Origin of the sequence: Mesonia algae (assembly GCF_003253545.1) — a bacterium.
Taxonomy (GTDB): Bacteria; Bacteroidota; Bacteroidia; order Flavobacteriales; family Flavobacteriaceae; genus Mesonia; species Mesonia algae.
The window spans coordinates 57,672-115,342 of sequence record NZ_QKYV01000006.1 but is presented as its reverse complement, the minus strand read 5'-3'; the positions used below and the strand labels follow the sequence as shown (position 1 = coordinate 115,342).

Below are 57,671 nucleotides of genomic sequence, written 5' to 3'. Positions count from 1 at the left end.
TTTCCGCCTTTTTGAGATCCCCCAGCTGTCATTAACTGCAAATAATCAATTACAATTAATTTAATACCGTGTTGAGAAGCTAAACGTCTTGCTTTTGCACGTAAATCAAAAATCGAAAGTGACGGGGTATCATCAATAAATAAAGGTGCTTTTTCTAAACCTTTTACTTTAACGTTTAGTTGTTCCCACTCGTGAGTTTCTAAATTTCCCGTTCTTAGCTTTTCGGAAGAAAGTCCAGTTTCTGATGAAATTAAACGGGTAATCAACTGTACTGATGACATCTCACAAGAAAAGAATGCCACTGGTATATTTTGACCCACCGCAATATTTCGTGCCATCGATAAGGTTAAAGCTGTTTTACCCATACCTGGCCTTGCTGCTACAATAATTAAATCACTGGGCTGCCATCCTGAAGTTAACTGATCTAGTTTTTCAAAACCTGAAGGAATTCCACTTAACCCTTCTTTATTAGATATATCTTCAATTCTCTTTTTTGCCTGAATTACTAAACTTTGTGCGGTTTCTGAAGAGCGTTTAATATTTCCTTGAGTAACCTCGTAAAGTTTAGATTCTGCTTTATCTAATAAATCAAAAACATCTGTAGATTCATCATAGGAATCTTCAATAATTTCACTAGAAATTTTTATTAAACTTCGCTGAATGTATTTCTGTAAAATAATCCTCGCGTGAAACTCGATATGCGCAGATGACGATACTTTTTGAGTTAACTGAATTAAATAATAATCTCCACCACTAACTTCTAATTTCCCATCTTTCTTTAACTGACTAGAAACCGTTAATAAGTCGACTGGCTCACTATTTTCAAAGAGCTTAAAGATGGCTTCAAATATATATTTATGTGCATCTTTATAGAAAACATCGGGGTGTAAAATATCTATTACTTCATCTACCCCTTTTTTATCGATCATCATCGCACCAATTACAACTTCCTCTAAATCAACTGCCTGAGGAGGTAATTTTCCTTTTTCTAATTGAATGATATTACTTTTAGGTGCAGAATATGCTCGACTTTGTTTTACTTTCTCCATAGTACGAATGTAAAAAAAATGTTAACGAAAACTTCGTTTTTTATGATTAGGATAGTTCACACCTTATGAACAATATCCCTGTTTATAACTTAATATTTTTGTTGATAACCACAAAAAAATCCGAAACAAAAAGCTTCGGATTTTGTATTAGTAAGGTTTAAAGGAGTTAGCCTTTGAAAACCCCCATTGAAGAATATTTTTCCATTCTTTTTTCCACTAATTCTTTTGGTGATAAGTTTTTCAACTCCTCATGAGATTCAATAATTACTTTTTTAAGTGTAGTAAACATTTCCTCTCTATTACTGTGAGCACCACCTAGTGGTTCTTTAATGATAGAATCTATAACTTTTAGTTTTTTAGCATCGGTAGCAGTAAGTTTTAAAGCTTCTGCAGCTTGCTCTTTATGATCCCAACTTCTCCATAATATAGAAGAACAGTTCTCTGGAGAAATTACAGAATACCAAGAATTTTCTAACATCATTACTTTATCTCCAACACCAATTCCTAGAGCTCCTCCACTTGCACCTTCCCCTATTACAACTACGATAACGGGTACTTTTAAACGAGTCATTTCAATAATATTTCTAGCAATAGCTTCTCCTTGGCCGCGCTCTTCTGCTTCTAAGCCTGGATAAGCACCTGGTGTATCAATAAAAGTGACTACAGGAACATCAAATTTCTCTGCAGATTTCATTAAACGTAGTGCTTTACGGTAACCTTCTGGGTTTGCCATACCAAAATTTCGGTATTGTCTAGTTTTAGTATTGTATCCTTTTTGCTGACCAATAATCATAAAACTTTGTTCCCCAATTTTTCCTAAACCACCAACCATAGCTTTATCGTCTGCCACATTTCTATCACCGTGAAGTTCTAAAAATGTTTCACCACATATAGCTTTAATATAGTCTAATGTATAAGGCCTGTTAGGGTGTCGTGACAACTGTACACGTTGCCAAGCCGTAAGGTTTTTATATATTTCCTTCTTCGTTGAGGCTAGTTTCTTTTCTATTTGCTTGCACGTTTGTGTTACATCTACATCACTATCTACACCTATAGCGCAAGCTTTATTATATTGTTCTTGTAGCTCTTTAATAGGAGCTTCAAATTCTAAGTATTCCATAGTGGGTTATGGCTTTTATTAGTTTATAGCCTACAAATATATAAAACTTATTCTTGTGTAATCAAACTAAGAATTATTAATTTAAATTGAATTTTTCTTTACGGAAGAATAAGTAACTCGTTTACTTATCGTTTTGCTTTTCTTAGCAAGATAATAGCTAGAACTCCAAAAAATACATTTGGAAACCACACAGCTATAAGCGGTGAAAAAGTAGATTTCTCTGCCATGGTACCAAATACTTTATCAAAAAATACAAATACAAAGGCAATAGCAATTCCTATAGCTAAATTTACTCCCATCCCTCCTCTTCTCTTCATTGCAGAAACTGCTACAGCAATAATGGTTAAAATATAAGCTGAAACAGGTAAACTCCAACGTTTGTAAGCTACCACTTTATAACGGTTAATATTAGCAGAACCTCTTTTCTTTTCTTGCTCTATAAACTCGTTAAGCTCTGTAAAATTCTTAGTCTCTGCTATATAAGATACAGGTGTAAGTTCACCAAACTCAAAGGGTAAAACCGTATCTAATTTTCTATGCTGTAATAAAATATCATCTGAATTCTTTCCTACGATTCTTTTTTCAAAATTAGATAAGGTGTAAATTGAATCTTTTTCGTTAAACTTTAATCTACTAGCACTAATTTTAAATTGAAGTACATTTCCTTTAAAATTTTCTAAAGTGAAATTACTTGCGGTTTTATTTTTAGGATCAAAATTGGTAGCAAAAATAAACTCATCATCGTTTATTTGCTTAAAAACATCTTTTGTTTCTGCTGCATCTCTTCCATGCTTTAGATACTTATAGGTAAAATCATTAAATCCTTGACTGGCACTGGGAGCCAAATACATCCCCATTACCAGAGCTCCAAGGCAAATTAAAGTCGCTCCTATAAGGTAAGGTCTTAGAAATCGATTAAAGGATACCCCCGAACTTAAAAAGGCAATAATTTCTGTATTATTTGCGAGTTTAGAGGTAAAAAATATGACAGAGAGAAATAAAAATATAGGAAAAAGTAAATTCGCAAAGTAAATGGTAAAGTCTATGTAGTAATAGAAAACCTCTAAAAACGGAACTTCATTTACTAAAATTTTGTCGATTTTTTCGGCAAGATTTACCGTTATCCCAATAGGAATAAACAACAATAGCAACGTAAAAAATGTTCCTAAATAGCGTTTAAGAATATACCAGTCTAATATTTTCAAATTATAATCTTTTATCCATTTGTTTAACCATCTTATCTTTCCATTCTCTAAAATCTCCAGCTATAATGTGTTTTCTAGCCTCTCGAGTTAGCCAAAGATAAAATCCTAAATTGTGAATGGTTGCAATTTGCTTGCCAAGCATTTCATTCACCGAAAATAAATGTTTTAGATATGCTTTAGAATATTCGGTATCAACCCAAGTAATTCCCATTTCATCTATAGGTGAAAAGTCATCATACCATTTTTTATTTTTGATATTGATGGTTCCGTGGGCAGTAAAAAGCATTCCGTTTCTAGCATTTCTAGTAGGCATCACACAATCGAACATATCTACCCCTAATGCTATATTTTCTAAAATATTTATAGGTGTTCCTACTCCCATAAGATAACGTGGCTTGTCTTCAGGTAAAATTGCTGTTACCACTTCAGTCATTGCATACATTTCTTCAGCAGGTTCTCCTACAGAAAGTCCACCTATTGCATTTCCTTCCGCTCCAGCGTTAGCAATATATTCGGCAGATTGTTGTCTTAAATCTTTATAGGTACTCCCTTGCACAATAGGAAAGAGAGTTTGATCATATCCGTAAAGGGGTGGTGTATTATGAAAATGATTCATACAACGATCCAACCAACGATGCGTCATATGCATAGATCGTTTTGCATAGCGATAATCGCAAGGATAAGGTGTACACTCATCAAAAGCCATGATGATATCTGCACCAATAGTACGTTGAACATCCATCACATTTTCAGGCGTAAAAAAATGATAACTACCATCAATATGAGACTTAAATTTTACACCTTCTTCTTTTATCTTTCGGTTTGCCGAAAGAGAATAAACTTGGTAACCACCACTATCGGTTAAGATATTGCGATCCCAATTCATAAATTTATGTAATCCACCAGCTTTTCTTAAGACTTCCATTTGGGGTCTTAAGTAAAGGTGATAAGTATTTCCCAAAATAATATCTGGGTTAATTTCTTCTTTAAGTTCTCTTTGGTGAACTCCTTTTACAGTACCAATAGTACCAACAGGCATAAAAATAGGGGTTTCTATTTTTCCGTGTGCTGTAGTTATTTCTCCAGCTCGGGCTTTACTACCACTATCTTTAGCTAATAAATCAAATTCCATATCTCTTTTTCAAAGTGGCAAAGATAAACAACTATAAGTAATGGCTTGTAAAAATTAAGCAACTTCAAGTATTTAATTATAAAATAGGTTTTTTGAAGATTTATTCACATTTTTTAGTTGATAATTAGCCTTAATTTTCTTTTAAAAGGCTTGAATTAAAGTTACTTTTGCAGAAATTGATTTAACAACACTTTTATCATGCCCAACACACAACAACTAGAAAATTTTGTAACCCAAGTAAGAAGGGATATTCTTAGGCAAGTTCATAAAGTAAATAGTGGTCACCCAGGAGGTTCTCTTGGTTGTGCCGAATTTTTTACTGCACTTTACCAAGAGGTGATGGATTACACTACAGATTTTACCATGGATGGAAATAACGAAGATCTTTTCTTCCTTTCTAATGGTCATATTTCTCCTGTATTTTACAGCGTTCTCGCTAGAAGCGGATTTTTCCCTGTAGAGGAACTTAACACGTTTAGACTTTTAGATTCTCGCTTGCAAGGACATCCAACTACCCACGAAGGTTTACCAGGAATTAGAATTGCTTCTGGTTCATTAGGTCAAGGTATGTCTGTTGCCATTGGTGCAGCCGAAGCTAAAAAATTAAATAAAGATTCTCATATTATCTATTCTTTACACGGAGATGGAGAGTTACAAGAAGGTCAAAACTGGGAAGCTATTATGTATGCTGCTGGAAATAAAGTAGACAATCTTATTGCTACGGTAGACCTTAACGGACAGCAGATTGACGGTTGTACAGATAATGTTCTTCCGCTAGGAAATGTAAAAGAAAAGTTTGAAGCATTTGGCTGGGACGTTTTAGAGGTAAAAGAAGGAAACAACATTACCAAAGTAATTGAAGGTTTAAAAGAAGCAAAATCTAGAACCGGAAAAGGAAAACCTGTTTGTATCTTGTTACATACAATTATGGGTAATGGTGTAGATTTTATGATGCACACACACGCTTGGCATGGTAAAGCTCCTAACGATGAGCAATTAGAAACAGGTCTTTCTCAAAATGCAGAAACTCTAGGAGATTATTAATCAGCACAACACACACAAAATGAAAAAATATACAGATTCAGGTAAAAAAGATACACGCTCTGGTTTTGGAGCAGGATTAGAAGAATTAGGAAAAAAGAATGAGAACGTAGTAGCCTTGTGTGCAGATTTAACGGGTTCTTTAAAAATGGATGCGTTCAAAGAAAATCACCCCGATCGTTTCTTTCAAGTAGGAATTGCTGAAGCTAATATGATTTCGATGGCAGCAGGGATGACCATTGGAGGAAAAATTCCGTTTACAGGAACTTTTGCTAACTTCTCTACAGGAAGGGTGTACGACCAAATTCGTCAAAGTGTAGCCTATTCTGGGAAAAATGTAAAAATTTGTGCCTCTCACGCAGGTTTAACTTTAGGAGAAGATGGGGCAACACATCAAATTCTAGAAGATCTTGGACTAATGAAAATGCTTCCAGGAATGACTGTCATCAATACTTGTGATTACAATCAAACCAAAGCAGCTACCATAGCTATAGCAAAGCACGACGGACCGGTTTACTTACGTTTTGGAAGACCAAAAGTAGCTAACTTTACCCCAGAAAATGGAACATTTGAAATTGGGAAAGCTGTACAGTTAACTGAAGGAAATGATGTAACGATTGTAGCTACTGGTCACTTAGTTTGGGAAGCACTTCAAGCTGCAGAACAACTAGAAGAAGCAGGAATTACAGCTGAAGTAATCAACATTCATACGATTAAACCTTTAGATGATGAGGCTATTTTAAAATCTGTAAAGAAAACAGGTTGTATAGTTACTGCAGAGGAACATAATTTCCTTGGCGGATTAGGAGAAAGTGTAGCTCGAGTTTTAGCTGAAAACCATCCTACTCCACAAGAATTTGTAGCCACCAAAGATACTTTTGGAGAAAGCGGAACTCCAGAACAATTGATGGATAAATACGGACTTAACGCCGAAGCTATTATCAAAGCCACTAAAAAAGTTATCGAGAGAAAATAATCGTATTCTTTCTAAAATTTCACCCTAAATAAACAAATAATGAAGAGATTTTTTACACTACTCCTACTAATCATAAGCCAAAGTATTTTTTCACAACAAACTATATCATTTGAAGAAAGTGAAGGTTATACTTTGGGAAATCTAAATAATCAAAATGAATGGGAAGTAACCGAAGGCAGTGATGGTATTTTAACTAATCAAGTTATTTCTGATGAACAAGCCCAAGATGGTATCTTTTCATTCAAAAACGCATTTGAACCTGATTATGACTTTCAATGGTTACCTATTTTTGGTGCTGCTAAAGCATTAGATACCCCATTGAGTTATGAAAATTTGACAATTTCTTACGACGTTTTAGTAACTGAACAATTAGGTGCTGATTTTGAATTCACAGCATACGGAATTGAAAATGAGGAATTCACCCCAGTTATGGGTGTAGGAATAGAAAACCAAGGTCAAATTTATGTAATTATAAGTGAAGATTACGATTTTAATTATTTAGATGGTATTACCTGGAATATTAATCAGTGGTATAATATCAAAGCAGAGATTTCTGCAACTGAAATAAAATATTATATCGACAATGAATTAGTATATACCGGAAGTAATTTTTCTCAATTAGACATTTCTGGTATCAATATGCTTCATAACAACTATGGAGGTGATGCTTATTACGATAACATAACGTTTGCAGAAGAAGAGCTAACTACAAATACTATAACTAAAAATTCTTTTGTAGTTTATCCAAATCCCGTAAAGGATAACATCAAATTAAACACACCTAAAAATGAAGTTATTCATAGCGTCGAAATAATATCTATGGGAGGGCAAAAAGTTTTAAATAAAAAACTCACCAATTCTAACCGCTCTTTAAACTTAAGCAATTTAGCAAATGGAACTTATATTTTAAAAGTGAATACTAATGAAAATACATATCACAAACGTATTATTAAGAAGTAATTCAAAAAAAGTTGATAAAAAAAAGCTCTTGAAAAATTCAAGAGCTTTTTTTATACTTTAAAGTTACTTTTAACGAGTTAACTTTTTGTATTTAATTCGTTTTGGCATTACATCACCTCCTAAACGTTTTTTCTTATTTTCCTCATAATCAGAGAAACTTCCTTCAAAGAAATATACTTGAGAATCTCCTTCAAAAGCAAGAATATGTGTACATACTCTATCTAAGAACCATCGGTCGTGAGAAATAACTACTCCACATCCCGCAAAGTTTTCTAAACCTTCTTCCAAAGCTCTTAAGGTATTTACATCTAAATCATTGGTAGGCTCATCGAGAAGTAAAACGTTTCCTTCTTCTTTTAAAGTCATGGCTAAATGTAAACGGTTGCGCTCACCACCAGAAAGCATATTTACTTTCTTGTTTTGTTCGCTTCCGCTAAAGTTAAAACGACTTAAATAAGCTCTAGAATTTACTTCTTTACCGCCCATCATCACCATATCTTGCTCATCACTAAAGTTCTGCCAGATGGTTTTTTCAGGATCAATATTTGAGTGACTCTGGTCTACATAAGCAATCTTAGCAGTCTCCCCTACTTTAAATTCTCCTTTATCTGATGTTTCCTCACCCATAATCATTTTAAAGATAGTGGTTTTACCAGCTCCGTTAGGACCAATAATCCCCACGATACCAGCCTGCGGAAGTTTAAAGTTTAAATCTTCATATAACAATTTATCGCCAAACGCTTTGCTTACTCCTACAGCTTCAATCACATTGTTACCTAAACGCGGACCGTTAGGAATATAGATCTCTAGCTTTTCATCCATTTGCTTTTGATCTTGACTCATCAATTTATCGTAGTTATTTAAACGAGCTTTTTGTTTGGCTTGCCTTCCTTTAGGTGCCATCTTCACCCATTCTAACTCTCGCTCCAAAGTTTTTTGACGTTTAGAAGCCGATTTTTGCTCTTGAGCCATTCGCTTAGATTTTTGATCTAACCAAGAAGAATAGTTCCCTTTCCAAGGAATTCCCTCTCCGCGATCTAATTCTAAAATCCATCCAGCAACATTATCTAAGAAATAACGGTCGTGAGTTACAGCAATTACAGTTCCTTTATATTGTTGTAAGTGATGCTCTAACCAATGTACCGATTCGGCATCTAAGTGGTTAGTTGGCTCATCTAATAATAAAATATCTGGCTCTTGTAATAACAATCTACATAAAGCCACTCGACGACGTTCCCCTCCAGAAAGCACACCAATTTTCTTATCGGCATCTGGAGTTCTTAACGCATCCATTGCAATTTCTAATTTAGTATCAATTTCCCAAGCATTGGTTGCATCAATTTTATCTTGCAAAGCCGCTTGTTTGTCCATCAGTTTTTGCATTTTATCTGCATCCTCATAAACCTCAGGTAAACCAAATTGATCATTGATGGAGTTATACTCATCTAAAACCGCCATGGTTTCTGCAACTCCTTCTTTTACCACCTCTAAAACCGTCTTATCTTCATCCAATTTAGGTTCTTGCTCCAAATATCCTATAGAGTAGCCTGGAGAAAAAACTACATCTCCTTGATAGTTTTTTTCTTGTCCTGCTATAATACTTAGTAAGGTAGATTTTCCAGATCCATTAAGACCTAAAATTCCAATTTTAGCTCCGTAGAAAAAGCTTAAATAAATGTTTTTTAAAACCGGAGTATTTGCATTCTTATACGTTTTGGTGAGTCCAGACATGGAAAAAATCACCTTTTTATCATCTGCCATTGTAATTTTGTTTTTATGAATTTATTGGGCGTTACCACACTTTCATAAAAAATGTCAGTGAGGTCGCGCTATTCGCTATATCTCCGTTTTTTGCTGCATCGCAAAAAAAGGAGGATGCCGCTGCTATCGCTAACGCAAATATCTAAAAAATAATGATGTTAACACGTGTATTTGTTTAAGAAAACCATGCTCAATTCTCTAACATGATCATTTTATATCTATGAGCTTTATAAATAGAGTATTTTAAATAATCTTAGTTTTTATATCCAACCAATTTGAGATGGATAAAACAATATATATTCGAACTCCTATTCAACTTATGTAAATCTATAATTGCAATAGAGATCACTTTAGTTTTAGGAATGTTATAGCTATTTAAAATTGATTAAACTCGCCCCTTTAAAGCATTAAACACCCAAGCAATAGCAAAAAAACCTATCCCTACCGCTGCAAAACCATAACCAGCTACTTCTGAATATTTAAAAGCCCCTAAGGCAATTAACCCTACTCCAACGACAATCATGATAAATGTGGCCCAAGCCAAAACAGTATTTTTATTCATGCTCATTTCTAATATACTTTAATTTTTAATAAAACTTAATTGTAGTAAGTGTACAAAAATAGCATCTATTCTATAAAAAACTAAGATTATAACAAATCTTTAGGGCTAAAATAAGTTTTGGTTTTTGTATTTTCGCTACCAAACATTTGCGTTAAGGATTGAGCGGCCTGTTTAAGCTCTCCCAATGATAATTGGGAAGCGAGTAGCGAAAGCCTGACCCATTGGTAAATGGGAAACGCCCATAATTTGAATAACAATTAACCATGGATATAAAATTTAATAAAAACGAAGACCATAATAAATTATTGGTTTCAGATTTAAATAGTAAACTTAAAAAAGTCTACCTAGGTGGTGGTGAAAAACGCATTGAAAAGCATCACGCCAAAGGAAAAATGACTGCACGAGAGCGTATCGATTTTTTATTGGACGATCCTAGTAAATCTATTGAAATTGGTGCTTTTGCAGGAGAAGGAATGTATGAAGAACACGGTGGCTGCCCTAGTGGTGGTGTGGTGGTAAAAATAGGTTACGTATCTGGTAAACAAGTGATTGTTGTAGCCAATGATGCTACGGTTAAAGCTGGAGCTTGGTTTCCTATTACTGGAAAAAAGAATTTACGTGCACAAGAAATTTCGATTGAAAACAGACTTCCTATTATTTATTTAGTAGATAGCGCGGGAGTATATTTACCTATGCAAGATGAGATTTTTCCTGACAAAGAACATTTTGGAAGAATTTTTAGAAATAATGCAGTAATGAGTAGCATGGGAATTACCCAAATTGCTGCCGTTATGGGAAGTTGCGTCGCTGGGGGAGCTTACTTACCTATTATGAGTGATGAAGCTTTAATCGTTGAAAAAACTGGAAGTATCTTCTTAGCCGGTAGCTATTTAGTAAAAGCCGCTATTGGAGAAAGTATCGATAATGAATCTTTAGGTGGTGCAACGACACATTGTGAAGTAAGCGGTGTGACCGATTATAAGGCCAAAGATGATAAAGACGCTTTATCTAAGATTAAAAATATCATGGATAAAATTGGTGATTTTGATAAAGCTGGTTTTAACCGAAAGAAAGCAATTAAGCCGAAATTAGATCCGCAAGAGATTTTTGGACATTTACCTGCAAAACGAAGTGACCAATACGATATGATGGAAATTATCAATCGATTAATTGATGATTCAGATTTTGAACCTTATAAAGATGGATATGGTCAAACGCTTATTACGGGTTATGCACGTATTGATGGTTGGGCTGTTGGAATTTTAGCCAATCAAAGAAAAATTGTAAAAACTACTTCGGCTAAAACTAAACCTACAGAGATGCAGTTTGGTGGTGTTATTTATTCTGATTCTGCCGATAAAGCTACTCGTTTTATCGCAAATTGTAATCAAAAGAAAATTCCGTTAGTGTTTTTACAAGACGTTACTGGTTTTATGGTAGGAAGTAAAAGCGAACACGGCGGTATTATTAAAGACGGTGCCAAGATGGTAAATGCTGTTAGTAATTCAGTAGTTCCTAAATTTACGATTGTCATCGGAAATTCTTATGGTGCTGGTAATTACGCTATGTGCGGAAAAGCCTATGACCCACGTTTAATCGCAGCTTGGCCAAGTGCAGAGTTAGCAGTAATGAGTGGAAACTCTGCAGCTAAGGTATTATTACAAATTGAAACAGCTTCATTAAAGAAAAAAGGAGAAGAAATTACCCCTGAAAAAGAAAAAGAGCTTTTTGATAAAATTAAAGCAGATTACGACAGACAAGTAAGTCCGTATTATGCAGCTTCGCGCATTTGGACCGATGGAGTTATCAATCCTTTAGATACTCGTAAATGGGTTTCTATGGGAATTGAAGCAGCTAATCATGCTCCAATTACAAAGGACTTTAATTTAGGAGTGATTCAAACCTAATAAATAATTTTATTGAAATAGAAAAAGCTATCCATAATGGGTAGCTTTTTCCGTTTAAATGTATTAATTTTATTTGCTTAAAATTATTTCTTTATTTTAAAAGGTCTTTTCATAGAAAAACAATTTCACTCTTCTGCTTATATATATAGTTTAAAGAAGGAAAATTCTATTGTATACCTAAAATTTCATAATGAATAATTTTAAGTATTCATATTTATTGTTTTTATACCCCTAAAGTTTAATTTTGAAGAATAAGTTATATAACCTTATTGGTAAGCATGTCGAGTTATTTAATTTTATACAGCAGTATTCTATATTTGGCTATATTTTCTATGAAGAAGGACAAAAAGAGAACTTTTACACTCACCCATCTCTTCTTCAGCATTTAAAAAAATACAATGTATCCTTAGCAAATTTTAGCTTTAAATTAGAAACAGAAACCTCTCTAGGTTCAAAAAAAAAGTATAGAGTTAGAATTATTATAGATGAAGAAACAGAGTTTATAAAAAAGGCTAAGAAAATAGAAATCGTAGATGGCAATTTAACTTATATTCTACTGGCTTTTCATAAGAAATCTATAAAAATAAACTCTCCTAATGTTTCGATTAAGAGTTTTTCGATTGAAGAAAAATTAAAAATCAGTCAGAAAGCATTTAGTAGTAATTTTGAAAATGCTGCTATTGGAATGGCCATCATTTCATTAGACGGAACCTGGAAAAATGTAAATTCTGCCATTTCTAGTATGCTAGGTTATACAAAGAAAGAACTAAGTAAACTTACGTTTCAAGATATAACACATCCCGAAGATCTAAATATAGATTTACAATTTCTCGAACAACTTATTGCTGGAGAAATACCACACTATCATTTAGAAAAGAGGTATTTTCACAAATCGGGTTCTTTAGTTTATGGAATTTTAGCGGTAAGTATTGTAAGAGATGATAACGACGCACCTTTATATTTCATCTCTCAAATTGTAGATATTACAGATAGAAAAAATGTTGAAAAAGAGATAAAAAAACTGCTTAAAACAAGTAAAGATCAAAATGGTCGGTTAAGAAATTTTGCTCATATCGTATCTCATAACCTTAGATCACATTCGGGTAATTTTTCGATGCTATTAGATATTTTAGATGATGAAACAGATGAAAACCAACGTGCAGAAATTATCTCTCACCTTAAAGTTGCTGCCAATCATTTAAAGGAGACTATATTACACCTTAATGAGATTGTAACTATGAATAATACTATTCATGATAATCTTATCCCAATTAACCTTCTTAAAGAAGTTAATTCTATTATTAAGGGTATTAAGCTTAATGCTAATCAACTCTCTGTAATAATAAATGTAAATATCTCTCCAGAGATTGAAGTTTTAGCGATAAAAGCTTATTTGAACAGTATTTTAATGAATTTTATAACAAACGGGATTAAATACAGCGACCCCAATAAAGAAAGTTTTTTAAATATTACTGCTAGTAAAAATCGAGAATTTGTTATTATTAAAATAACAGATAATGGTTTAGGAATTGATTTAGAAAAACACGGAGATAAAATTTTTGGTATGTATAAAACTTTCCATAAGCATGAAGATGCCAAAGGTATAGGGTTATTTATTGCCAAAAACCAAATTGATGCCCTTAACGGAAAAGTAACTGTAAAAAGTAAAGTAAAAATAGGAACTACGTTTAAAATATTTTTAAAACATGAGTAAATTAAAGATAGCATGCATTATTGATGATGACCCTATATTCATATTTGGCCTAAAAAAAGTAATGAATTCTGTAGATTTTGCAGAAGAAATTTTAGTCTATAAAAATGGAGAAGATGCATTAGAAAATTTGATAGCAATTAAAAATGATAAAGAAACTCTACCTGAAGTTATTCTGCTCGATCTTAATATGCCGATAATGGATGGTTGGCAGTTTCTAGATGAATTTACTCAAGTAAAAGTGGATAAGAAAATTACAGTCTACATCGTCTCAAGTTCTATAGACCCTTTAGATTACGAAAAAACTAAAAAATATAATCATATAGAAAATTATATTATTAAACCTGTGCAAACTGATGATTTAAAAACAATCCTTAAAACTTTTAAGTCTCAAAATGAATTGTAAATTATTTTCGCTTATTGGATTATTAAGCCTTATAGCATGTCAAAGTAATGAATATGAAAAAGAAGATTTTAATATTAAAATAGAACTTGACACCTCCAATGTTGTATTAGATAGTATTACCTTAAAATCAGCAAAAACAGACACTAAAATTACTGCTAAACACAAAGATAATTCTACTCTTTTCAAATTAAAAGATTCTGTGAATGATTTATACGATTTTAAATTATATACAAATCAAGGCGTTATAAATAAAAAAATATGGTTAAAAGGAGAGGCTATCGTCATTAAGGCAAGTCTAAAGCCTTCTACCTTAACATTAGATACCGTTATTAATTCACCATTATTTTATGAAGTTCAAGACAACTCTAAAACATTAAAATCTTTATATTTAGAAAATGATCAAAATTCAAAGATTGATTCTTTTCTACTAAAAAAAATTTCAGAACACTTAGATAGTCCTATCAGTTTTGTTATGGCAGATACCTATATGTATAGGAATAGAGAAAATCTTACTCGTTTAATTCGCTTAAGAGATTTATTTAATCAACAATCTTCTAATTTTAAAAATCATCCTCTCCAAATTAATCAGAAACTTGATGAAACTATAAATCAATTAGAAAACAATTAATTTAACCTATATTTCTATAGGATTTCATTTACTTAAATTTTAAAGATTTCAATTAGAGTCTTACCAAATAAATTTGCTTTCTTTGTAAGTATATAAGGTAATTCTCATGAAAAAAATCATATACTTTTTTATTCTATTAGGAATAACAATTGCTGGTCATTCGCAAGTTTTAAGTCACAAACAAGGTAACTATACCAAAGCAGATTCCTTACGAGGTTCACTTCGACCTGAAAGAACCAATTTTGATGTCTTAAAATATGATTTGCGTGTTAAAGTAAATCCTGAAAAACAATTTATTTCAGGTGTAAATAAAATTACGTTAAAAGTTTTAAAGCCTGCACAACGACTTCAACTAGATTTATTTGAAAATATGAAAGTTGATTCCATCGTGTTTAAAAATAAATCTCTTAAATACACTAGAGAATTTAATGCAGTTTTTATTGATTTTCCTTTTCCGCTTGACGGAAATAAAAACATCAACATCGATTTTTATTATTCCGGGAATCCTATTGTTGCTGAAAATGCGCCTTGGGATGGCGGTTTTATTTTTTCAAAAGATAAAAACGGAAAACCTTGGGTAAGTGTGGCTGTGCAAGGTACTGGTGCAAGTTTATGGTATCCTAACAAAGATCATTTAAGCGACGAACCCGAAGAAGCTGAAATTCATGTTGCTGCTCCAAACGGATTAATGAATGTTTCTAACGGAAGATTTACAGGAAAAAAAGAGCTAAATGACGGTTACACCCAATGGAGTTGGAAAGTGGAAAACCCTATTAACAATTACAATATTATTCTCAATATTGGAGATTATGTGCATATTCATGATACTCACAAAGATTTAGATTTAGATTACTACGTGCTTTCTTACAATGAAGAAAAAGCCAGAAAGCAATTTGAGGAAGTGAAACCTATGATGGATTGTTTTTATGAAAAATTTGGAGCTTATCCTTTTGTAGAAGACTCTTATAAACTGGTAGAAACTCCCTATTTAGGAATGGAGCATCAAAGTGCTGTTGCTTATGGCAACGGATTTAAAAACGGATATTCGGGCAACGATCTTTCAGGAACTGGCGTAGGTTTAAAATGGGATTTTATCACCATTCACGAAAGTGCTCATGAGTGGTTTGGAAACAGTATCACCGCTGCCGATATTGCCGATATGTGGATTCACGAATCCTTTACCTCGTACGCAGAATCGGTTTATGTAGAATGCCGTTGGGGAAAAGAAGATGCGCTTACTTATTTATTCGGACTAAGGAGATCTATAGGAAATCAATCCCCTATCATTGGTGATTATGGCGTAAATAGTGAAGGCTCTGGAGATATGTATTACAAAGGTGCCAATATGTTAAACACGATTAGAAGTGTGATTAATGATGATGAAAAATGGTGGGCATTGCTAAAAGATTTTAGTCTTACCTACAAACATCAAATTATTGACACTCCTACAGTAATTAACTTTTTTGAGCAGCGTACCAAAGCACACCTCTCGCCTATTTTTGATCAATATTTAAAATACGCCCGTTTACCGGAATTACAACTAAAAGAGGAAAATGACAGAGTTTATGCCCGCTGGAAAACCGATGTGGATAATTTTGATATGCCATTAAGATTTACGGTGGATGGAAAAGAAATCCTTGTAAATCCTACTACAGAATGGAAAAAAATGCCATTTAAAAAGAGTCTAGAGGATGTCAAAATTAATTTGAGGGATTATTATATTATGGTGAACTAGAAGATGAAAAAAATCTATCAACATACCCAAACTAATGCTTTATTATGGATTTTATCTGTCATTATTATTGGAGCTCAAGTAATTGTTTTATTAAAGAAAGATGTCTTAGAAAATAAGGTCGTGCTCATTCCTATAGCTATTATCACTTTAGTGCTTGTACTTACTTCATTAATATTTACACGACTTACCATCACCATTACCAACAAACATATTGAAGCTGCTTTTGGATTTAGAGTTTTTGTTCAAAAAATAGCTTTAGAAAATATTGATCCGGCTAAAATTGAGGTTATAAAAACACCACTTTCGTATGGAATCGGGTTAAGAATGACACCAAAAGGAACACTTTATAATACCCGCCACGGTAAATCTTTACATATTACTTCTAAAGACGGAAAAAAAACCTTTTTTATAGGTTCGAAAAATGCGGAAGAGATCAAAGCTATCTTGCTTAAGGAATTGAGATAACCACCTAATAATCAAATCTATTTTACAGAATTTATTCTAAGTTAGATTTCACTGTAAATTCCATCCAAGCTATAGTTTCTATTTGCATACTTAAATTGTAAGGATAGGCAGTTTTATCGAACAAAACAGCCTATAAAACTTTGCAAAAAGTAGATTTCATGTATATTATCGACTTATTTAAAATTGAATTATGAAAGAGAATAAAATGCTTAATTACATAAAAAACGTAATAGAAAATATGCCAAGTGATTGGTTACATTTAACCACTCACCGTTTGGATATTTATAATGAAGAATTAGCTAAAACACAGTTTTTAGATCAGTTTGAAAACTTGTTTAATGATCATAACTCTACAACATCGGCTTTAAGTAAGTTACCTACTGCTTACGACTATATTCGACTAGGACATCCTTTATCTTCTATATTGGAATGGGGAATTGCGAATTTGCACGAATTAGATGCTGAAGAAGTTATTAGTTTTCAATCACAAACGGTTCCAGTTTTAGCCATTCTAAGAAAGAACTTATTAGAAAATAAAAAAACTCAAATTCTTTACACGCATCAATTGCCAGATTTCTTTGATGCTGAAGTGATAAAACGTGTTTACGGTTATCAATTTGAATTAAAGAAAGTTGACAAAACTTCAGAAATAGCCACTTTTGAAGGAAGCACTGTTTTGATTTCAGAAAACGATAAAGTTTCTAATGTAGATCTTAACTCAAACATAGATTTCTATATTAACTTATATGGAGATCTGGGAAGTGTTTTATTGATAAATGGAAAACAAAATGAAAGCTATATATCGGCTATTCAGCATGTGAGAAGAAGAGAAACAATATCTATGACACCCGAGAATTGCTATACCGCTTTAAAATCTCTAGTAGCACATTCTTCCGTGGAAACTAAAAAAAATATAGCTGAAACAAATAAAACAAGTGTTAAAGGTTCTATTAATTCCATAACAGGTACAACTACAAAAGCATTGGTTGCTTCAAGCGGATTATCGATGCAGTATGCCATTATGATGGGACTTGTTCACGATGCTTTAGAAAATCATAAAGGAAAAGAAATTAAATTTATTGTTCCTCCAAATTGCTATGGAGGGACCAATGACCAAGCTAGAAGAGTAGCTGCTTGTCTTGATAATGTTGAAGTAGTAGATTTGCCGGTAGATGGTGATAATGATATGGTTAAAAGTATCGATACGGTGTTAACGCGAATCGCTCAAGAAGATGCAGTTCCTTATATTATCGCAGAGATTCCTACAAATCCAAGAGTAGAAGTTCCCGAACTTCAAAAATTAAAAGAAGTTTTAAGTACCGAACGTAAAACCGCAACAGGAGAAACTGCTATTGATCCCGTGTTTATTCTCGACCAAACGTTTTGTCCTAATTATCAGTTTTTAGGTGAAGGTAAGATACTTTCTAAGGTGCGTACCATTTCCTATGTAAGCGGATCTAAATTCCCTAGCGGCGGAAAATGTACTGCTGGCTACTGTGTGGGGAATAAAAACACAGAAGCATTGATTAAAAAAGTAGAAAAGCATTTAGAACTTTGTGATAATGAGGCGACAGCACTTCAATATGAAATATTAGCGAAGCAAATGCCTTCTATGAATCAGCGTATAAAAGATGCTTATAAAAATACGCGTGAGTTTGTAACGTTTATTCAAGAAGTTTTACCTGAAGCTAAGATTAATTTCGTTTCTGATGAATTAGCAAATGAAGGTTTTACGCCATCGGTTTTTTCATTAGATCTTCCTACCAAAGGAGAAACTGCTGAAGAAAAAGAAGCTTACAAGAGAAAATTAAACTTAAAATTGATTAATCTAATGATTACTGAAATCCCTACGGAAAGTAAGTTTTGTGTTAGCTACGGTCAGTTAAAAGGTTGTTATTGGACGGTACCTGCGACCTCAACTCAAGGTACTACCAAAGAAGGTGACAAAGATTACATCGTTAGAGTTTCTGTTTCTGGCAACTTAGATCTTGAACTTCACAAGAAGGTATTTTTAGATTTTGTAGAGAGTATCTAATTCTCTCACAAATAAGTAAAAAAGCCGTCTATTTTACAAAGTTTCTGTAAAATAGACGGCCTTTTTTATAGAGCTATACTTATTCTAATCTAGCTTTTAAGGTATGATTTCTATGGATTTTACCGGTATGGGTTTCTTCAAACTTTTCTACAAAATAGATTTTTTTAGGTTTTTCAAATTTAGATAAACCCTTATGTTTGTGAATTTGTTCGGTTAGATCTTTTAGACTTTCTTCAGAAAAAGGAGCTTCCACAAATAAGATTACTTTTTCTCCCAACGCATCATCTGGTAGTGAAGTGATAAAAAAACGATGGAGAATTATAGATTCTAATTTTCTTTCTACTTGTTCTGGAAAAATCTTGATTCCGCCAGTATTGATAACATGATCTATTCTTCCTCGCCAAAAGAATTTTTTATAAGTTACCAATTCTACAATATCATTGGTAGTGATAGGGTCTGGTGAAACTCCTGGTGCCTTAATAATTAAACACCCCCTATCATCTATACTTACCGTTACATTAGGTAATACCTTAAACGGAATTTCTTTTTTCTTACTCTTTTTTGAATTTACCCTACGAGCAGCAATATGAGTGACCGTTTCTGTCATTCCGTATGTTTCGTAGATTTTGGTAGAGATCCCTTGAACAAGTTGTTTCAGCGGAAGCGAAATAGCTCCGCCTCCCACGATCAATTTAGAGATTAAATGCAGTCTTGCTAAAGAATTGTCTAATTGAAATGGAGTCATCGCGCAAAAATCAAAACGTTTATACATTTGATCTAAGGGATTTGATTTTGGAGGTACACTTTCTATATGCCAACCTAAAACCATAGCGCGTACCAACATCATTTTACCGGCTATATAGGTTGCGGGTAAACACAATAATGCCGTTGTTTGTTCTGGAAGTTTAAAGAATTTACCGGTAGCTTTAGCGCTATTTACCATCCATTCTTTTTCAATTTTTATAACTTTTGGGGTACCTGTAGAGCCAGAGGTATGTACTTCTACAAAACTTTTATCGTCTAACCATTCTAAAAAAAAGTTTCCAATCTCTTGTTCGTGGGGTTCTCCTTCTTGAATATAAAATGTAGACAATTGAATAAGTCCAGATTCATTCAATTGGTTTCTATTCAACTGAAAATCTTCATGTATATGTGGTGTAAAATCAACTGTGTTATCTACCATAACCAAAGGTTGTATTTCAATAAAAACTGAGTGTTATCAAAACAATAATTTTAATTTATAATTTCTGCAGGAGCTTCAACTTTACCAAAAAGTTTTTCTTTCCAATTTTTCCATTTATAGGTTTTTGCCATAATGATAAAAAAGATAGGATATACGATTAATAAAGGTAAGAAAACATCAAAACCTATGGTAGGTTCTGCGACATCTTTCAATAGTGATTCTGACTGGAAAGCGGTCCAATTTGCGGTGACTAGAATGATTCCGACAAGGTTATTTCCTGCATGAAAACCTAAAGCCAGTTCCATTCCTTCATCCATTAAAGTAATAATTCCTAAAAACAAACCTGTACCTATGTAAAAAAATAAAATGAGATAACCTAGTTTATCTACTTCAGGATTAGCAATATGCAACAGCCCAAAAATGATGGAGGTCATCATTAGTGGAAACCATTTATTTTTTGCTAGCACTCCAAAGCCTTGCATAAGGTAACCTCTAAATAAATACTCTTCTATACTCGTTTGTATGGGAACCATCACAATAGCAATTAGACAAAGGATAAGGAATGGTATAGGTTTAAAATTCCATCCATAATTTTCTGGGTTACTTTGATAATCAATGAGTATAGAAACCGATGAGAATACAGCTATCAGCCCAAAACCAAGTAAAACCCTACCCCAATCAACTTTTTTCCTTATCGTAGTGATAGTCATAAAATTAATGTGATGTAGGTATTTAAGGGCAATTTTAAGCCCTATAAAACCTACTGCAAAAGAAAGTAAGAGTAGAAATATGAGAAGGTTAGGATCTAAACTTTGCATCATTTGGGATTGCGACATCGTAGAAGCTTCCCAACCATTTTCTAAAATGATGGCCACCGTTAATGGGATTTGACCAATAACAGCAGCTAAAGCAACTATTAGTGATCCTACTAAATATAACCAAAAATCGTGCTTACCACGAAAGGCTTGTTCTATAAACATCTAAAATTTTATTTGTTGAGTTTCCCAAGTTATTTGGGGATTATAATTTAAATTCTCTCCTTTTACTTGCAACGGACTTTCTATATTATTTGTAAATAAGCTTCCCGTTCCTAAACCTTGTGGCATTGGGTTATTTTGTAAATACGTGAATTGTGCAATTGCATTTAAACCTATATTGCTCTCTAACGCGCTGGTAATCCACCAACCTATTTGATTTTTTTCAGCAATATTCACCCATTCTTTTGCTCCTTGAAAACCGCCAATAAGACTCGGTTTTAAAATGATATATTGAGGTTTAATTTCTTCAATCAAATTTTCCTTATCGGAAGTATTAAAAACACCTATTAATTCTTCATCTAAAGCTATAGGCAAGGGTGTTTCTTTACATAATTTAGCCATCTCTTTATATTGACCTTGACGGATGGGTTGCTCGATGCTATGCAAACTTAAATCGCTTAACCTCTTTAATTTTTCTAGCGCATCTTCTGGCTGAAATGCTCCATTGGCATCTACTCGAAGTTCAATTTCTTTAGCTGAAAATTCTTTTCGTATATACTGAAGCAGCTCCATTTCGGCATCAAAATCTATAGCTCCTATTTTAAGTTTTATACAACTAAAGCCTTGCTTTATTTTCTCCTTAATTTGTTCTTTCATAAACGACTTCTCCCCCATCCAAATAAGTCCGTTGATAGGAATACCCGCTTTTCCATCTGTAAAATGAGAAGGAAAGAGAACAAAAGGATCTTTGCTATCTAAAGACTGCAAAGCCATTTCTAACCCGAATAGTATAGAAGGAAACTCTTTTAATTCCGTAAAGAGAGAATTGATATCATCTTCTATATGTGTACAAAGCCATTGGAGTTTTTCTTCGTAATCGGGACGGTCATCTATACTCAATCCCCGTAATATACCGCATTCCCCAATTCCTTTTTTCCCTTCTTTTTCTATGATTATATACCAAGTTTCTTTGGTAGTAAGAACGCCCCGAGAGGTTCCACTGGGGCGTTTAAAGTTTAAAATATGTTTGTGATAAGTTGCTTTCATTAAATCTCAATGCTTTCTCCTATTTCTAACAAAAGAAGTTCTTTCTTTTTCATTTTAAATTTCTCTTTCGCTACTTTATGATCTATTTCTATAAAACCAAACGTATCATAATGACAACCTAATATCTTACTACATTCAATAAAATCGCTTGCGATCACTGCATCATCCACTCCCATCGTAAAATTATCACCAATAGGTAAGACTGCTAAATCTAGGTCGTGACGCATGGGAATAAGTTTCATATCCATAGTTAGTGCGGTATCTCCTGCAATATAAATACACTTTTCACCAGCTTCTACAACAAATCCCCCAGGTTGTCCTCCATAACTTCCATCAGGAAAAGAACTGGTGTGAATGGCATTAACGTAGGTCACTTTACCAAAGTCAAACTCCCAAGAACCGCCATGATTCATAGGGTGTACTTTTAAATCTTTCGCCTCATAATGATTAGCAATTTCATAATTACTCACCACCGTAGCTCCTGTATTTTTAGCAATAGCTTCTACATCTAAAGTATGATCTTGATGCGCGTGGGTAACTAAGATGTAATCTGCTTTTAACTGCTTTATATCTACTTTATCTTTAGAAAGGTCATTCCCTGTGATAAATGGATCTACTATAATATGTTTTCCGCCAACTTCTATCGAAAGGCTATTTTGTCCGTAAAAGGTAATTTTCATGACTTTAATTTTGGCCTGAATTTAATAAAAATAGATGTAACCTTTTAAAGCTTCACATATATATAACATTTTTAGTTATTCGTATTAAACACACCCCATATAAGGTATTTCATAAAGTGCTAAAAAACAGTAAGTTTACTATAACTTAAAACCTTATATCATAAAAAATCTAACCTTTTATTATGGCTATTTATTCCGACAATATCTTCAATAAGCTATGAAAAGGACATTGAAGGTAATTTAGAGTTAACCACCTAACCAAAATTGAAATTTGATAGTTTTATCAAATTTATTTTAAACTCTTTTTAATCGTTAAAACCATATACAGCAACAAGCTCTCTCAAAAATTTGTTTGTTGTGGCTTGAATAGAGAAGTTCTGTAATGGATTTCTCTTTGCTTTTTTAGATTAAGCTCAGTATTAAAAAAATAAGAGATATAGCAAAAGTACTTAAAGCAACTTTTTTAAGTTCAGGATCTAACAATACCGGACTTGTATTTTCTTTCACTGTTTTTAAATGAAAAAATAAAGGAACAAAAGCGAGCAAGCACCAAGCAGATCTATAAAATTGAGCGAGAAGAATAAATAATGTAAAACAGATAAAACCGAAGAGAATTAAGAAATAATGATATCGTTTTGCTTTTTTAGCTCCTAAAAAAACAACCAACGTATTTTTTTGAGCTTTAGCATCACTTTCTTGATCCCGCATGTTATTTAAATTCAACACTGCTGTACTTAATAAACCTATGCTTATAGCAGGTAAAATATCGATAAAGTTAAAAGAATGTGTGTATAAAAAATGAGATCCCAATACACTTACCAAACCAAAAAAAAGAAATACAAATACGTCTCCTAAACCTCGATAGCCGTAAGCAGATTTCCCTACAGTATATTTTATTGCTGCTGCGATAGAAGCTAAACCCAATAAAAAGAACAACATAGAAAATAAAAAATTTTCACTTCCGAAAGCGGTATAAATTAAAAGTGAAGCCATTATTATGCTAAAAAAACTAGCTACGATCATTCCTATTTTCATTTCTTGATGAGAAATAATTCCGCTTTGTATTGCACGCATAGGTCCTACTCTATCTTCATTATCGGTACCTTTTATTCCATCTCCATAATCGTTTGCAAAATTGGATAACACCTGTAAGCCTAAAGTCGTTAAGAGTGCAAAAATAAATATGGGATAAGAAAAATAGCCTTCCCATTTTGCTAAAGCTGTACCTACTAAAATTCCAGAAATAGAAAGTGGCAAGGTCCTTAATCGTGCTGCAGAAACCCAAGTTTTAAATTTTGTCATTATGAACGAATTTTAAATAAGAGTTCTTTATACAAATCTATAGGTGTCGCCGAAACAGAGTTAATCCCTTTGCTTTTCATATCTATTTCTCTTAAGGTAGCCACAATACCACTCACTTCTCTCATAGGGTAATGATTTGCTGCAGTACTATAATCGGCTACAAAATAAGGGTTTATTTTAAGAGCTTTAGCAACACTTCCTTTAGACTTATCTTTTAAACCGTGATATAATAACACTTTAGAAAAGAAATTATAAAGTATAGGAATAGTTAAGACTATGGGGTGATTTTTTTGATTTTGAGCAAAATATTCAATAATGCGGTATGCTTTGGTGTAGTCTTTTACTCCAAAAGCTTTTTGTAATTCAAAATTATTAAAGTCTTTGCTTATCCCAATATTTTCTTCAATAATCTCGGGAGTAATTTCATTTCTTCCCGCTAAGATCAATTCAAGCTTATCTATCTCATTGGTGATTTTTGCTAGATCGTTCCCTAAAAATTCGGTAAGTAAGTGAGCTGCTTTGGGAGAAATGTTATATCCTCTTCGTTTTACCTCATCCTTAATCCAAGTAGGAATTTGGTTTTCATAGATTTTCTTACTTTCAAAAATAACTCCGCTTTTCGCTATAGCTTTATAAACACGTTTACGTTTATCTAGCTTTTTATACTTGTAGCAAAAAATTAAAATCGTGGTAGCTTGAGGATTTTCAGCATAAGCCTCTAATTGATTTTTTTTCTTATCGGTCTGCGCTAAAATCTCTCTAGATAAGTCTTGCGCTTCCTTCACCAAAACTACTTGATACTCTGCCATCATAGGAAAACGCTTAGCTGTACTCAACACCTCATCTAAGCTTACATCTTTTCCGTAAAGGGTAGTTTGGTTAAAAGCTTTTTCATCTTCTGTTAAAATGGTGTCGCTTAAATATTCTGATATTTTATCAATATAGTACGGCTCCTCTCCCATCAAAAAATAAATTGGCTTTAATTTTCGCTGTTTTATATCTTGTAAAAGAGGGTTCAATTCCATAAAAAAATAACTTCGCTAAAGCGGAAAAGGTAGAAATTTGTTTTCTTTGGTGTCTATGAATAAACTTAACTTTCCGTCTTATCAATTTCGGTTCAAAAATAACGAAAATAAAGTGTCTATTTTTGATGTTATACGTAAAAAATTTATCATTCTTACGCCAGAAGAATGGGTAAGACAACATACCGTTCATTATTTACACCAGGAAAAAAAATATCCGCTACAGCTTATCAATGTAGAAAAGCAGCTTCAACTTAACGGATTGATAAAACGTTATGATGTGGTTGGGTTTTATAAAGACGGTAGTTTACAGCTTATTGTAGAATGCAAGGCCCCTTCTGTAAAGATAACTCAAGATACCTTCGACCAAATTGCGCGTTACAACATGGCTTTAAAAGCACGTTTTCTAATGGTCACTAACGGATTGAATCATTACTTTTGTCAACTGAATTACGAAGAGGAGAAATATGAATTCTTAAAAGAAATCCCCAATTTCTCTAGTTAATAACAATCTATGACCACAGCAGTAGTAATTTTAAATTGGAACGGGAGAGCGCTTTTAGAGCAATTTTTACCATCAGTGGTGAAGCACTCTAGTTCTGCAAACATTTATGTCGCCGATAATGCTTCAACAGATGATTCTATAGCTTTTGTTAAAGAGAATTTTTCAGAGGTTAAAATCATTCAGAATAAAGTAAATGGCGGCTATGCGAAAGGTTATAACGATGCTTTGGCAGCATTAAAAGAAGATATTTTTATCCTACTGAATAGCGATGTAGAAGTAACCCCCAATTGGCTAGGTCCTCTTGAGTATATGTTCGCTTCTTCACCAAACATAGCCGTTATTCAGCCTAAAATTCTAGATTATAAAAAGAAAACTCATTTTGAATATGCGGGAGCCGCTGGCGGGTTTATTGACCAATTAGGTTATCCTTATTGCCAAGGAAGAATCTTTAATACTTTAGAGAAAGATGAAGGTCAATATAATGAGGATAAAGAAATTTTTTGGGCAAGTGGCGCTTGTTTAGCCATTAGAAGAAGTGTATTTGAAGAAGTTAATGGCCTAGATGAAGATTATTTCGCTCATCAAGAGGAGATCGATTTATGTTGGCGCATAAAAAATAAAGGTTATAAATGTTGGTACAATGCTTCTTCTAGTGTTTACCACTTAGGCGGAGCTACTTTAAATGTTATGAATCCTAAAAAAACATTCTATAACTTTAGAAATTCGCTTTACAATTTATTAAAAAATGTTTCTGGTATTAAAGCTTACGTATTTATATTCATTCGAATGCTGTTAGATGCTGTTGCCGGAATTCAGTTTTTGTTTCAAAAAAGACCTCAACATTTTTTAGCCATATTAAAAGCTCACGCTAGTTTTTATCTGCATTTTTTTCAGTTAAAAAGAAAAAGATCACAAGGGAATGATTCTCAAAGATATCCGCTTATATTTTCAATTGTCTGGAAATACTTTATTCAAAAGAAAAGAAAATTTAGTGAATTAAAATAAGTTATAAAATTGTTAATCTCTTATAAACGTATTTCAATTTTAATAGCTTTGGTGCCTCAAAACAAGTATAAACAATTAAGTTATGAAACGTATATTTTTATTTACAGCATCTGCTGTTTTATTATTTTCTTCTTGTGTTTCTTCTAAGAAATACAAAGAATTAGAAGCGAAGCAACAAGACACTCAGGATCTATTAAACACAGCTACCGTAAAGCTTAATACGTGTTTAGAAGAAAAAGAAAACCGAGTGAGTAGCTTGCAAGAGCAAATTAACTTGCTTAAAAATACCAACTCTGCTTTATTAAATTCTCAAGGAGATTTATCTACTTTATCTAAAAAAGGAGCAGAAAACTTAGAGCGTTCTTTAGAAAGTATTAAAGAAAAAGACCTTCAAATTAAGACTATGCGTGACGCGATCAACAAAAAAGATTCAGTTACTTTAGCATTAGTTACTAGTTTAAAAGGTGCTTTAGGAAACATTAACGATGAGGATATCGAGATTAATGTAGAAAAAGGAGTTGTTTTTGTATCGATTTCAGATAAATTATTATTCCGTAGCGGAAGTTACCAAGTTTCTAACCGAGCTAAAGAAGTGTTAGGAAAAGTAGCTAAAGTGGTAAAAGACAAGAAAGACTTTGAGTTTATGGTAGAAGGTCACACCGATACCGACCCAATTAACAATTCTTGTATTATTGATAACTGGGATTTAAGTACTAAAAGAGCAACTGCTGTGGTACGTATCTTACAAAATGATTTTAACGTAGATCCTTCAAGAATGACTGCTGCGGGTAGAAGTGAATATGTCCCTGTAGATAGCAACTCTTCTAGAGATGGAAAAGCAGCTAACCGTAGAACAAGAATTGTTGTTCTTCCTAAGTTAGATCAATTTTACGGAATGATTGAAGAAGGAATGAAAAAAGCAAAATAAGCTTAGATTAAAGATTATAATTAAAAAGTCCTCGATAAATTATCGAGGACTTTTTTTATTCCGTAAAGAAAGGTTCGTATTGCAAAACTCTAAAATCTATAGTATCTAACTGCGGATTTTTGATTTTCATTTGTTTATAAAGCCCCATACTTCCAACCGCTCGGTTAGCAGCTCCAGAAGGTGCTGTTAGAGAAACTGTTTTAATTAAGCGCCCATCCAACACAAATTGATGTATTCTTGGTACTTCTATGCTTACTTTTTTTAACTGAATATCTTTTAAACCTTTTATATGTCTTCTAAAAAAATACTCTGGACCGTTTTTGCTGTTACCACCCGTAAATAATAAGGTGTCTACTTTTGGGTTTTCTCTCAAAATGCCAATTAGGTCTCTCAATTTAGGCTTTAACATGCCAATATCGGAAGCATCTATTTTCTCCCGATATGCATATTCTACCATATCGCAAATCCCTAAGTTATTTTCTACGAGTAAGTTTTTTCTATCTTCTATCGCTTTCGCGGAATTTTCAAAACGTAAATCTACTTTAAAGATTTGAGCTAAAATTTTCCAAAGCTGTCCGTCACGGCTTCCGTAGCAAAAATTTACATCATCGGGTTTAAAGTCACCAGTCGTAAATCTTGGTGGCGGTAAAGTACCCACAATAAGTTTGGTCGCAGATTCTGGAATAAAAGGCGGATAAGGGTGTTGGTGTTTAAACATACTACGCTAATTCTACCACCAAATCTTCACTAAAAACCATAGTGCCTTTTTCTAGGTGAATTTTTTTAATTTTTCCACTGGTATTCGCCGTAATTGTAGTTCCCATCTTCATCGCTTCAATAACAAACAAAGGCTGATTTTTTTTCACCTCCTCACCTTCTTTTATCAAAATTTCTGAAAGTGATCCTTGCAACGGAGCTGCTACGTGTTTATCATTATCTTTTTCCGCTCTTAAGTGACTTACTTTTTCTACTTTAATAGAAGCATCTTGTATTTCTACGTTTCTAGTTTGTCCGTTAATTTTAAAGAAAACGGTTACCTGCCCTTCTTCATTAGCGTCTCCTACAGAAACCAGTGTGATCAATAGCGTTTTACCTTTATCGAGTTCTACAATAATCTCTTCGCCGGGTTGCATTCCGTAAAAGAAGTTTTTGGTAGGAATTTGCATCACCTTACCATATTTTACGTAGTGATTGTAGAGGTCTTCAAACACTTTAGGGTAAAGTTTGTAAGACAGGAAATCTGTTATTTCCCATTCACGATCCATTCCTTTTATAAATTTCTTTTTAAATTCTTCAAACTCCTTATCAAAATCTACAGGTTCTAAATGCGCATTAGGTCGTTCGGTGTAAGGAGCATCATCTCGTAATATGATTTTTTGAAGTTCTTTCGGAAATCCGCCGAAAGGCTGACCCAAATCTCCTCTAAAGAAACTTTTAACCGATTCTGGAAAACTTATACTTTCTCCTTTTTCTAAAACATCTTTTATCGTGAAATTATTACTCACTAAATATTGAGCCATGTCTCCTACTACTTTACTACTAGGTGTCACTTTTACAATATCTCCAAACAGCTGGTTGACCTCACTGTACATTGCGGTAATCTCGTTAAACCGGTCTTTTAGTCCTAAAGATTCAGCTTGAGGGACTAAATTAGAATATTGTCCTCCAGGAATTTCATGGCGATACACTTCTCCTGTTCCCGATTTTAAACCAGATTCAAATGGATAGTAGTATTCTCGCATGCTCGTCCAATAATTAGAATAAGCATTAAGGCTATTAATATCCATTTTATTTTCTCGCTCTTGGTAACGCATCGCTTCTGCCATTGCATTAAAATTAGGCTGAGAAGTTAAACCAGATAAACCTCCTAAAGCTACATCTACTACATCTACACCAGCTTCAATGGCTTTCATATACGTGGCAGATTGTATAGATGAGGTATCGTGTGTATGAAGGTGAATAGGAATATTAATTTCCGTCTTTAAGGCTGAGACTAATTCCGCGGCAGCGTAAGGTTTTAATAGGCCCGCCATATCTTTGATGGCTAAAATATGAGCTCCAGCATTTTCTATATCTCTTGCCAAACGTAAATAATAATCTAAATTGTATTTACTGCGTTGCGGATCTAAAATATCGCCCGTATAACACATGGCTCCTTCGGCTAGTCCGTTGGTTTTGGTTCTTACATATTCTATACAAGGTGCAATAGACTCCATCCAATTGAGGGAGTCGAAAATTCTAAAAATATCAACTCCATTTTCCCAAGCTTCTTCTACAAATTTTTCGATAAGATTATCGGGATAAGCAGTATAACCGACTCCGTTTGAACCTCTAATCAACATTTGAAACAAAACGTTAGGCATCGCTTTTCTTAATAAGCGCAAACGTTCCCAAGGGTTTTCCCTTAAAAAACGCATACAAACATCAAAAGTAGCACCTCCCCAAACTTCCATACTAAATACTTCTGGATGGTTTTTAGCAAAACCTTCGGCCACACTTAGCATATCTTTAGTCCGCATACGAGTAGCCAATAAGCTTTGGTGTGCATCTCGCATGGTAGTATCGGTAAAATGTATCTTCTTTTCGGCTTTAAGCCATTGAGAAAACTTTTCTGGACCTAATTCTGTAAGTAAGTCTTTAGTTCCTTTAGGGTATGCTTGTTGTTTATCAAATTTTGGAACTACTGGATTAACCAACTTTTTAGTAGAATCGATGGTTTTTACATCTGGATTTCCATTAACAATAATGTCTCCAAGAAAATTCACCATTTTGGTAGCTCGGTTTCTTGGCTCTTTAATTTCAAATAGCTTGGGTGTATTTTTAATATAGTTAACCGTTACCTCTCCTTTTCTAAATGTAGAATCATTTAAAATATTATCTAAAAACGCCATGTTGGTTTTTACACCACGTACTCTAAATTCGGCTAAAGCTCTACGCATTTTTCTACAAGCGCCATCTAAAGTTCTACTGCTAGCGGTAACTTTTACCAACATAGAGTCAAAAAACGGAGAAATATTGACCCCTTGATAAACACTACCTGCATCTAAACGTATTCCAAAACCGCTAGCGCTTCTATAAGTGGTAATGGTTCCGTAATCGGGTTTAAAATCGTTTTTAGGATCTTCGGTGGTTATTCTACATTGTACAGCGAAACCTTTTACTTCTAATTTATCTTGAGAAGCAATTTTAATTTGTTGATCTTCTAATTTGTATCCGCCTGCGATAAACAATTGTGCTTTTACCACATCGATTCCTGTAACCACTTCGGTCACCGTATGTTCTACTTGTATTCTCGGGTTGACTTCTATAAAGTAAATGCTCCCGTCATCATCTACAAGAAACTCAACTGTTCCCGCATTGTTATAATTTACAGCATTTCCTATTTTTAAAGCATAGTCGTATAATTTCTGTTTGGTTTCTTCCTTTAAGCCAAAAGATGGAGCGATTTCAATTACTTTTTGATAACGACGTTGTACAGAGCAATCTCGTTCAAAAAGATGCACTAAATTACCGTGATTATCACCCAATAACTGAATTTCGATATGCTTAGGGTTTTCTACAAATTTTTCTATAAAAACAGTATCATCTCCAAAGGCGTTAGCTGCTTCTCGCTTAGATTCTGGATAGGCTTTACGGAGTTCTTCATCTGTTCTAATTACCCGCATCCCGCGACCTCCACCTCCAGAAGCTGCTTTTAACATAATAGGATAACCTATTTTTTCTGCTTCCGCGGAAGCGATATCAACTGTAGTTAATTCTTTTTCATTACTTTTTATAATCGGGATATCATTTTCTATCGCCACCTTTTTGGCCATAATCTTATCTCCCAAAGCTTTTAGGATGGATACTTTAGGACCTATAAAAATGATGTCGTTATCTTCACAAGCTTGGGCAAAGTCGGCATTTTCTGATAAAAATCCATATCCAGGGTGAATGGCGTCAATCCCGTTTTCTTTAGCCACAGCTATAATCTTATCAATATCTAAATAAGGTTTTAACGGCTCTGAGTCTTCTCCTATTTGGTAGGCTTCATCTGCCTTGTAACGATGTAGAGAATAGCGATCTTCAAAGGTGTAAATTCCTACAGTACGTAGACCAATTTCTGTACACGATCTAAAAATACGAATAGCAATTTCTCCTCTATTAGCGACTAAAACTTTGTTGATTTTCATAAGCTTTGATGGAATAAAAAATTAAAAAAATGAGTCCGATTTAAATATCTGAATAATGATTTTAATTAGCCTTAAATTTTAGAAAACCTTAATATTTTAAAATTATAATTGTTTATCCTAAAAACGGTTATCACCATCTAAAAGATTTCCTAAACCTCCCAATAAACTACCTTCTCCCTTATCTTTTCCTCCTCCTTGTGGTGCAGCTGCAAAAACTCTACTGGCTAACCTACTAAAAGGTAAAGATTGAATATAGACTGTACCTGGTCCTGTTAAGGTAGCGAATACCATCCCTTCTCCACCAAAGAGTGTATTTTTAATTCCGCCTACAAATTGTATATCGTAATCTATAGTGGCATCAAAACCAATAATACAACCTGTATCTACTTTAAGTTTATCTCCTGCTGCCAATTCTTTAACCGCCGTAGTTCCTCCAGCGTGAACAAACGCCATCCCATCACCTTCTAGTTTTTGCATGATAAAACCTTCTCCTCCAAAAAAACCTCTACCCAAACGTTTTGAAAACTCTACTCCTACTGAAACTCCTTTCGCTGCACATAAAAAAGCATCTTTCTGACAAATAAATTTTCCATTAAAACGATCTAAATCTATAGGAATAATTTTTCCAGGATATGGAGAAGCAAAACTTACTTTCTTTTTCCCTGAGATGTTATTGTAGAAAAGAGTCATAAATAAACTTTCACCGGTGAGTAGACGCTTTCCTGCCCCCATCATTTTTCCTAAAAAACCTTGGTTTTTGGTAGAGCCATCCCCAAAAATAGTTTCCATTTCTATACCTTGATCCATCATCATAAAAGAACCAGCTTCGGCTACAACAGCTTCTTGAGGATCTAATTCTATTTCTACATATTGCATTTCTTCACCAAAAATTTGATAATCTATCTCGTGTGCATTCATTTTTTTTATTGTTTTGATTAAAAATATACGCGAACAAAAGGCATAAAAGCACTTCCATAAATACTTTTATCTTCCTTATATAATATGTCGTACCTCACGCCAATTGTTACATTTCCTACCACATATCCTCCTCCCAAAAATAAAGCGGGATACCAATAATTTTCTTCTAAAGTTTCGTCAAATGTTTTCAACTGCCTGTTTACGCGTAATTGTTCAAACTCTGCCGAAAATTGAAGTTGTTGAAAAGGCGTTAGAATGCCCAAAACGCTGCCCCCATAAACAAAAGCTTTATAATGATCGTCATTAACATAAGTCAAATTGAGTCCAACTCCTGTAGAAAAGTATTCGTTAAAAGGATAAATCGCACTCGGAGCTAAAGATCCCGTAAAGTAATCATCTCCAAAACCTAAGCCTAAGCTTCCACCATAACGCAGATTACTCCAAAAATCATTTCCGTTTGACGATGAAAAAGTTTGGGAGGTAGAAGTTAATGAGAAACAAAATAGAATAAAAATGAATAAATTTTTCAAAAAGTTCATGATAAAATATTATGAATGATTAAAAATAGATGTTTTTTAAATAACCAAAACAACCAAATTCGCACTAAATTACGTTAATTTAACTATAGATAACACTAAACAAAAGACAAAATAAAAACAAATATCAACCAAAACTAAAATAAATTACCAAATCAACAATTTTAACATTTAAATACATATAAAAACGATTAAATGCTTTACCTTTAGGATACTAGCAAAAACACCCCTAAAAACAAATTATTAATTAATTAAAAATTGAATTGTCATGAAAAACACTTTACTTAAAGTGCTTTCTGGTGGCTTGATTGTTTTTGGACTGTTAATTCCTCAAATTACAATTGCACAAACCTATCAGAGAGCAGACTCACAAACGAATAACAATACTGGCGTTATCAAAGTCGAAGACCCAGGTAATGCGATCGACACAGGCGTCGACGGAAGAGGAGACTTAAGTTCTTTCTCTACAATCAAAGCTTCTTCAGGTGTAGCATTGGGAGCTGGAGCTTATACAGGTCATCAAGAGTTAATTTTCCCTACGGGTGCAACTCCTGGAGCCAATCAAACCACTTACATCAGATTAGATACGCAAGATGGGGTATTTAAAGCTTTGTTAGGTGGGGCTTTAGGAGATGTATTAGGAGGCCTATTAAGTGATGTTTTACTGGGAGATCAACAGGTAAACATTCAGGCAAAAAATGGCAGCACTATTGTTTTAGAAGGAGATACTTCAATCTCAAACGACTTTGCATCAGAAGATTTGAGAATTGTAGCAGACGCAAACAATAATTACTATGTAGCCGCTACACCCTCAACAATTTATGATAGGATAAAAATAGAAAATCGAATGGGTGCTCTTGTAGGTTTTTTCAATACAAAAAAGATCGATTTGTATGGGGTATATTATAACACTAGCACAAATAATTGTGAACAAGCTAAGTATACTTCTTTTTCAGGAAGCGGAGGGTTAATTAGCGCTTTAAATGCCTCTAGTGGAGTTTTGAATGCAGGTAATGCCATTGATAATGACCCCAACTCCTATTCTTCTTTGAGGTTACCTATTTTATCTGTTGCAGGGGACGTGCAGCAAACTATTTATTTTGAAGGTCCTTCCGCTAGTACCGATACGTACCATTTGAGCTTAGCTTCTCCGTCTGATATTGTAAGTTTAGATTTATTGGATAATATTTATATTGAAGCTTATAATGGCAGTTCTTTAGTAGATTCACAACAATTAAGCAGCTTAATAGACTTAGACTTACTTGGTATATTTAACTCTAATGATAAAATAAATATAGCCTACACCCCTAACGCTTCTGCGAATAGAATTAGAGTAAGGGTCCAGAATTTAGTCAATTTGAGTTTAACGTCAGAGCTACGCTTGTACTCTATCACCAAAAATCCACCTTTACCAACTACCCATTTTGCGACACAGATTACTCCCACCACAGCCACACTAAATGGTAGTTTGAGTGATCCTTATAACTGTATGAATAGCACCTATGGATTTGAGTACAGTACAGATCCTGATTTTGCTGAAGGAACAGGAACTTTTGTAACCTCTTCTAATTTATCTAGTGGAGATTTTAGCTTTGACCTAAATGGTTTAAATACGAACACCAATTATTATTTTAGAGCCGTCGCGAATGTTGATGTAGATGGAAGCATCTTTTCTAATTACGGAAGTGTTGAACAGTTTTTTACAGGGAGTATCATTTGGGACGGAACAGAATGGAATAATGAAATTGGACCTGACGCTACAGATTCCTCTAATGGAATCGCTATCATAAATGGCGATTACAATACAGATACCCACGGCAGTCTAGCAGTACACGACTTAACCATTAACGCACTATACACTTTAACAGTAGAAAACACCAATTCTTTTACTCTTAGCGGAAGTATTACTGCTCCAGATGAAAGTATTGATGCTAGTGAGGGTGAGATCATTTTTATAGGGACAGATAATATTGTTCTCGATGGAGATCTATTAGTCGATAAAGATAATAGTGCCGATAACCGAAACGGACATCAAATCGATAAAGTACAAGTCAATACTACTGGTGGAGCTGAACTAGAAGTACTTAATGAAGTGGAAGTAATGACTAGCTTAAATTTAGGCACCGAAGGTATTTTAGCTTTACAAGATAATGCTGAAATCATTTTTAATAGTGATGACAATGGTACTGCATTCTTTGGTGAAGTTGGCGGAGTGTGTTCTTCTTCAAGAATTACTTATGGTAATAATGCAGGAGTCACAGTTGAACGCTACATCCCCGCAGGTTCTACCGACGGAGGTACGGTAGCTGTAAGAGCTTATCGCATGCTTACTTCTGCTGTAAATGCAGGAACGATAAACTCTAACTGGCAAGAAGGAGATACAGATGCTACTTATAACACAGGAAACAACTCTTTAGGTAATATAGTAGGGTTTGGTACTCATATTACAGGAGGCAGCAATACTAATGGCTTTGATTATAATGCTACAAACAACCCTAGTACTTATACCTATAACAATCAAGCTCAGAGTTGGAGCGCTCTAGCCAATACAAATGCTACCAATTTAAACGTAGGGGATCCTTACTATATTAATATTAGAGGAGATCGTACCTTAGATATGAGCACCAATGCTCCCGATCCTATAAGTACAACCATAAGAACTAAAGGAACTTTAAAATTATGCGATAGCGATTTAACAGATGCAACCTTAGCAGGTGGAAACGAAGAGTTCAGCTTCTTTGGAAATCCTTATCAAGCTCCAGTAGATATGAACGAAGTATTAACAAATACAGGAACCAGCGAAATTAACCCTAATTTCATTTGGGTCTGGGATCCTAATTTAGCCACTAAAGGAGCTTATGTGGTGGTAAATGTTACCGATAACACCAAGAGTAATCTTAATAGTAATGTAAACCGATTTCTACAAGCAGGCCAAGCCATCTTCGTGGCTAATGTATCTTCAGTAATTGGTTCTCCAAATCTAAGTTTTGAAGAAAACGATAAAAATATAGAAGAAGATAATTTGGGTGTATTTAAACCTTCTGGAGCATCATACGCTTTAAATATTCTCTTAAAAAGCGGAGCTAACACTTTAGATGCGGCAGTAATTGACTTTAACGATGATAATGATAACGCAGTCAACGATTATGATGCTAAGAAATTAGGAAATTCAGATGAAAACTTAGCGCTAGTAAACGGCTATCATTTCTTAAGCATAGAGCAAAGAGATATTCCTGTAGATTTAGAAGAAATACCATTATATGTAGGCTCGTATAGACATCAAGATTATCAATTCTTAATCAATTGGGAAGGGATTTCTAACATGCAGGCTTATCTTGTAGATAATTATTTACAAACTTCTACAGCTTTAGTTGCAGGAGAGAATGTATTTAATTTTAGTGTAGATGAACAAATTGCAGCAAGTGTAGAAACTGATAGATTTAAAATAACTTTTGAAGATAGCAGCTTAGCTAGCAATACGGTTAAAGCTAATGGGTTTAGCCTATATCCTAATCCATTAAACAATGGCGTACTAAACATCTCTAATCCCAACTACACAAGAGAAATGGAAGTTTTTATCTTTAATAATGTCGGACAGTTGATGATAAAGAAATCACACACCGCTATTACTGGAAATACAAGCATCAATATGAGCCAATTGGCTGCAGGTGTCTATTTGGTAAAAGTAACCACAGAAAATACCACATTCACTAAAAAAATTATAAACCCCTAAAAATTAATTTCTATGAAAAAATATATCAAGAATATTATATGCAGTATAGCTCTTTTAGGATGTTTCTCTATAAGTTTCGCTCAATTTCCAGGCGGTCCTGGAGTCCCTGATGAAGACCCTATAGATAATCCAGCTGCTCCAATCGATGACTACATTCCTTTTGTGCTTATCTTAGGCGCTGGGATAGGTGCATACAGCCTTAGTCTAAAAAAGAAAAAAGCCACTGATTTTTAATTATAAAATTGTTTTAATACATAAAACCCGCTTAGATATGATCTAAGCGGGTTTTTTAATCACGGTATTAATATGTTTCCGTGCAAATAAAATTTTATGCTTATTTTCTAAGCAGTTTTCTACTAAAACTTTTCCCTTGAGAATTTACTTTTACGATATACATACCAACAGAAAGAGAAGACACATTTATAGCGAGAGTATCTGATGAAGAATCAAAATATTTCTTTTCCGAAACTCTATTTCCTAAAACATCATAAATTTCAATATTAACTTCACTTCCTAAAAAATTCTCCCCTTTGATATATACCACATCTCCCATAGATGGATTAGGATACAATTGAAGATTACTTACCCAATGATCGCTTGTAGCATCTAAATTATTTTCCTCAAAAACAATTTTAAATCGGTTTGGGTCAATACTAGCTGGTAAATTCTCATCTACAGAAAATGACACCCACGTGCTAGTATTATTTTGAAGTGGAGTATATATATCTAAATAAGCATCGTACAAAGAAGCATTTAGCATATGGAGCTCATTAACATCTATCCTAAATTGATAATCCTCTGCTCTGTAAGTATAATTTATCAATTGAATCTCATCTCCTACCATCGGGAATTCTTTATTCTCTATACTCAATAAGTCGTTTCCATTTTGAATAGCTAGGTTTTCATCTAAATTAAAAAGTTTTGTGGCATCTCTAGCATCAACTGCGTTATTGAAATTATCACTTAAATTAATTACTACTCCATCAATAGAGTGACTCAAACTACTTTGAGAATCTTGTCTAAACATATTGATTTTTATAGAACCTGTTTGTAAAGACTGAGATCTAAAAACAGTTTGAGTTGCATTAGAGTTTAATTTATAATCTTCCGTAAAGCTAATCGTTGCAGTATTGTTTATATTCCCTTCTTTCTTTATAAATACAGCTTGTCCTGGTTGCAAAAATTTATTTGCTTCAGAACTGGAGTTAGAATTAAAATTTAATTGTGCATCCACGGTCACAAATGCACCTCTTTCGTTCACAGTCGGGTCCCATACATAAATAAACTGAGGGTTAATCAAGGAAGAATTATCTAATACTTGCTCCATATCCACAATAGCTTGATAAGGATTCCCCATAAAAATAAAACCAGAATCTGGAGAATCTACAGATAATTGAAGATTCCCTTGAGATAAGACTCCTTTAGTTCTAATAACCGTTGGGGTTGGAGGAGTATTATTGTTAGTCACATCAACACCTCTATCTCCACGCACCATTAAACGATAAGCTTTTCCCGCCTCAATTATATTTTGATTGGTATTGGTGACTACATCCCAATTTTGAGTTGAGTCATCATAAGCATACAACGATGGACTTCCTGAAGCTGTAGCATCAAAACCATTTTGTCCCGTAGTAGATCCCGTAATATGGGTTCCAAAACCTGGGTGCGGATTTAGGTTATGAGTTAAAGAGGTATTATTTACTCCTTCTTGCCAATTTTCTTTTATAGTTCCTGTTGAAGTTACCGATGAAGAGATAAATCTAAAAGCTCTTTTAGCAGGAAAATATCGTTCTGTAACTACCTCGCCCACAATTTGACCTCCCTCTATTGGCGCTAAAATAGCCGTACGATTTTGAAAGCTCTTAAAAGTTAACTGATCATTTGTCAAAAGATCACCCTGTTTTAAAGTCACTACACCCAAGACACTTATAGGTGTATTTATAGTTACTGAAGTTGGGTTATCGATAATTAAATTACTAATGTGATCATTTTCGAAGACTCCTGCAGAGATAAACTGTGCCTCTTCTCCGCTAAAATATACTTCTGAATTGAGGTCTGAAGCTTTTATTGTATTTGTACCACTGACTATAAATTGACCGCTTACTTTTAATTGTCGTCCGTTAATGTCTAAATGAGTTGCACTAACATTTTCATAGTTATGTATACTAACATTAACTGGAAGTTTTAAATCATTTACTGCATTTTCGTCAAAAACTAAATCAATCTCTCCTTGAGGATCTGGAAAACCGCTACTCATATTCAACCAATTACTGGTCGTTGTCCATTGATTATCGCTTGCTCCTGTCCACACATACGTAGAACTTTGGTCTGTGGTAAATCTTTTCTTGTGCGGAGAATTAGCCTGATCTCCATCGGTGTCTACAATAGCATTCATCCAAATTATACTTGTACTCGTTGGATTAATAGTAGATATTGTCGTAAATATCAGTTCTTTTCCATCAGAGCTCAACATAGGAGCATTATTTAATTGATCATCTACTGTGGCAGACCAATCCAATCCGTTTTTTAAATTATATTTCCAAGAACCATTCAAGACACCTGTATCTAAGGCTTCGTTAAAAACCACCTTAAATTGATTGGCATTCATATACTTCATAGATATGGCATATGGTCTTTCAGAAATTACTTGTTGATATCCATACACTTCTTCAACTACATTTAAAGTCGTGCTGGAGTTTTGAATATAGTTTCCGTTGTTATCTAACCACCCATTCATCATGGTATTCAAATTGGAGTGAATGGTAGAACCATTCGTTACTTCTACATCATTGAAAGTAACCGAATTATTACTTTGCTGATCGATTGAAAAACTCCCATTTAAAATGGTTAGGCTTTCTTGAGAAATAAAGTTGGGGCCGCCCGAGAATAAAACATCATCTTGTAAAGTAAGGGTGCCATTTCCTCCATAAAAATGAGGACCTCCAGTAAAAGCAGTTTCTCCTAAGATTTCTAAGTGAGCATCATCTAAATAAAAACCAACACCTCCACTAAACTCTGCATCTCCAAAAATAGAGATATCTCCATTCTGGGCTTTAAAATTATTCCCTCCACTAAATTTTGCATCATCTTCAATAATCATTGTCGCATTACCTAGGTAAAAACCTGCTCCACCGTTAAATTGCACCTCCTCTTTTAATTCTATATGACCTGAATCTCCGTAAAAGACATGGGATCCTGAAAACTTAAACGGACCATAACTTGTAAGATCTCCTGAGCCTAAATGAAATTCTCCCGCTCCAGCCAAAGACAAACCAGCAGTAGGATTAATGACACTTCCTATGTTAATACTTCCAGAATGATTGTCAATTTCTCCATTCCCATTTAGCTTGAGACCGTCTAAAAAACTAAGGTTTCCACTGGCTATTTCAATTTTTCCTCCAATCGTTGAATATTGATTTACGATTAAAGAACCATTTCCCAAATTAATTTTTCCGCTATTACCTATGCTCAAGGTCCCATTTACCTGAAGCTGTGCTTGGTCACCAAATTCTAAGGTTTGGTTATTACTCCCTAAAGTCAATTTCTTTATAACTGCCTGAGAAGATAAAACTGGTTGGTGATTGGAAGAGTGAATATAACCAATCGTTACGTTGGAGTTAGGCGTAGGAACACCATTAGTCCAATTACTGGCTAGCATCCAGTCGCTACTTTGAGCACCATTCCAAGTTGTATTTTGCGACATTACACTTCCCGTGGTAAACACAAAAAACATTACTAAAATTCTAATACCATACATCATAATAAAAACCCTTAAACGCTGATAATCAGCAGAATTTTTTTTTTAGGGGCGCAAAATTAGTGTCTGAGAATACTTTAAAACAGGCTAGATAAATAAACTCGTTAAACGGTGCTTATTTTCGTTAAAATAAACACCAGCGAGTATATTGTTGATAAGTAGATGATTAACACTTTTTATCCTAAAATGATAAAATGTCTATCTATAAAATGGGAGTAGAAGTTGAAATATGAAGCATTACTCTAAAATATATTAGTAAATTCATATTTAAGCCTAGAACAATACGAGAAGAGTATCTAGATATTCTTGTTATTAATCAACCCCCTTAAAAAGATTTTAAGCTTTATTCTGTACCAAAACAGATAATAAAATATAACCCAAAATGATAAAAGGTAGAGCGATAAAATGAAATATAACTATTCCAACTAGGCTCATAAGTAGAAAAAGAAATCTATACCAATTATCCTTAAGAGATAAGTTTTTAAATTTCAGAGCAAACAAGGTCACTTCCGCGTTCAGCAAAATACAACTCAAAATACTTAAACCAATCAGAAAATAAGGGTTAAGTATAAAAGTAGTAACCATTTCACTTTCGTGGAAATGAAGAATTAACGGTAAACTTAAAATGAGTATAGCATTGGCAGGTGTTGGCAAACCTATAAATGAACTCGTTTGGCGGTCATCAATATTAAACTTAGCTAATCGGTAGGCAGAACCCAAAGTAATTAGCAGACCAAATAAAGCAATAAGCGGAAAATTGATTTCAAAAGTAGAAGCTCCCCAAGCTAATGGTGCAAGAACATCGGCCCCTAAGGCTTGGCATAATAGTTGAAACATAACTATACCAGGCACTAACCCGCTAGTAACCATATCGGCAAGGGAGTCGAGTTGTAAACCCAATTCACTTTGTACGTTTAGACTTCTCGCTGCTAGTCCGTCAAAAAAGTCAAAGAAAATACCTAAACCTACAAAAACGGTAGCCATTAAAAGTTGATTTTGTAAAGCTAGAATAACGGCTATACTACCACTTAACAGATTTAATAACGTAATAAGATTAGGAATTTGCTTTTTTAACATGCCAATAATTTTTATCAAAAATACAAAAGAAAGCCTTTGTAAAGCACAAAGTACAATAACTAAGGTAAATTAAAGTTTATATATTATAAATTAATAAGATATTTGCAAAAAAATTGTGAAGTGAAAATACAACTTCTACCACTTATATTTTTAGTTACCCTAGCCACTTCCGCGCAAAGCGTTAGAAAATATTCTAACGAGTTTATGAATATTGGTGTGGATGCTGCGGCATTTGGGATGGCCAATGCGGTAACCGCCACAACTGCTGATGTGAATGCTAGCTACTGGAATCCAGCCGGACTCACACGTTTAGAGGATAATGAAATTGCTTTAATGCACGCCAGCTATTTTGCTAATATTGCCAATTACGATTATATAGGAGGCGCTATGCCTTTAGACGATCGCAGTGCGGTAGCTATAAATGTGATTAGATTTGGGGTAGATAATATTCTAAATACTACACAACTTATAGATGATCAAGGGGAAATTAATTATGACCGAATAAGTTTATTCTCTACAGCCGATTATGCTTTTACGTTTTCTTATGCGAGACAATTACCCTTAGATGGGATGTCGTATGGTGTCAACGCAAAAGTAATTAGACGTATTATTGGTGATTTTGCAAATTCTTGGGGCTTTGGTTTAGACCTTGGCGTTCAATACCAAAGTGATAATGGTTGGGAGTTTGGTGCCATGGCGAGAGACATTACCACTACTTATAATACATGGACGATAGATGAAGAAGAATACAGCACTGTTCAAGAAGCGGTAGAAGGACAAAACCAAGAACTCCCTGAAACGACCGAAATTACTTTACCCAAACTACAATTAGGAGTGGCTAAAACCTTCACTATTCGTTACGATTTTGATATTAAAACAGAGCTCGATCTACAAATGCGCTTTGCTGAAACTAATGATATCATCTCTACCTCTGCCGTAAGTATGACACCTGCCTTTGGTTTTGAAGTAGGTTATATCGATATGATATACCTAAGAGGCGGGGTTGGAAATTTTCAAAATGTAGAACAATTAGACCAATCTTCTAAAGTAGGTTTTCAACCTGGTTTCGGACTAGGATTTAAATACAAAGGGATTCACGTAGATTATGCCTTTACCGATATTGGAGACCAAAGTGTCGCTTTATACTCTAATGTTTTTTCCTTAAAAATAGACTGGAGTATCTTTAGGTAATCAACCTAAGCGTTGATTGTGGTTATATTTCAGCGAAAGCTTCAAGCAGAGTTCATGCTTAGAACTTGTATAAATTCGTTTTTTTTTAAAGTGATAATAGTATCTTTGGGTATATTTTCTATGCCATGATCAAAAAACTTATCGCTTCTTGCCTTAGCGGAATATTACTCGCTTTAGCTTGGCCCACCTACGGTTTTCCTGTATTGCTTTTTATTGCTTTTATTCCTCTTTTATGGTTGGAATATGATATCCGTCAAGCGGAAAAAAAGAAAGGAGCCCTTCATGTTTTTTTATACAGTTACCTTAGTTTCTTTATCTGGAATATGATTACTACCTATTGGCTGTACTTCTCCACCCCTTTTGGCATGTGGTTTGCAGTAGGCGTCAATACGCTTTTAATGAGTTTGGTTTTTCTATTTTATCATTTTTTAGCAAAAAAAGTTCCTTTTCATCTTTCTGCCATATTTTTAACCACCTTATGGATTAGTTTTGAAAACTTACACTTACAGTGGGAATTTTCTTGGCCTTGGCTCAATTTAGGAAATGCCTTTTCTGAATATTACCAGTGGATACAATGGTACGAGTTTACAGGAACCTTTGGAGGTAGTCTTTGGGTGTGGATTCTCAACTTTAGCATTTTTAAAAGTATTCTTTTATACCTTAAATATAAAGACACAGCAATTATTAAAAGAGCTACCCTTAAAGCAGTATTAATGATAGGCATTCCCATTGCGTTTTCTTACTACCTATTTTATTCGCTTACTTACAAGGATCAACCTCAATTAGAAGCTTTAATCTTACAACCCAACATTAACCCTTATACCGAAAAGTACAACACTACAGATAAACGTATAGGTGATTTATTAACGCAACTCACCCAAGAAAAAATTACCTCCAATACAGATTTGGTATTAGCTCCCGAAACTGTTTTTGCCGATGGGACAGAACTAGCACAGTGGGATTATTCTTTTGCGAAGAATATGAGTTTGAGCGCTATTAAAAATAACTCCCAAGCCAGCTTTTTAGGAGGAATTTCCTTTTTTGAAAAAATCACTTCTCAAGATCAAGTTCAAAAACAAACCAATTACCTTAGAGAAGGATTGTGGTATAATGATTATAATTCTGCCTTTATGGTAAATAAAAATAATCTAGAGCAAATTTACCACAAATCAAAACTCGTTGTGGGTGTAGAAAACTTTCCTTATCAGAGTGTTTTAAAACCTATACTAGGTGATGCGATGATCGATTTAGGAGGAACCGTAGCTATGAAAACCACGCAAAACGATAGAGAGGTATTTAGCACCCTTCAAAATCACAAAATAGCTCCTATCATTTGTTATGAATCTGTATACGGAGAATATGTTACCGGGTATGTAAGAAATGGGGCCGAAGTCTTAGGGATTATCACTAATGATGCTTGGTGGGGAAATACCCAAGGCCATCAACAACACCTTAGCTATGCAAGATTAAGAGCCATAGAAACCAGACGCTCGGTAGTGAGAAGCGCCAATACAGGAATTTCGGCGGCTATTTTACCAAATGGAGAAGTAAGTAAACGTCTCGATTATGAAGAACAAGGAAGTATTTTGGCGCACGTGCCTATTTCTAAAAAAATGACGTTTTATGTGTTATTCGGAGATTATATCGCTAGAATCTCTCTCTTTATCTTAATTTTTGTACTCCTTTTCGCATTTACCCGAAGAAGAAATGAAGTATAAGTTCAAGCTTAAACCTTTAACACTAGAAAAAACGCTTTATACATTCAATTAATTACTGTAATATTGCAGCTCTAATTAACAAAAATCCATGGATTCACAAAAAGTAGACATGTTTATCATGTCCAATAGCAAGTATTTTGAAAGTCATCACCTCCCACAAATCAGAGAGCAGTTATTGGCTTTAGACGACTCTAAATGGGGGCTAATTCAAACCCTTCAATTTCAAGACCCAACAACTATTCTTATCGTTTCTCTTTTAGCAGGAGGTCTAGGAATCGACCGTTTTATGATTGGAGATACAGGATTGGGAGTAGGAAAATTACTTACCTGTGGCGGATTTGGTATTTGGGCAATTGTAGACTGGTTTATCATTATGGGAGCTGCTAAAGACAAAAACATCGCCAAGCTTCAGCAAGTATTATATTAAAGAATGACACGAAATAAACTCTATACTTTCATCAGCGTATTGAGTTTGTTGGGCTATGCATGGTTAGGTTATCAAACCTATTCCGAAAAGCAAAACTCCAGTATAGGGCAAGTTTGTATGTTTAAAGCAACTACAACTTTGCCCTGTCCTTCTTGCGGATCAACTCGTTCGGTATTAGCTATTCTCCAAGGAGATCTTTCTCAAGCTTTTTATTTTAATCCGTTAGGTTTTCTCCTAGTAGTCGGACTATTTATTTTACCGCTTTGGATCATAAGGGATGTGGTTTTAAAAAAAAAATCTTTCTTTAAATTTTACCTTCTATTTGAAAAATGGATTGTAAAAAAACCAATTATGATAAGTCTTATCGCTATCATTTTATTAAATTGGGGATGGAATGTATATAAAGATTTATGAATTCTAAGTCCTTTCTAGAAAAAGAATATGAAGCCGAAAAAGCTTCTAACAGTTACCTAATGTCCTTAATAGCTATCATGGCAGGACTACCATTACCTATTCTTAACTTATTAGCCACTTTTATATTTTATACAGCTCACACCCGTAAAAATTATTTTATTAGGTGGCACTGTACCCAAGCTCTCATCTCTCAACTTATTGTATTCCCTATTAACTCTATTGCTTTTTGGTGGACGTTTAGAGTTTTCTATGCCTTTACGGAAGCAAATCTCGCTTATTATATATATATGGCAGTTATAATAGGTATCAATGCCATTGAATTTATAGCAACCATTTATGCCGCCATAGAAACCCGAAAAGGGAATCACGTACGATGGTGGGGGCTTGGTCAACTTGTAGATGCTCTTGTAAAGCGTTAGGTTTACTGCCCTCGAAAGAAAATCACTGTACTCATCGTTTTTAAAATAATCCGTAAATCTAAAAACAAGCCTCGGTGTTTGATGTAGTAGAGATCATATTGAAGTTTAGTCAAGCTATCTTCTTCACATTCTCCATACTTCGTGCTTACTTGCGCCCATCCTGTTAATCCTGGTTTTATACTATGTCTAATTTCATAAAATGAAATTGATTTTGATAATTCTCTTACAAAATACGGGCGCTCTGGTCGCGGACCAATAAAACTCATTTCCCCTCTTATCACATTCACAAATTGCGGAATCTCATCAATACGAGTTTTTCTTAAAAATTTACCAAAAACAGTAATTCGAGCATCGTGTTTACTGGCAAATTGAGCTCCGTTCTTTTCGGCATCCTTAACCATCGTTCTAAACTTGATGATTTCAAATTCTTCCCCCCCTCTACCCACTCGGGTTTGTCGATAAAATAAAGCCCCTCTATTCCAGCCCAAATTCAGTAAACAAACAAATGGAATAAAAAGAAGTAAGACTCCTAAGCCTATTCCCGAAAAAATAAGATCAAATAAACGATGAAAAAATAAATAAAGTTTATTTTGATTGCTTCGGCTAAATGGAAAGTATTTATAAAAATCCTTATCCATATGTTCTACAGGCAATCTGCTGGTTATGTCTTCATATACATGAAAGTATTCTTTAATAGGATAACCTTGTTTTAATAACACCATCAATTTGGTATATAAGTCTTTTCCTACTCCTTCTTGTAGGGAGCTCGAAACTACAATTTCACCTATGCGCATTTGTTTTACTGCTTGCAAGAGTTCGGCTATTTCTACTTTCGGGATTGAACTAGAAGGATTATGGTTAGAGGTATTAAGGTAACCCACAACTACATAATGCGGGTCCGCAGCTTGGAGATTTGAAACTATTTTATCGATTTCAAAAGAATCTCCGACTACCAATACATTTTTATAAAACCTTGGAGAACTAATAAAAGTAATATAAGCTAAGCGCCACACGAATAAGGATCCTAAGATAGCTAAAAAGAAATATAAGATTTGTAAACGATTAGCGGGTAAAGAGGGAGTATAAAACGGAGTAAGTAAGTAAAACAATACGGTTACCGAAGTGGTTAGGACAATGTTTTTAAAGACTCTATCAATATCATTCGTTTTTTGCAAATTATACAATTCAAAAATAGTAGCAAAAACCGTTAAGTAAATGACTAGAACTATAGACCAAGCCCAATTGGTGGTGCTAATCTTAAAATAGGCGAAGTCAAAAACAGAACTTACAAAATAAAGCCCCGATAAGACGAGAAGCACATCAAAAATCCTCAACAAAATCTTACGTTCAGATATTTCGAAGTGTATTTTAGATTTTGGTTTCATGCCTATGTTATCAATCGGTAAATATATTAATTTCTAAGAGTTTAAAACTTGAATCCATTTTTCTTTTATTATTCCCCAATCAAACTCCTCTATTAATTGCCTAGCATTTAAGGTTCTTTGATAAGCTTCCAAAGGATTTTCAATAAGATTTTCAATAGCCTTAAGCATCATTGTAACATCATTAGGCTCAACTAATAATGCATGTTTTTGATCTTCTAATAAATAAGGTATTCCACCCACTCGTGTAGAAACTATCGGTATTCCTAATGCAGCCGCCTCCATAAGACTCATGGGGGTATTATCAAAATTGGTGGTATTTAAAAAGATATCAAAATTGGCAGAAAGACTTATCCATTCCTTTTTTGAAAGTTTTCCCGTAAAATGAACTGGAAGTTGATGCTTTTCTACGTAAGCTTTACAACGAGGAAACACATCATTATCTAAAGGCCCCACCATACTAAGCTGAGCCTCAGCATAGGTTTCTAAAAGTTGTTTTAAAACTTGTATCGCTAAAAGCGGATGGTAAATTTCAGCAAAAGAACGTACCCATAACAGCCGCGGAGCCATCTCTTTTCTCATTTTAAAAGAATAGTCAGATACATCAAACCCATTAGGGATAAACCGAACATTCGTATAACCCTGTTGAAGAAATTGATGGATTAAATAACCAGAAGGAGCTACATTATATAACGCCTTATTAAATAAATCATGACTAGCCTTAGGTGATTTTTTTAATCTCGTGGGTAAATCTCCTCCATGTAAAATACAGATATAAGGAATTCTTTTAATGCGAGCTAGCTTAGCAGATAAATAGGCATACCAAAAATTTTTAGTACTATAAGTATCTATCAAGAGCACAGAATGTTTCCGAGGAAAACAGAATACACTCCATAGCATATGCAATAGCCTTAAAACGGAATTCTTACAAGAAGACACTTGTTTAACAGAATATCCCCAACTCATCAGCATTCGTCCTAAAAATTCAACCCCTGTTTCATTTTTTCCGTGCTTGGAGAGTTGATTGCCTAGATAAAGTATCTTTTTTCTTTTTTCCATAAGTTAAATTCAATAAAGCTAATCCGTAAATAAACCCAGGGGCTGCAATACGCATAGAGCTATGAGCCACGGTAAGAAACCAAAACCCTAAAAAAGAGTAAAAATATATATTCTGTTGTCCCTGCAATTTGCTGCTCAATGGAGCAAATATTAAAATTAATAGAGCTATTATACCAAATAGACCGTGCTCTGCTAACATCCTACTAATTTCATTATGCGTAGGCAAGGCACTTCCTAAGTGTTCAATGTGGTAGATTTTGGTGGCACCAATCCCTATTCCTAAAATAGGTTCATCGGCAAAGGCATCTATCTCTGCACTCAACAAATCTCCACGTCCTGTTGAAATATCTTCCTTTTCTCTTCCTAAAGAATCTTCATTCGCATAACGGTTACTTAATAAACCGCCAGTTTGACTCACCGCTATCAACCAAATTCCAAAAGTCACCGCAAAGGTAACCAATATCTTATAGCTGAGTTGAGCTTTCATTCTTAAACCAGATGAAAAATACAGCATGATCACAAATGCAAAAGCAATAAGAATCGCCACATACACTCCCCCTCTAGAAAAGGTTAGCAAAGCCCGATGCGCCATGGCGATTAAAAAAAACATCATCGTGAATTGCACCAGTTTATGTTTATACGGAAGTAATAATCGTGTAAAAAGAATAAACACCCCTAAGCCCAACATGGTTGAAACTTGATTAGGTCCATATCCTCCAGAGGTTGCTGCATTAGAAGCAGTATTGGTCACTACATCTCTAATTGCAGGATTATATAAATATAAATAAACCGTCATGGCTATAATAGGGTAGACTATCGTATCTAAAATTTGAAGAAACTCACTCATCTTCAAGCTTCTTCCATAGCAATACAAAGCTGTCGCACATAAGCTAATCGGTCCGCTTAAATTAAAAAGAACCGTTTTCCTATAGAGAAAAAGATCTCCTGCAAAATAATCTAAAGCCCCAATAAGACCGGGCAATAATAAAATAAGGTAAATAGCATAGGGATAAGCTTTTCGCTTAAAACCCTGATAAAACATACCAAACAGAAGAAATAAGATCACGACATATTTTCCCGTTTCATAAAACACCATGGCTTTAGTCATCCTAAAAAAAACCTCTCCCCCTACCATATAGGCACAAGCAATCAGTACTTCTTTTTCTTTGTTTTTTCGGGTGAGAAAGCGGTAAAGAAAGTAAAAAACACAACCAATTACATACACCTGCATGATAGGCCTATACATGATTGCTACTATTCCTAATGCTACATGAAATAAAATGGTAGAAATAGGCTTAAGGTCATTAAGCTTTTTTTTTCTTTTAATCCTTTTTATCATGTGGAATAATCTCTAATTGAATCCTCTTTCTATAATGCTCAAAAGTAAAGTCTGTAGCTACCTCATAAGCTTTAAGAGCTTTTTCATTCAACTCCTGCTCATTTTCCTCTCTAAAGATATGATTTAATATTTGTCTTAAAGTTTCGGCAGTTGGAGGATGTATAAGATAACCGTTTGAAGTATGAATATACTGTCCTATACTAGAAATTTGAGATACTATAGGAATACACCCATAATTCATAGCTTCAGCAATAACTTTAGGAAAACCTTCTGAAGCTGTACTAGGCAATAGAAGAAAGTGAGAGTTTTTATAAATTGCAAATACTTCCGCTCTACTTAAAAAACCATGAAATTGAACTGGAATATTTTTCTCTTTCACTTGCGCCTCATAATCCTCTCGTTTGGGACCGTTTCCTATCAAATGAATACTATTTACAAATTGTGAACACACACTTTGTATAAACGCATCTAATATTCGCTGTACCCCCTTTTCATCTTCTAATCGGCCTACAAAGCAGAATGTGAATTTAGGTCCATACTGTTTTTGTTTTACTATTTTCAATCCCTCTGCTCGTTCTGCTAAAGTCAAACAAGGGTTCTCAAAAGTAAGACACTGTTGGGGTTGATCAGGCCATTTTCCATTTATCGTAACCTTCCTCCTCTGCCTCTCCAGTAAATAACGTTGAATTTTGTAACCTAAAGGAGGATGCTCTTGACTCCAATTCCCAGCATACTTAAACCATCCTTTTTTAGAAGAAAACCAAGTGAGATATGGGATCAAATAAACTCCGATACCTACAGGCGCACGAAACTGAAAAACATCAACCATTTTTAACACCTCCCGAACCACGGAAATGGTTTGAGGTAAATTAGTGAGTACCGTCATTTTACTCCGAAAATCCCTTCCTCCTGAAGGAGGCAAAGGAACAAACTCTACATTTGTTGCTGTATACCTCAAAGAACTAGGCGGAGCATCTTCTGAATGAAAAAAAGCCACATGGTATATTTTTTCAAAATCATTAGCCAGATGGTTAATTTCTGTGACCGTCGGTCCCCATCCCACTATATTCCCGTCACCATCTTTATAATGCTCCGTATGTGAAATAATAGCTAACTTCATGAGATTTTTTTTAAGCAGAGTAAACCCATTAATGAGGTCTGAGAATTAAAACTTATAAGGCCATTGCAATAATACTAATAAATTTGTTACAATCATTCAGAGTTGAGTAGAGCGAAGTGAAGCATTTTTATTTTAAAACCGAAAATTACTTTTAAAATAATTATAACGAAATCAAAAATCACTATCATACTGAGCGTAGTGCAGCGGAGTCGAAGTATCTTTAGATTAGAAAATCTTAATATTCTTTTTAAGGAAAATCCCTTCATTTTACTCACTCACTTTGTTATTGCTTAAGTATTCTAGAAGCTGCTTCTTCTTTTTCATTGCTAAAAAGAAGCAAAAATCTAGACTGATTTTCCTGAACTTGAAAATCTGCTAAAAAACTTTATCCTGCGGATAGCAAACCGCTTCGCTAGGCTATCCTCCCCGTCCAACGCTAAGCTTTTTCTTGATTTTACTACACTCATGAAAAGTAGGTCAGTTCTCTTTCTAAGAAAAATTTAAATTATTCTAATAACAGCAAAAAAAATCTTTTGAAAGCTTGCGGCCTATCGAATATTACTCGTAAACCAATCTGTGTGTCTGGCAAGGTTAAAGCGAAAAGGGCGTAAAATTTTAAGCTGCTTGAGCGAAGTGAGTTCTCAAAATTTAGACCTCGAACGATAAATTTAGAGTAAGTTTCGTAAGCCTAGACTCCTGCCCGTATCAGTCGGACGGGTTTCTTACTTTTTCTGATAATGAGAAAAAGTAAAAATATGAGTAGAAATTAAAAGTTACTGTCGTACTAAGCGTAGCATAGCAGAGTCGAAGTATCTCTAACTTAGAAAATCTTAATATTCTTTTTGATAAAGCATTTTTTAAATAAAAACTCCAACTCCTTTTTTGAAAAGATTTCTCAGTCGTGCCTCCTTCGAAATGACAAATAACCTGTCAGTCAAAACAAAACGCAAAGGAGTAAAGGATTTTTATTTTAAAACAATTATAATGAAATCAAAAATAACTGTCATACTGAGCGTAGCGAAGCAGAGCCGAAGTATCTTTAGATTAGAAAATCTTAATATTCTTTTTAAGGAAAATCCCTTCATTTTACTCACTCACTTTGTTATTGCTTAAGTATTCTAGAAGCTGCCTCTTCTTTTTCATTGCTAAAAAGAAGCAAAAATCTAGACTGATTTTCCTGAACTTGAAAATCTGCTAAAAAACTTTATCCTGCGGATAGCAAACCGCTTCGCTAGGCTATCCTCCCCGTCCAACGCTAAGCTTTTTCTTGATTTTACTACACTCATGAAAAGTAGGTCAGTTCTCTTTCTAAGAAAAATTTAAATTATTCTAATAACAACAAAAAAAATCTTTTGAAAGCTTGCGGCCTATCGAATATTACTCGTAAAACCAATCTGTGTGTCTGGCAAGGTTAAAGTGAAAAGGACGTAAAATTTTAAGCTGTTTGAGCGAAGTGAGTTCTTAAAATTTAGTCCTCGAACGACAAATTTAGAGTAAGTTTCGTAAGCCTAGACCTTCCTGCCCGTACCAGTCGGGCGGGTTTCTTACTTTTTCTGATAATGAGAAAAAGTAAAAATATAAATAGAAATCAAAAAACTAATGTCATACTGAGCGCAGCGCAGCGGAGCCGAAGAATCTTTAGCTTAGAAAAGCTAAAGATTCTTTTTAATGAAACATCTTTAAATAAAAGCTACAACTCCTATTTAAAAAGATTTCTCAGTCGTGCCTCCTTCGAAATGACAAATAACCTGTCAGTCAAAACAAAACGCAAAGGAGTAAAGGGTTTTTATTTTAAAACAATTATAATGAAATCAAAAATCACTGTCATACTGAGCGCAGCGCAGCGGAGTCGAAGTATCTTTAACTTAAAAATTCTAAATATTGCCGAATGATCTTATCCCAGGTAAAATTTTGTGTCCATTTGAGTGCTCTTTCACTGTAGAGTGCGTAATCTTCTAATATCTCATCAATAGCTTGTACCACTTCCCGTGCATTTTTCGCATCCACTAACACGCCCGATGCATAATTATCTATAGCATCCTCTATTCCGCAGCCCTTCGCTCCAATACCAGGGACTCCTAATGCATTTGCTTCTAAAATGGCGATTCCAAACCCTTCTACATCCCCTTTGCGAGTGTGTTCACTCAACATCATAAAAAGAGTAGATTGTTTTAAAATTTTTAATTTTTCTTCCTCAGTAACCCTTCCGTAAAAAACAAGATGTTTTTCTACCCCTAAACTTTTTGCCAATTGCTGTAATTCCGACTGAGTAGTTGGAATTCCTACAATATGATAGGTGAGTTGAGGGTGTTTTTCTAAAATTAAAGGTAAAGCTTTTATGATATTATGTTGTCCTTTTCTAGGGGTCACGTTTCCTACAGTCACCAATTGCAGAGGAAGCAGAAGATGATTTTTAGGAGTGCTTTTGAAAGAAGAAATATCAAAACCATTAGGAATAACTTTAAGCTGATTTAGTTTCAAATGAGCAACTAAGCTTTTAGTATACTGAGAAACAGCTACAATTTTAGAAAACCTCCGAAGACAAAATTGAGTAAACCTTCGTTGTAAACTTGACGGAAGCAAAACTTCACTCCCGTGCAGCACCGCCACATATTCTTTCTGAATAAACAAACTTAGCAGTCCGCCTACCCAAATTGAAAATTTCCCTGAAAGTAAAACCACGTCTTGCTGTTTCACTAACTGAAAAGCTTTTTGAATTCGATGAAGGTAACTGACCAAAATTAGCCTTCTCCGCTTGATTCGTAGAATCTTAAAACTTTGTAATTGATCAAACTGCTTCTCTTCTTCTCCTTCCCCAGAACGCTGATCTGTTATAACTTGAACCTGAATTCCGTTTTCTTGGAAAGATTTTGCCAAATGAAATGCATGATTGCCAATCCCACCGGGTTGTGGAGGAAACTCTGAGGTGATTAATAAAATTTTTCTAGATTGTTTCAAGGTCTTCGATTTCTAATGAAATGTCATCTACGATTATTCATCAAAAAAAAGCAAAAGTTTTCTATTTAACGCTCTTTTTACTTTTTCTTTTTAAAAAGCCAGAAAAATAAAACAAGCTTGCCTGCCGAATGCAGGGATCTTTATTTTAAAACTCAAAAATACTTTTAAAACAATTATAACAAAATCAAAAAATACTGTCATACTGAGCGTAGCGAAGCAGAGTCGAAGTATCTTTAGCTTAGAAACTCTAAAAATTCTTTCTAATGGAGCGTTTTTATTAAAAACAACAACTCTTATTTAAAAAGATTTCTCAGTCGTCCCTCCTTCGAAATGACAAATAACTTTACAGTCAAAACAAAACGCAATGCACTAAAGGATTTTTATTTTAATAAAAAACTTTTAAAACAGTTATAACAAAATCAAAAACTACTGTCATACTGAGCATAGCGCAGCGGAGCCGAAGTATCTTTAGATTAGAAACTCTAAATATCCATAGAAAGCACACGGCATATCGAAAATTACTCGTAAAATTTAAAGTGAAAAGGGCGTAAAATTTTAAGCTGTTTGAGCGAAGTGAGTTCTTAAAATTTAGGCCTCGAACGATAAATTTAGAGTAAGCTTCGTAAGCCTAGACTCCTGCCCGTATCGGTCGGGCGGGTTTGTTTCTTTTGGGCAATGCAAAAGAAAAGAAAGAAACATTTATCAACTTAAACCTTCTTGCTCGTAACGGTCGAGCGGATTTCTTACTTTTTCCGGCAATGGGAAAAAGTAAAAATATAAATAGAAATCAAAAACTACTGTCATACTGAGCGAAGCATAGCGGAGTCGAAGTATCTTTAGCTTAAAAACTCTAAATACCCTTTCTAATGAAGCGTTTTTATTAAAAACTACAACTCCTTTTTAAAAAGATTTCTCAGTCGTTCCTCCTTCGAAATGACAAATAACCTTACAGTCAAAACAAAACGCAATGCAGTAAAGGATTTTTAGTTTAATAAAAAACTTTTAAAACAGTTATAACAAAATCAAAAACTACTGTCATACTGAGCATAGCGCAGCGGAGCCGAAGTATCTTTAGATTAGAAACGCTAAATATCCATAGAAAGCACACGGCATATCGAAAATTACTCGTGAAATTTAAAGTGAAAAGGGCGTAAAATTTTAAGCTGTTTGAGCGAAGTGAGTTCTTAAAATTTAGGCCTCGAACGATAAATTTAGAGTAAGCTTCGTAAGCCTAGACTTTTGTTTCTTTTGGGCAATGCAAAAGAAAAGAAAGAAACATTTATCAACTTAAACCTTCTTGCTCGTACCGGTCGGGCGGGTTTGGTTCTTTTTTTTTCCGGCAATGAGAAAAAGTAAAAATATGAGTAGAAATCAAAAGTTACTGTCATACTGAGCGTAGCGAAGCAGAGCCGAAGTATCTTTAGATTAGAAGCCCAAAAATCCTCTTTAAATAAAAACTACAACTCCTTTTTAAAATTCAAAATTAAACACTGAAAATTAATAGATCCCTACAACCTTTCAATTTTCGCTCCCTCTTTTAATTTTTGACTAGAGAGTTTCCACGATTTACAGACTTGAATTAAGATGACGGGCAGTAAGAAAACGGATAAAAAGACACCAATTAAAAGCATAGGTTTGTTCCTTTTAAATTTATAGGGGATTATAGACGGCGGTACCGTTTTTAATAAAGCCAGTCTTGCTCGTTTATTTCCGTGGTATTTTCGAAACAGGTACAATACACTAGGAATAGGGCGCGGAGCAAACCATTTTTCTGTTCTAAATGCATCCCAACTCCCCATTTCACGTAATCCTCCAGAGCCTACCTTAAGGTGCAAACGTTTGGCATACGGATTAGAAACATTTAAGAACCCCTCTAAATAGGCACGAAGTCCATATTCTCCATCCCCCATACGTTGTTTCTCAAATTGCCGATCGAAAAGCCCTATTTTTCCAAACACTTCCTTTTTCAATAAAACATTTCCGGTATCTAACTGACTGGAAATATGGAAAAAAGAATAATGCGCTGGGACTTCTCCGCCTTCTGTAGAAATAGAAACACCCGAAGAAATATCGGCTTTAAAATAATCTAAGGTTTTGATATGCTGCGTGATCCAGTCTGCATCTACCCGACTATCATCATCATAGAGTAAAATATAATCCCCTTTAGCCAATTGAATAGCGCGATTTCTAGCTAACCATAAAGCCTTTTCGGTTTGCTGAATAGCTTTCAAGTCTAGATTCCAGCCTTTATAAAAATCTTCTTGATAGGGTTCGGATTGATCGACCACAATCACTTCAAAATTAGTATAATCTTGAAGCTCCAAATCTTTCAGTACATCTTTCAAATAGGGATAACGGTTAAGTGTTGGAATAATAACCGAAATAAGAGGTTTTTCTTCTACTAATTTAGATTTATAATTCTTAAATTCCTTATGCTCAATGGGACGTTGTAAATAAGTACTCCGTTTTAATTTTCTTCCTTTTAAGTATGCGGGAATTTCTTTTAGAGGGTTTTTAAAAGTAAACAATCTTAATACCAATACGTACAAACACCAAACGGGATGAAAATATTTATGTATAAAGCGGTATTCATCTACCAAGGGCAATTTTTTAAAATGAGTATAATTATCGCCAGAGACTATATAACCTTTGTTTAAAGCCTGCCAAGAAAGGTCGTATTCTTTGGCTAAATCACTCTTAAAACCATTATCCTTTTCAAGCTGTTGTAAAATTTCTTGTGGTAAGTTTTCAACTTTTGGAAATATATAAGTCCCATCTTTTCTCTTTAAACCAAAGTAATGGCTGGGTTGAAGATATTTAAGAAAAGTAAAAAGCATTAAATTTTAGATTTTGCTGGGACCCCAAGAAGCGTTAAGTTATTATTAGGAAAGTTTTGAGTAACGCAAGCCATTGCTCCAATTCTTATATCGTTACCTAATGTTACAGGTCCTATGATACAAGAATTCGCTCCTAAATTACAATTATCACCTATCTTTATAGAACTACCCGAAAAACCACTTTTAATACCAATTACATTCCCTCCAGTTAGTGTTAATCTCTCAGATATTTGAGATTTTCCTGAAATTACAATTCCTAAACTTGGATGATGAATATTGATTCCTCCTTTTATATCTGCTCTATAGTGAATATCACAATTTGAAATTAGTTGCATAATAAAGAAAAAAGGTGAAATAATAATTCTAAAATATTTATAATTTGAACCCAATAAAAGAAATGTAAAGCGATCTAGCCGATAAGAAAGCAGTCCGTAAAAAGCACGATTTAGTAATAAAAGAATAACTCTATACTTATTCCTTCCTAATAGGGCATTAATATCTTGGTATAAATATTTAAATTGACTCAATTTTTATAGTTTTATTGTATTACCAGTCATCATTTACCTCATAACCCAATCCTTTTAACTCCCTACCAGCTATTACCTTGAAAACTAATTTTTGATAACTATTCCAACCTTGCCATTTTCCAACAAAATTAAATTTAGACTTGTCGTAATCTGGTTTCCAATTTGGTTTAATCATTTCTTTATTGTTTATCCCGTAAGAACTCCCAATAACTGGTGCACTCAAACATTTTTTTACAACAGCTTCATTATTATCTAAATTATAAAAATTTAATAAACCTTTTATACCTTCAAAAGAATCATTTAAACTTTCATATTTCATTTTTCTCAGATTATCGGTTTCTAAAATACTATTATATATAATAGCATTTCTTGACCAATCTCTTGTAGAATTTATAAAATTTCTTCCAGAAAAATAGTTCACTTTTTTCTTTATCTTATCTGAAATAGTATGCCAGTTTCTTTTATCATTGGAAGCTTTAATAGAAGATATTACGTTATCTCTTCCGTCACGGCAAAGTAAAACAATTTTAGAGTTAGGAAATGCCAACTGCCATAAATGCGTTTCTTGTACCCTTGGGGATTTTAAGAAAAGTGTTTTTTTTGGGTCAAGCTTAAACTTATTTAGTAAGAATTCTTGCCAAAGTTCCCCATATAATTTCATGAAATGAGGTAAATCTTCCTGCTTAACCCCCGAAGCAAAACTACGTTTGCTTATATTATAAAACACTTTATTCGTAATATACTC

General features: G+C 34.1%; 46 protein-coding genes (2 of these 46 cut by a window edge). 20 read left to right on the top strand and 26 right to left on the bottom strand.

The genetic code is table 11. From position 1 onward, the window contains the following. The 4 genes from dnaB to tgt all read right to left on the bottom strand — a co-directional run. Positions 1-1,049, bottom strand: the 5' portion of a protein-coding gene (gene dnaB, locus LX95_RS11155; RefSeq protein WP_111541542.1) for a replicative DNA helicase. 505 nt of this gene lie to the left of the window's left edge; only the first 1,049 of its 1,554 coding nucleotides appear in the window; the start codon lies at positions 1,047-1,049; its stop codon lies off the left edge, out of view. A gap of 166 nt (positions 1,050-1,215) precedes the next feature. Further along, positions 1,216-2,169, bottom strand: coding sequence for an acetyl-CoA carboxylase carboxyltransferase subunit alpha (locus LX95_RS11150; RefSeq protein ID WP_111541541.1), 954 nt, complete (start codon positions 2,167-2,169; stop codon positions 1,216-1,218). A 125-nt stretch (positions 2,170-2,294) separates the two neighbouring features. After that, positions 2,295-3,374, bottom strand: coding sequence for an LptF/LptG family permease (locus tag LX95_RS11145; RefSeq protein ID WP_111541540.1), 1,080 nt, complete (start codon positions 3,372-3,374; stop codon positions 2,295-2,297). 1 nt (position 3,375) lies between these two features. Continuing rightward, positions 3,376-4,506, bottom strand: a complete 1,131-nt coding sequence (tgt, locus tag LX95_RS11140) for a tRNA guanosine(34) transglycosylase Tgt (RefSeq protein WP_111541539.1) — start codon at positions 4,504-4,506, stop codon at positions 3,376-3,378. A 198-nt stretch (positions 4,507-4,704) separates the two neighbouring features. On the opposite strand from tgt, the gene LX95_RS11135 reads away from it, so the two are divergent. Genes LX95_RS11135 through LX95_RS11125 form a run of 3 tightly spaced genes read left to right on the top strand, consistent with a single transcriptional unit; the run spans position 4,705 to position 7,483 of the window. Beyond that, positions 4,705-5,550: a transketolase gene (locus LX95_RS11135; RefSeq protein ID WP_111541538.1), complete on the top strand. Its 846-nt coding sequence runs from the start codon at positions 4,705-4,707 to the stop codon at positions 5,548-5,550. A gap of 19 nt (positions 5,551-5,569) precedes the next feature. Continuing rightward, positions 5,570-6,523: a transketolase family protein gene (locus LX95_RS11130; RefSeq protein ID WP_111541537.1), complete on the top strand. Its 954-nt coding sequence runs from the start codon at positions 5,570-5,572 to the stop codon at positions 6,521-6,523. 39 nt (positions 6,524-6,562) lie between these two features. Continuing rightward, complete coding sequence (locus LX95_RS11125; RefSeq protein WP_111541536.1) at positions 6,563-7,483, top strand: T9SS type A sorting domain-containing protein; 921 nt, start codon at positions 6,563-6,565, stop codon at positions 7,481-7,483. 69 nt (positions 7,484-7,552) lie between these two features. Here the strand turns inward: LX95_RS11125 and ettA are convergent, their stop codons facing one another. Then, entirely contained in the window at positions 7,553-9,244 is a 1,692-nt protein-coding gene (ettA, locus tag LX95_RS11120; protein WP_111541535.1) for an energy-dependent translational throttle protein EttA, read from the bottom strand. A 385-nt stretch (positions 9,245-9,629) separates the two neighbouring features. Then, positions 9,630-9,806, bottom strand: a complete 177-nt coding sequence (locus LX95_RS14540; RefSeq protein WP_245924771.1) for a CAL67264 family membrane protein — start codon at positions 9,804-9,806, stop codon at positions 9,630-9,632. Positions 9,807-10,069: 263 nt separating this feature from the next. On the opposite strand from LX95_RS14540, the gene LX95_RS11115 reads away from it, so the two are divergent. The 7 genes from LX95_RS11115 (at position 10,070) to LX95_RS11085 (ending at position 18,693) form a co-directional block, all read left to right on the top strand. Further along, positions 10,070-11,713 carry an acyl-CoA carboxylase subunit beta gene (locus LX95_RS11115; RefSeq protein WP_111541534.1) on the top strand — a complete coding sequence of 548 codons (1,644 nt, stop codon included), beginning with the start codon at positions 10,070-10,072 and terminating at the stop codon, positions 11,711-11,713. A gap of 244 nt (positions 11,714-11,957) precedes the next feature. Beyond that, positions 11,958-13,427: a sensor histidine kinase gene (locus LX95_RS11110; RefSeq protein WP_111541533.1), complete on the top strand. Its 1,470-nt coding sequence runs from the start codon at positions 11,958-11,960 to the stop codon at positions 13,425-13,427. A 61-nt stretch (positions 13,428-13,488) separates the two neighbouring features. Further along, positions 13,489-13,830, top strand: coding sequence for a response regulator (locus LX95_RS11105; protein WP_245924763.1), 342 nt, complete (start codon positions 13,489-13,491; stop codon positions 13,828-13,830). Next, complete coding sequence (locus LX95_RS11100; RefSeq protein ID WP_111541531.1) at positions 13,820-14,458, top strand: hypothetical protein; 639 nt, start codon at positions 13,820-13,822, stop codon at positions 14,456-14,458. The genes LX95_RS11105 and LX95_RS11100 overlap by 11 nt, the downstream gene beginning before the upstream one ends. A 106-nt stretch (positions 14,459-14,564) precedes the next feature. Then, positions 14,565-16,193, top strand: a complete 1,629-nt coding sequence (locus tag LX95_RS11095; protein WP_111541530.1) for a M1 family metallopeptidase — start codon at positions 14,565-14,567, stop codon at positions 16,191-16,193. Positions 16,194-16,196: 3 nt separating this feature from the next. Continuing rightward, positions 16,197-16,658, top strand: coding sequence for a hypothetical protein (locus LX95_RS11090; RefSeq protein ID WP_111541529.1), 462 nt, complete (start codon positions 16,197-16,199; stop codon positions 16,656-16,658). Positions 16,659-16,848: 190 nt separating this feature from the next. Next, positions 16,849-18,693 carry a PLP-dependent aminotransferase family protein gene (locus LX95_RS11085; protein WP_111541528.1) on the top strand — a complete coding sequence of 615 codons (1,845 nt, stop codon included), beginning with the start codon at positions 16,849-16,851 and terminating at the stop codon, positions 18,691-18,693. A 79-nt stretch (positions 18,694-18,772) separates the two neighbouring features. Here the strand turns inward: LX95_RS11085 and LX95_RS11080 are convergent, their stop codons facing one another. From LX95_RS11080 to holA, 6 genes are all read right to left on the bottom strand, one after another. Next, positions 18,773-19,876, bottom strand: a complete 1,104-nt coding sequence (locus tag LX95_RS11080) for an AMP-binding protein (RefSeq protein WP_111541527.1) — start codon at positions 19,874-19,876, stop codon at positions 18,773-18,775. A gap of 50 nt (positions 19,877-19,926) precedes the next feature. After that, on the bottom strand, positions 19,927-20,856 hold the full coding sequence (locus LX95_RS11075) for a CPBP family intramembrane glutamic endopeptidase (protein WP_111541526.1): 930 nt from the start codon (positions 20,854-20,856) through the stop codon (positions 19,927-19,929). After that, positions 20,857-21,900, bottom strand: coding sequence for an o-succinylbenzoate synthase (locus LX95_RS11070; protein ID WP_111541525.1), 1,044 nt, complete (start codon positions 21,898-21,900; stop codon positions 20,857-20,859). It abuts the gene before it with no gap. Beyond that, positions 21,900-22,580 (bottom strand): metal-dependent hydrolase, encoded by a 681-nt coding sequence (locus LX95_RS11065; protein ID WP_111541524.1) that lies wholly within the window; start codon positions 22,578-22,580, stop codon positions 21,900-21,902. The genes LX95_RS11070 and LX95_RS11065 overlap by 1 nt, the downstream gene beginning before the upstream one ends. A 402-nt stretch (positions 22,581-22,982) precedes the next feature. After that, the gene (gene menA / locus LX95_RS11060; RefSeq protein WP_111541523.1) at positions 22,983-23,882 is read right to left on the bottom strand and encodes a 1,4-dihydroxy-2-naphthoate octaprenyltransferase; all 900 of its coding nucleotides are present in this window, start codon (positions 23,880-23,882) and stop codon (positions 22,983-22,985) included. Then, positions 23,882-24,907 carry a DNA polymerase III subunit delta gene (gene holA / locus LX95_RS11055; protein WP_111541522.1) on the bottom strand — a complete coding sequence of 342 codons (1,026 nt, stop codon included), beginning with the start codon at positions 24,905-24,907 and terminating at the stop codon, positions 23,882-23,884. Before holA ends, menA begins: the two co-directional genes overlap by 1 nt. 55 nt (positions 24,908-24,962) lie before the next feature. Between holA and LX95_RS11050 the strand changes: the two genes are divergently transcribed. From LX95_RS11050 to LX95_RS11040, 3 genes are all read left to right on the top strand, one after another. Next, positions 24,963-25,409, top strand: coding sequence for a type I restriction enzyme HsdR N-terminal domain-containing protein (locus LX95_RS11050; protein ID WP_111541521.1), 447 nt, complete (start codon positions 24,963-24,965; stop codon positions 25,407-25,409). Positions 25,410-25,418: 9 nt separating this feature from the next. Further along, on the top strand, positions 25,419-26,414 hold the full coding sequence (locus tag LX95_RS11045; protein ID WP_111541520.1) for a glycosyltransferase family 2 protein: 996 nt from the start codon (positions 25,419-25,421) through the stop codon (positions 26,412-26,414). An 82-nt stretch (positions 26,415-26,496) separates the two neighbouring features. After that, positions 26,497-27,342, top strand: coding sequence for an OmpA/MotB family protein (locus LX95_RS11040; protein WP_111541519.1), 846 nt, complete (start codon positions 26,497-26,499; stop codon positions 27,340-27,342). A gap of 55 nt (positions 27,343-27,397) precedes the next feature. Here the strand turns inward: LX95_RS11040 and LX95_RS11035 are convergent, their stop codons facing one another. The 4 genes from LX95_RS11035 to LX95_RS11020 all read right to left on the bottom strand — a co-directional run bounded on the left by LX95_RS11035 (position 27,398) and on the right by LX95_RS11020 (position 32,971). Next, positions 27,398-28,060, bottom strand: coding sequence for a uracil-DNA glycosylase family protein (locus LX95_RS11035; RefSeq protein ID WP_111541518.1), 663 nt, complete (start codon positions 28,058-28,060; stop codon positions 27,398-27,400). Position 28,061: 1 nt separating this feature from the next. Beyond that, positions 28,062-31,514, bottom strand: a complete 3,453-nt coding sequence (locus tag LX95_RS11030) for a pyruvate carboxylase (protein WP_111541517.1) — start codon at positions 31,512-31,514, stop codon at positions 28,062-28,064. A gap of 117 nt (positions 31,515-31,631) precedes the next feature. Next, a complete protein-coding gene (locus tag LX95_RS11025) occupies positions 31,632-32,432 on the bottom strand; it encodes a TIGR00266 family protein (protein WP_111541516.1) in 801 nt (266 codons plus the stop codon). 17 nt (positions 32,433-32,449) lie between these two features. Next, positions 32,450-32,971, bottom strand: a complete 522-nt coding sequence (locus tag LX95_RS11020; protein WP_111541515.1) for an alpha-ketoglutarate decarboxylase — start codon at positions 32,969-32,971, stop codon at positions 32,450-32,452. 265 nt (positions 32,972-33,236) lie between these two features. Here LX95_RS11020 and LX95_RS11015 point away from each other — a divergent pair, with 265 nt between their 5' ends. Further along, the gene (locus tag LX95_RS11015; RefSeq protein WP_111541514.1) at positions 33,237-36,701 is read left to right on the top strand and encodes a T9SS type A sorting domain-containing protein; all 3,465 of its coding nucleotides are present in this window, start codon (positions 33,237-33,239) and stop codon (positions 36,699-36,701) included. A 12-nt stretch (positions 36,702-36,713) separates the two neighbouring features. Beyond that, on the top strand, positions 36,714-36,935 hold the full coding sequence (locus LX95_RS11010; RefSeq protein ID WP_111541513.1) for a hypothetical protein: 222 nt from the start codon (positions 36,714-36,716) through the stop codon (positions 36,933-36,935). A 100-nt stretch (positions 36,936-37,035) separates the two neighbouring features. Here LX95_RS11010 and LX95_RS11005 read toward each other — a convergent pair whose 3' ends face one another. Together LX95_RS11005 and LX95_RS11000 are read right to left on the bottom strand one after the other, a co-directional pair. Further along, positions 37,036-40,461 carry a T9SS type A sorting domain-containing protein gene (locus tag LX95_RS11005; protein WP_111541512.1) on the bottom strand — a complete coding sequence of 1,142 codons (3,426 nt, stop codon included), beginning with the start codon at positions 40,459-40,461 and terminating at the stop codon, positions 37,036-37,038. Positions 40,462-40,794: 333 nt separating this feature from the next. After that, on the bottom strand, positions 40,795-41,535 hold the full coding sequence (locus tag LX95_RS11000; RefSeq protein WP_111541511.1) for a CDP-alcohol phosphatidyltransferase family protein: 741 nt from the start codon (positions 41,533-41,535) through the stop codon (positions 40,795-40,797). Between the two features lie 120 nt (positions 41,536-41,655). Between LX95_RS11000 and LX95_RS10995 the strand changes: the two genes are divergently transcribed. The 5 genes from LX95_RS10995 (at position 41,656) to LX95_RS10975 (ending at position 45,704) form a co-directional block, all read left to right on the top strand. Further along, complete coding sequence (locus tag LX95_RS10995; protein WP_449405536.1) at positions 41,656-42,726, top strand: putative type IX sorting system protein PorV2; 1,071 nt, start codon at positions 41,656-41,658, stop codon at positions 42,724-42,726. Positions 42,727-42,851: 125 nt separating this feature from the next. Continuing rightward, positions 42,852-44,444 (top strand): apolipoprotein N-acyltransferase, encoded by a 1,593-nt coding sequence (lnt, locus tag LX95_RS10990; RefSeq protein WP_245924762.1) that lies wholly within the window; start codon positions 42,852-42,854, stop codon positions 44,442-44,444. Positions 44,445-44,532: 88 nt separating this feature from the next. After that, positions 44,533-44,871 (top strand): TM2 domain-containing protein, encoded by a 339-nt coding sequence (locus tag LX95_RS10985; RefSeq protein ID WP_111541510.1) that lies wholly within the window; start codon positions 44,533-44,535, stop codon positions 44,869-44,871. Between the two features lie 3 nt (positions 44,872-44,874). After that, a complete protein-coding gene (locus tag LX95_RS10980) occupies positions 44,875-45,285 on the top strand; it encodes a DUF2752 domain-containing protein (protein WP_111541509.1) in 411 nt (136 codons plus the stop codon). Continuing rightward, a complete protein-coding gene (locus LX95_RS10975; protein ID WP_111541508.1) occupies positions 45,282-45,704 on the top strand; it encodes a DUF4870 domain-containing protein in 423 nt (140 codons plus the stop codon). Before LX95_RS10980 ends, LX95_RS10975 begins: the two co-directional genes overlap by 4 nt. Before the next feature lie 2 nt (positions 45,705-45,706). Here LX95_RS10975 and LX95_RS10970 read toward each other — a convergent pair whose 3' ends face one another. The 8 genes from LX95_RS10970 to LX95_RS10935 all read right to left on the bottom strand — a co-directional run. Beyond that, entirely contained in the window at positions 45,707-47,089 is a 1,383-nt protein-coding gene (locus LX95_RS10970; RefSeq protein WP_111541507.1) for a sugar transferase, read from the bottom strand. 33 nt (positions 47,090-47,122) lie between these two features. Beyond that, a complete protein-coding gene (locus LX95_RS10965) occupies positions 47,123-48,145 on the bottom strand; it encodes a glycosyltransferase family 4 protein (RefSeq protein WP_245924761.1) in 1,023 nt (340 codons plus the stop codon). After that, on the bottom strand, positions 48,084-49,484 hold the full coding sequence (locus tag LX95_RS10960) for an O-antigen ligase family protein (RefSeq protein ID WP_111541506.1): 1,401 nt from the start codon (positions 49,482-49,484) through the stop codon (positions 48,084-48,086). Before LX95_RS10960 ends, LX95_RS10965 begins: the two co-directional genes overlap by 62 nt. Further along, positions 49,468-50,604 (bottom strand): glycosyltransferase, encoded by a 1,137-nt coding sequence (locus LX95_RS10955; protein WP_111541505.1) that lies wholly within the window; start codon positions 50,602-50,604, stop codon positions 49,468-49,470. Before LX95_RS10955 ends, LX95_RS10960 begins: the two co-directional genes overlap by 17 nt. 1,860 nt (positions 50,605-52,464) lie before the next feature. Then, on the bottom strand, positions 52,465-53,562 hold the full coding sequence (locus LX95_RS10950) for a glycosyltransferase family 4 protein (protein WP_111541504.1): 1,098 nt from the start codon (positions 53,560-53,562) through the stop codon (positions 52,465-52,467). Between the two features lie 1,508 nt (positions 53,563-55,070). Beyond that, positions 55,071-56,399: a glycosyltransferase family 2 protein gene (locus tag LX95_RS10945; RefSeq protein WP_111541503.1), complete on the bottom strand. Its 1,329-nt coding sequence runs from the start codon at positions 56,397-56,399 to the stop codon at positions 55,071-55,073. Next, complete coding sequence (locus LX95_RS10940; protein WP_111541502.1) at positions 56,399-56,926, bottom strand: DapH/DapD/GlmU-related protein; 528 nt, start codon at positions 56,924-56,926, stop codon at positions 56,399-56,401. The genes LX95_RS10945 and LX95_RS10940 overlap by 1 nt, the downstream gene beginning before the upstream one ends. 19 nt (positions 56,927-56,945) lie before the next feature. After that, positions 56,946-57,671 carry the 3' portion of a sulfotransferase gene (locus LX95_RS10935; RefSeq protein ID WP_111541501.1) on the bottom strand. The gene runs 135 nt beyond the window's last position, so only the last 726 of its 861 coding nucleotides appear in the window; its start codon lies off the right edge, out of view — the gene reads right to left on this strand; its stop codon occupies positions 56,946-56,948.

What these genes read in the sequence shown, in the direction of transcription:
- LX95_RS11125 (WP_111541536.1), top strand. Translation starts at nt 6,563, where the DNA reads ATGAAGAGATTTTTTACACTACTCCTACTAATCATAAGCCAAAGTATT.
- LX95_RS11015 (WP_111541514.1), top strand. Translation starts at nt 33,237, where the DNA reads ATGAAAAACACTTTACTTAAAGTGCTTTCTGGTGGCTTGATTGTTTTT.
- LX95_RS11020 (WP_111541515.1), bottom strand. Translation starts at nt 32,971, where the DNA reads ATGAACTTTTTGAAAAATTTATTCATTTTTATTCTATTTTGTTTCTCA.
- LX95_RS10945 (WP_111541503.1), bottom strand. Translation starts at nt 56,399, where the DNA reads ATGCTTTTTACTTTTCTTAAATATCTTCAACCCAGCCATTACTTTGGT.
- LX95_RS11075 (WP_111541526.1), bottom strand. Translation starts at nt 20,856, where the DNA reads ATGTTTATAGAACAAGCCTTTCGTGGTAAGCACGATTTTTGGTTATAT.
- LX95_RS11090 (WP_111541529.1), top strand. Translation starts at nt 16,197, where the DNA reads ATGAAAAAAATCTATCAACATACCCAAACTAATGCTTTATTATGGATT.
- LX95_RS11000 (WP_111541511.1), bottom strand. Translation starts at nt 41,535, where the DNA reads ATGTTAAAAAAGCAAATTCCTAATCTTATTACGTTATTAAATCTGTTA.
- LX95_RS11150 (WP_111541541.1), bottom strand. Translation starts at nt 2,169, where the DNA reads ATGGAATACTTAGAATTTGAAGCTCCTATTAAAGAGCTACAAGAACAA.
- LX95_RS11045 (WP_111541520.1), top strand. Translation starts at nt 25,419, where the DNA reads ATGACCACAGCAGTAGTAATTTTAAATTGGAACGGGAGAGCGCTTTTA.
- LX95_RS11100 (WP_111541531.1), top strand. Translation starts at nt 13,820, where the DNA reads ATGAATTGTAAATTATTTTCGCTTATTGGATTATTAAGCCTTATAGCA.
- tgt (WP_111541539.1), bottom strand. Translation starts at nt 4,506, where the DNA reads ATGGAATTTGATTTATTAGCTAAAGATAGTGGTAGTAAAGCCCGAGCT.
- LX95_RS10955 (WP_111541505.1), bottom strand. Translation starts at nt 50,604, where the DNA reads ATGAAGTTAGCTATTATTTCACATACGGAGCATTATAAAGATGGTGAC.
- LX95_RS11095 (WP_111541530.1), top strand. Translation starts at nt 14,565, where the DNA reads ATGAAAAAAATCATATACTTTTTTATTCTATTAGGAATAACAATTGCT.
- LX95_RS11065 (WP_111541524.1), bottom strand. Translation starts at nt 22,580, where the DNA reads ATGAAAATTACCTTTTACGGACAAAATAGCCTTTCGATAGAAGTTGGC.
- LX95_RS10975 (WP_111541508.1), top strand. Translation starts at nt 45,282, where the DNA reads ATGAATTCTAAGTCCTTTCTAGAAAAAGAATATGAAGCCGAAAAAGCT.
- LX95_RS10960 (WP_111541506.1), bottom strand. Translation starts at nt 49,484, where the DNA reads ATGATAAAAAGGATTAAAAGAAAAAAAAAGCTTAATGACCTTAAGCCT.
- LX95_RS11135 (WP_111541538.1), top strand. Translation starts at nt 4,705, where the DNA reads ATGCCCAACACACAACAACTAGAAAATTTTGTAACCCAAGTAAGAAGG.
- LX95_RS11005 (WP_111541512.1), bottom strand. Translation starts at nt 40,461, where the DNA reads ATGATGTATGGTATTAGAATTTTAGTAATGTTTTTTGTGTTTACCACG.
- holA (WP_111541522.1), bottom strand. Translation starts at nt 24,907, where the DNA reads ATGGAATTGAACCCTCTTTTACAAGATATAAAACAGCGAAAATTAAAG.
- LX95_RS10980 (WP_111541509.1), top strand. Translation starts at nt 44,875, where the DNA reads ATGACACGAAATAAACTCTATACTTTCATCAGCGTATTGAGTTTGTTG.
- LX95_RS11030 (WP_111541517.1), bottom strand. Translation starts at nt 31,514, where the DNA reads ATGAAAATCAACAAAGTTTTAGTCGCTAATAGAGGAGAAATTGCTATT.
- LX95_RS11010 (WP_111541513.1), top strand. Translation starts at nt 36,714, where the DNA reads ATGAAAAAATATATCAAGAATATTATATGCAGTATAGCTCTTTTAGGA.
- LX95_RS11105 (WP_245924763.1), top strand. Translation starts at nt 13,489, where the DNA reads ATGAATTCTGTAGATTTTGCAGAAGAAATTTTAGTCTATAAAAATGGA.
- LX95_RS11130 (WP_111541537.1), top strand. Translation starts at nt 5,570, where the DNA reads ATGAAAAAATATACAGATTCAGGTAAAAAAGATACACGCTCTGGTTTT.
- ettA (WP_111541535.1), bottom strand. Translation starts at nt 9,244, where the DNA reads ATGGCAGATGATAAAAAGGTGATTTTTTCCATGTCTGGACTCACCAAA.
- LX95_RS11035 (WP_111541518.1), bottom strand. Translation starts at nt 28,060, where the DNA reads ATGTTTAAACACCAACACCCTTATCCGCCTTTTATTCCAGAATCTGCG.
- LX95_RS11040 (WP_111541519.1), top strand. Translation starts at nt 26,497, where the DNA reads ATGAAACGTATATTTTTATTTACAGCATCTGCTGTTTTATTATTTTCT.
- LX95_RS11080 (WP_111541527.1), bottom strand. Translation starts at nt 19,876, where the DNA reads ATGGTAGATAACACAGTTGATTTTACACCACATATACATGAAGATTTT.
- menA (WP_111541523.1), bottom strand. Translation starts at nt 23,882, where the DNA reads ATGACAAAATTTAAAACTTGGGTTTCTGCAGCACGATTAAGGACCTTG.
- LX95_RS10965 (WP_245924761.1), bottom strand. Translation starts at nt 48,145, where the DNA reads ATGGAAAAAAGAAAAAAGATACTTTATCTAGGCAATCAACTCTCCAAG.
- LX95_RS11070 (WP_111541525.1), bottom strand. Translation starts at nt 21,900, where the DNA reads ATGAAAGCAACTTATCACAAACATATTTTAAACTTTAAACGCCCCAGT.
- LX95_RS11050 (WP_111541521.1), top strand. Translation starts at nt 24,963, where the DNA reads ATGAATAAACTTAACTTTCCGTCTTATCAATTTCGGTTCAAAAATAAC.
- LX95_RS11085 (WP_111541528.1), top strand. Translation starts at nt 16,849, where the DNA reads ATGAAAGAGAATAAAATGCTTAATTACATAAAAAACGTAATAGAAAAT.
- lnt (WP_245924762.1), top strand. Translation starts at nt 42,852, where the DNA reads ATGATCAAAAAACTTATCGCTTCTTGCCTTAGCGGAATATTACTCGCT.
- LX95_RS10985 (WP_111541510.1), top strand. Translation starts at nt 44,533, where the DNA reads ATGGATTCACAAAAAGTAGACATGTTTATCATGTCCAATAGCAAGTAT.
- LX95_RS11115 (WP_111541534.1), top strand. Translation starts at nt 10,070, where the DNA reads ATGGATATAAAATTTAATAAAAACGAAGACCATAATAAATTATTGGTT.
- LX95_RS14540 (WP_245924771.1), bottom strand. Translation starts at nt 9,806, where the DNA reads ATGAATAAAAATACTGTTTTGGCTTGGGCCACATTTATCATGATTGTC.
- LX95_RS10970 (WP_111541507.1), bottom strand. Translation starts at nt 47,089, where the DNA reads ATGAAACCAAAATCTAAAATACACTTCGAAATATCTGAACGTAAGATT.
- LX95_RS11025 (WP_111541516.1), bottom strand. Translation starts at nt 32,432, where the DNA reads ATGAATGCACACGAGATAGATTATCAAATTTTTGGTGAAGAAATGCAA.